A 55,630-nucleotide genomic window follows, 5' to 3' on the forward strand; every position below is an offset into this window, starting at 1 on the left:
TTGATGTTGATGGCCGGGAAGACGCGTTTTTCAGCGATACGACGGTCCAGAGGCAGTTCCATGTTGCCGGTGCCTTTGAATTCTTCGTAGATCACTTCGTCCATCTTCGAGCCGGTTTCAACCAGCGCGGTGGCGATGATGGTCAGCGAACCGCCTTCCTCGATGTTCCGCGCGGCGCCGAAGAAACGTTTCGGTTTCTCCAGGGCGTGGGCATCGACACCACCGGTGAGCACTTTGCCGGAGCTCGGGATCACGGTGTTGTAGGCGCGAGCCAGTCGGGTGATGGAGTCGAGCAGGATCACCACGTCTTTCTTGTGCTCGACCAGGCGCTTGGCCTTCTCGATCACCATTTCGGCAACCTGCACGTGGCGGGTTGGCGGCTCGTCGAACGTCGAGGCAACCACTTCGCCGCGCACGGTGCGCTGCATTTCGGTTACTTCTTCCGGACGTTCGTCGATCAGCAATACGATCAGATGAACTTCAGGATTGTTACGCGCGATGTTGGCTGCGATGTTCTGCAGCATGATCGTTTTACCGGCTTTCGGCGGTGCAACGATCAGACCGCGCTGGCCTTTGCCGATCGGGGCGCACAGGTCGATGACACGACCGGTCAAGTCTTCGGTGGAACCGTTGCCGGCTTCCATCTTCATGCGCACAGTCGGGAACAGCGGGGTCAAGTTCTCGAAGAGAATCTTGTTTTTCGCGTTCTCGGGACGATCGTAGTTGATCGTGTCGACCTTGAGCAGCGCGAAATAACGCTCGCCTTCCTTCGGAGGGCGGATCTTGCCAACGATGGTGTCACCGGTGCGCAAGTTGAAGCGACGGATCTGGCTCGGCGAGACGTAAATGTCGTCCGGACCGGCGAGATAGGAAGCGTCAGCGGAGCGCAGGAAGCCGAAGCCGTCCTGGAGAATCTCCAGCACGCCATCACCGGAGATTTCCTCGCCGCTTTTAGCGTGCTTTTTGAGCAGGGAGAAAATCACGTCCTGCTTGCGCGAACGGGCCATATTTTCTATGCCCATCTGTTCGGCCAATTCGAGCAGTTCGGTAATCGGCTTTTGCTTGAGTTCAGTCAGATTCATATAGGAATGACGTAATCATTTATGGAGGGGGGGAAATTAAGCTTTTGGCTTAATGAGGCCGCGCCGCAGAGAAGGCGACAGGATCGCGTACTTATTCGAAAAGGAGTGCGTCGGCGACGGCTAGCAGGGGGCAGTGGAGAAACCAGTGCGGGGCCGAATGTACCACCTGAGTTTCGGAGCGTCTAGCCCTCAATAACGAAAAGGCCCCGCATTATGCGGGGCCTTTTCATGACGCTTTATAACAACGCTTAGATGTTGGCGTCGAGGAAGGCAGCCAGTTGCGACTTCGACAGTGCGCCGACCTTGGTCGCTTCAACGTTGCCGTTCTTGAACAGCATCAGAGTCGGAATACCACGCACGCCATGCTTGGCCGGGGTTTCCTGGTTCTCGTCGATGTTCAGCTTGGCAACGGTCAACTTGCCAGCGTAGGTGCCAGCGATCTCGTCCAAAACCGGGGCGATCATTTTGCAAGGGCCGCACCACTCAGCCCAGTAGTCAACAAGCACAGGGCCAGCAGCCTTCAGTACTTCTTCTTCGAAGTTAGCGTCGGTGACGTGCTTGATAAGATCGCTGCTCATGGATGTCTCCGGGTTGTAAGCAATAAAAAAACGTGGCCCATCATAGCCGCCCTTCCCCCGTTCAGGAAGGTGCAGTTGATTGAGTCTCGCTATGGTGCCGCATGACTTTGGGTATAGCTCAAGTCACGGAGTGGCGGGAGCGACGAAGGCAATTCCAGTGCGTAAGGCAGCATTGCGTACATGCTCCTGCATGGCTTTCTGCGCCGCGCCGGACGAGCGCCGGGCCAGCGCGCGGAGGATTTTGCGGTGTTCCTGCCAGGTTTCCATGGCGCGTTCGGCCCGGATGAACGGTAGCTTCTGGCTCTCCAGAAAGATGTCGGCGCTGGCGGTGAGGATGCTCAGCATCGCCTGATTGCCGCTGGCCAGCAGGATGCGTCGGTGAAAATCGAAATCCAGTCGCGCCGCCGCTTCGAAGTCGCCGGCCTTCAATTCATTGCGCATGGCGGCCACGTTGTCTTCCAGCGTATCGAGCTCGTGCGTGCTCAGGGTCACCGCAGCCAAACCGGCGGCAAAACCTTCCAGGGCATAGCGCAACTGGAAAATATCCAACGGCGATGCCTGGGCCGCGAATGGCCAGCTCAGCGCCCCATCGCCCCGCGGCAAATCGACCGGCGACTGCACGAACACGCCCTTGCCCGGCTGGATACTGATCACGCCCAGCGCACTCAACGACGACAGCGCCTCACGCAGCGATGCCCGACTGACCCCCAGTTGCACCGCCAGATCCCGTTGCGAAGGCAAGGCATCGCCCGGCGCGAAACCCTGCTCGGCGATCAGTTTTCGGATGGCTTGCAGCGCCACTTCAGGCACGGCTCGGGAAATCGAATTCATGGTTTTTCAGATGAACCAGGACAATGAGCGGCTAGTTGTAAAGCTATTCGCTGCCCTCGGCAAGTCGTGCCCCATGGGGGTTCGGCACCTTTCACGGGTGCGCCATGAGGGTGCGAAACGCCCCGCCACTGTTCAGACCAGTAAGACCGAACGAGTCCAGCAAAACCGTGGCCTGCGCCACCCAAAACCGCTTCTTGGCATGGCCCGTGCTCTGTCGATCCGCAGCATTCATTCCTCGCCGATCCGGAGATTCGCCATGACCCTGCGTTACAGCGCCCTTCTCACTGCCCTGTTTGCCAGCCTGATGCTGAGCCAGGCGCCCGCTCACGCCGACGGCCTGGAGGATGTGGTCAAACGCGGCGTCCTCAAAGTGGCCGTGCCTCAGGACTTTCCACCGTTCGGTTCGGTCGGCCCGGACATGAAACCTCGCGGCCTCGATATCGACACCGCCAAACTGCTGGCCGACCAACTCAAGGTCAAGCTTGAGCTAACGCCGGTCAACAGCACCAACCGCATCCCGTTCCTGACCACCGGCAAGGTCGACCTGGTGATCTCCAGCCTGGGCAAGAACCCCGAGCGCGAGAAAGTCATCGACTTCTCCAGCGCCTATGCGCCGTTCTACCTCGCCGTGTTCGGCCCGCCTGATGCTGACATCAAAGGCCTGGACGACCTCAAGGGCAAAACCGTCAGCGTCACCCGGGGCGCCATCGAAGACATCGAGCTGACCAAAGTCGCTCCAGAGGGCGTGACGATCAAGCGCTTCGAAGACAACAACTCGACCATCGCCGCGTACCTCGCCGGGCAAGTCGACCTGATCGCCAGTGGCAACGTGGTGATGGTGGCCATCAGCGAGAAAAATCCAAAACGCGTGCCTGCGCTGAAAGTGAAGCTCAAGGACTCGCCCGTCTATGTCGGCGTGAACAAGAACGAGCCGGCGCTGCTGGGCAAGGTCAATCAGATCCTCGCCACCGCCAAGACCGACGGCGCGCTGGAAAAGAACTCACAGACCTGGCTCAAAGAGCCGCTGCCGGCCGATCTCTGATCGTCGCCCGGGAGACTTGATATGGCCTATCAGTTCGACTTCCTGCCGGTTGTGCAAAACACTGACCTGCTGCTGCGCGGCGCGTTGTTCACCCTTGAGCTGACCGCCATCGGTGCGGTGCTCGGGGTGGGCCTGGGCATTGTCGGGGCGCTGGTGCGGGCGTGGAACATTCGCCCGTTCTCGGCGATCTTCGCGGTTTACGTCGAGTTGATCCGCAACACGCCGTTCCTGGTGCAGCTGTTTTTCATCTTCTTCGGTTTGCCATCACTGGGCGTACAGATTTCCGAATGGCAGGCGGCGGTGCTGGCGATGGTGATCAACCTCGGCGCCTATTCGACCGAGATCATCCGCGCCGGCATCCAGGCGATCCCCCGGGGACAGCTGGAAGCCGCTGCTGCGTTGGCGATGAGCCGATTCGAAGCGTTCCGCCACGTGATCTTGCTGCCGGCACTGGGCAAGGTTTGGCCAGCGCTGAGCAGCCAGATCATCATCGTCATGCTCGGCTCGGCGGTCTGTTCACAGATCGCCACTGAGGAATTGAGCTTTGCCGCCAACTTCATTCAATCGCGCAACTTCCGCGCCTTTGAAACCTATGCCCTGACCACGCTGCTGTACCTGTGCATGGCGCTGCTGATCCGCCAGTTGCTGAACTGGATCGGCCGTCGCTACATTTCGAGGAGCAGCCAATGAGCGATTTCACCTTCTGGGACGTCGTACGCAACCTGCTCACCGGCCTGCAATGGACCCTGGCGTTGTCGATGGTGGCGTTTATCGGCGGCGGACTGATCGGCTTGCTGATCATGGTCATGCGCATCTCGAAAAAGCCCCTGCCGCGCAACATTGCCCGCACCTACATCGAGTTGTTCCAGGGTACGCCGCTGTTGATGCAGCTGTTTCTGGTGTTCTTCGGCGTGGCGCTGGCCGGCGTGGAGATTTCGCCGTGGATGGCCGCGGCACTGGCCCTGACGCTGTTCACCAGCGCCTATCTGGCGGAGATCTGGCGCGGCTGCGTCGATTCAATTCCCAACGGCCAGTGGGAAGCCTCGTCGAGCCTGGCGCTCAATCCGCTGGAGCAACTGCGTTACGTGATCCTGCCGCAAGCGCTGCGCATCGCCGTGGCGCCAACCGTGGGCTTCTCGGTGCAAGTAGTCAAAGGCACCGCCGTGACCTCGATCATCGGCTTCACCGAACTGACCAAGACCGGCGGCATGCTCGCCAACGCGACCTTCGAACCCTTCATGGTCTACGGCCTCGTGGCCCTCGGTTACTTCCTGCTCTGCTACCCCTTGTCCCTCAGTGCGCGCTACCTGGAAAGGAGACTGCATGCCTCTGCTTAGAATTTCCGCCCTGCATAAATATTACGGCGACCACCATGTGCTCAAAGGCATCGACCTGAGCGTCGAGGAAGGCCAGGTAGTGGCAATCATCGGCCGCAGCGGTTCGGGCAAATCCACCTTGCTGCGCACGCTCAATGGCCTGGAGTCGATCAACGATGGCGTGATCGAAGTCGACGGCGAATACCTCGACGCCGCCCGCGCCGACTTGCGCAGCCTGCGGCAGAAAGTCGGGATGGTGTTCCAGCAGTTCAACCTGTTCCCGCACCTGACCGTGGGCGAGAACGTGATGCTCGCACCGCAAGTGGTGCAGAAAGTGCCGAAGGCCAAAGCGGTCGAACTGGCGCGGGAGATGCTGGAACGGGTCGGGCTGGGCGAGAAGTTTGATGCCTTTCCGGATCGGCTGTCGGGCGGACAGCAGCAGCGGGTGGCGATTGCCCGGGCGTTGGCGATGTCACCCAAAGTCTTGTTGTGCGACGAGATCACCTCGGCGCTGGACCCGGAACTGGTCAATGAGGTGCTGAGCGTGGTTCGGCAGCTGGCCAAAGAAGGGATGACGCTGATCATGGTCACCCATGAAATGCGCTTTGCCCGGGAGGTTGGGGATAAGTTGGTGTTCATGCACCAGGGCAAGGTGCATGAGGTGGGGGATCCGAAGATTTTGTTTGCGAATCCGCAGACGGCGGAGTTGGCGAATTTCATCGGGACGGTAGAAGCGACAGCCTGAAAGAACCTCAGCGTCTTAAATGCCCTCATCGCTAGCAGGCTAGCTCCCACAGGGGTACGCGTTCCAATGTGGGAGCTAGCCTGCTAGCGATTGACCGCGCAGCGGTCAGTGTCTGGAACTGCGCTGGATCAAGGCTTTGAACGCTGCGCGTTGGCGTCAGCGTTTGATCGTGGCACGATGTCGAGGTTATCGACCGAGACCCCATGACCATGCCGCAATCCCAAGCCAAGAATCTGTCCTTGATCGCCGCAATCGACCTGGGCTCCAACAGCTTTCACATGGTCGTGGCCAAGGCCCAGAACGGCGAAATCCGTATTCTCGAACGTCTCGGGGAGAAGGTGCAGCTGGCCGCCGGCATCGACGATGAGCGCCAGCTCAACGAAGAATCCATGCAGCGCGGGCTCGATTGCCTGAAGCGTTTTGCCCAACTGATCAACGGTATGCCATCCGGCGCCGTACGGATCGTCGGCACCAACGCCCTGCGTGAAGCCCGCAACCGCAATGAATTCATCCGTCGCGCCGAAGAAATCCTCGGTCACCCGGTGGAAGTCATCTCCGGCCGTGAAGAAGCGCGCCTGATCTACCTCGGCGTGTCCCACACCCTCGCCGACACCCCCGGCAAACGCCTGGTGGCCGACATCGGCGGCGGCAGTACCGAATTCATCATCGGCCAGCGCTTCGAACCGCTGCTGCGCGAAAGCCTGCAAATGGGCTGCGTCAGCTACACCCAGCGCTACTTCAAGGACGGCAAGATCACCCCGGCCCGCTACGCCCAGGCTTACACCGCAGCGCGGCTGGAGATCATGAGCATCGAACACGCCCTGCACCGCCTGACCTGGGATGAAGCCATCGGCTCCTCGGGCACCATCCGCGCCATCGGCCTGGCGCTGAAGGCCGGCGGTCATGGCACAGGCGAGGTCAATGCCGAAGGCCTGGCCTGGCTCAAGCGCAAACTGATGAAGCTGGGCGATGTCGAGAAAATCGACTTCGAAGGCATCAAGCCTGACCGCCGCGCAATCTTTCCTGCCGGCCTGGCGATTCTCGAAGCGATCTTCGACGCCCTCGAACTGCAACGCATGGACCACTGCGAAGGCGCCCTGCGCGAAGGTGTGCTCTATGACCTGCTGGGCCGTCATCACCATGAAGACGTCCGTGAACGCACCCTCAGCTCGCTGATGGAGCGTTATCACGTCGATCTGGAACAAGCGGCGCGGGTCGAACGCAAAGCCCTGCATGCTTTTGATCAAGTGGCCAAGGATTGGGACCTGGACGACGGCGTCTGGCGCGAACTGCTCGGCTGGGCCGCCAAGGTCCATGAAGTGGGCCTGGACATCGCCCACTATCAGTACCACAAGCACGGCGCCTACCTGATCGAGCACTCGGACCTCGCCGGGTTCTCCCGCGAAGACCAACTGATGCTCGCGCTACTGGTGCGTGGTCACCGGCGCAATATTCCCAAGGACCGGTTTGCCGATTTTGGCGATGACGGCATCAAGCTGATTCGCCTGTGCGTGCTGCTGCGCTTTGCGATTCTGTTCCATCACATCCGCGGCACCCAGGAAATGCCGCAGGTCGTCTTGCACGCCAGGCGCGACAGCCTCGATGTGTTGTTCCCGGAAAACTGGCTGGATGAAAACCAACTGACCCAGGCCGACTTCGCCCTTGAGGCGGAATGGCTGACCCGGGTCAGCTTCACCCTGAACGTGCGCTAAACCCAACTTTGTGGTGAGGGGTTTCTGTGGTGAGGGGATTTATCCCCGTTCGGCTGCGAAGCAGTCGTAAATCAGTGCATACGATCTGCCTGATACACCTCGATGCCAGTTTTTGGGGCTGCTTTGCAGCCCAACGGGGATAAATCCCCTCGCCACAGAGCTCCCTCGCCACAGATATATAGCCAAAACAAAAATGGCGATCCGCAGGGATCGCCATTTTTAATTACCCGACTTGTGCGTTATCGAACAGTCAGGATCGGACTGCCCAACCGCTCCAACAAGGTCGCCTGCGCGCTACGCGGGTTCTGGTTGCCGGTTGGCGTATTGCGGATGTAGCGACCGTCCGCCTGCAGGCTCCAGCTGTGAGTGTTATCGGTGAGATACAGTTCCAGCTCTTTCTTGACCCGCATGATCAGCTTCTTGCCTTCCACCGGGAAGCAAGTCTCGACGCGCTTGTCGAGGTTGCGCTCCATCCAGTCGGCGCTGGAGAGGAACATCTGCTCTTCGCCGCCATTGAGGAAGTAGAAGACCCGGGTGTGTTCCAGGAAGCGACCGATGATCGAGCGCACGTGAATATTGTGCGAGACCCCGGCGATGCCCGGCCGCAGGCAGCACATACCGCGCACCACCAGATCGATGCGCACGCCAGACTGGCTGGCCTTGTACAGCGCGCGGATGATCTTCGGATCGGTCAGCGAGTTGAATTTGGCGATGATGTGCGCCGGCTTGCCGTCGAGGGCGAACTGGGTTTCGCGGGCAATCATGTCGAGCATGCCCTTCTTCAACGTGAACGGCGCGTGCAGCAGCTTCTTCATGCGCAGGGTTTTACCCATGCCGATCAGTTGGCTGAACAGTTTGCCGACGTCTTCGCACAAGGCGTCGTCCGAGGTCAGCAAGCTGTAGTCGGTGTACAGGCGGGCGTTGGCCGCGTGGTAGTTGCCCGTGCCCAAATGCGCATAACGCACGATCTCGCCAGCTTCACGACGCAGAATCAGCATCATCTTGGCGTGGGTCTTGAAGCCGACCACGCCGTAAATCACCACCGCACCGGCCGCTTGCAGACGGCTGGCCAGTTGCAGGTTGGACTCTTCATCGAACCGCGCGCGCAACTCGATTACCGCGGTGACCTCTTTGCCGTTACGCGCGGCATCCACCAGCGCATCAACGATTTCCGAGTTCGCGCCGGAGCGGTACAACGTCTGGCGGACCGCCAAGACATGTGGATCCTTCGCGGCCTGGCGCAGCAGGTCGACGACCGGGGTAAACGACTCGAACGGGTGCAGCAGCAGGATGTCCTGCTTGCTGATCACGCTGAAGATGTTCTCGCTGTTCTGCAGCAGTTTCGGGATCTGCGGGGTGAACGGCATGTATTGCAGGGCGCGCTGACTGTCCAGGCCGGTAATGCTGAACAGGCGAGTCAGGTTGACCGGGCCGTTGACCTGATACAGCTCGGTCTCGTGCAGGTTGAACTGCTTGAGCAAGTAGTCGGACAGGTGTTTCGGGCACGTGTCGGCGACTTCCAGCCGCACCGCGTCACCGTAGCGACGGGAGAACAACTCGCCGCGCAACGCGCGGGCCAGGTCTTCCACGTCTTCGGTATCGACCGCGAGGTCGGCGTTCCGGGTCAGGCGGAACTGGTAGCAGCCCTTGACCTTCATGCCCTGGAACAAGTCATCGGCGTGCGCATGGATCATCGACGACAGGAACACATAGTTGTCGCCCGCGCCGCCCACTTCTTCCGGCAACTTGATGACACGCGGCAAAAGGCGTGGCGCCGGGATAATCGCCAGACCGGAATCGCGACCGAAGGCGTCGATGCCTTCGAGTTCGACGATGAAGTTCAGGCTCTTGTTCACCAGCAACGGGAACGGGTGCGTCGGGTCGAGGCCGATCGGGGTGATGATCGGCGCGATCTCGTCGCGGAAATAGCGGCGCACCCAGGTTTTGATCTTGGTGGTCCAGTGACGCCGACGGATGAAGCGGACCTGATGTTTTTCCAGCTCCGGCAACAGAATGTCGTTGAGGATCGCGTACTGGCGGTCGACGTGACCGTGTACCAGTTCGCTGATGCGGGCCAGGGCCTGGTGCGGTTGCAGGCCATCGGCGCCGGCTTGTTCACGGGCGAAGGTGATCTGCTTTTTCAGGCCGGCCACGCGAATCTCGAAGAACTCGTCCAGGTTGCTGGAGAAGATCAGCAGAAACTTCAGCCGCTCCAGCAACGGGTAGGACTCATCCAGCGCCTGTTCCAGCACGCGGATGTTGAACTGCAGTTGCGATAGCTCGCGATGGATATACAGGCTGCTGTCATCCAGGCCGGGAATGGCAATCGCCGGCGCCGCGGTCACGGGTTCGGTGACCGCCGCGGGCGGAGCGGGCTCCAGCTCCGGCGGGGTCTCGGCGATTTGCTCGACCACCGGTTGAGCTTCTTTTACGGCAACTTCAGTGAGTCCTTCGGTATTCATGGAATGTTCCTGGGAGGGCTATTTCTGCTCTCGTAACAATTGAGCGGCACGCACGGCAAAGTAAGTCAGGATGCCATCAGCACCTGCACGTTTAAAAGCGGTCAGGGATTCAAGGATCACCCCTTCACTCAACCAGCCATTCTGGATGGCCGCCATGTGCATGGCGTATTCACCGCTGACCTGATACACAAAGGTCGGCACTTTAAATTCTTCTTTGACCCGGTAAAGGATGTCCAGATACGGCATGCCCGGCTTGACCATGACCATGTCCGCGCCTTCTGACAAGTCCGCCGCCACTTCGTGCAGGGCTTCGTTGCTGTTGGCCGGGTCCATCTGGTAGGAGGCCTTGTTAGCCTTGCCCAGGTTCAGCGCCGAACCCACCGCGTCGCGGAACGGGCCGTAATAGGCGCTCGCGTACTTGGCCGAGTAGGCCATGATCCGCACGTTGACGTGATCGGCCAGTTCCAGGGCTTCGCGGATGGCCTGGATGCGACCGTCCATCATGTCCGACGGGGCCACCACCTGAGCGCCGGCCTCGGCGTGGGACAGGGCCTGCTTGACCAGTGCGTCGACAGTAATGTCGTTCTGCACGTAGCCTTCTTCATCGAGGATGCCATCCTGACCGTGGGTGGTAAACGGGTCGAGCGCCACGTCTGTGATCACCCCCAGTTCCGGGAACTGCGCACGCAGTGCGCGGGTGGCGCGCTGGGCAATGCCGTTCGGGTTCCAGGCTTCGGCGGCGTCCAGGGACTTGAGCTCCGGCGGCGTTACCGGGAACAGCGCCAGCGCTGGAATCCCCAACTCGACCCATTTGGCCGCTTCTTCAAGCAACAGATCGATGGTCAGGCGCTCCACGCCCGGCATCGACGCCACCGCTTCGCGACGGTTTTCACCGTCCAGCACGAACACCGGCAGGATCAGGTCATCGACGGTCAGAACGTTTTCACGGACCAGTCGACGCGAAAAATCATCACGGCGATTGCGACGCAGGCGGGTTGCAGGAAACAAACGGTTGGCGGGGGTAAAGCTCACGGCAGACTCCTGAGCCCGCGCTGGGGGCGAGCGTGACAGTTATAAGCGGCCATTATGACCAACGTATGACAGTTATGTGCATCCCTGCGTCACGTAGCCGCATTCCATTGTCCTTGTAGGAATTGTTCACGTCGAGACACATTTGGACACTTTCATGAATGTGCACGAAGGCGTAGGCTGCGCGTTCATTTCGCCAGCATCCAGACAATGCTCCAACAATTTCTTCAGGAATTCGGCTACTTCGCCCTTTTTCTCGGCACGTTCTTCGAAGGCGAAACCATTCTGGTGCTCGCAGGCTTCCTCGCGTTCCGCGGATACATGGACATCAAGATCGTCACGATCGTGGCGTTCTGCGGCAGTTATGCCGGCGATCAGCTGTGGTATTTCCTCGGGCGCAAGCACGGCCGCAAATTGCTCGCGCGCAAACCACGCTGGCAAATGATGGGTGACCGGGCGCTGGAACATATCCGCAAACACCCGGACATCTGGGTGCTGAGTTTCCGTTTTGTCTATGGATTGCGCACGGTCATGCCGGTGGCGATCGGCCTGTCGGGCTATCCGCCGGGACGTTATTTGCTGCTGAACGGGATTGGTGCGGCGATCTGGGCGGCTGCACTGGCCGCTGCGGCGTATCACTTCGGCGCGGTGCTCGAGGGCATGCTGGGCAGCGTCAAGAAGTACGAGCTATGGGTGCTCGGCGCCCTGCTGGTACTGGGCCTGGGTCTGTGGCTGCGTCGGCGCTTCAAGAATGCTCGCCTGGCGAAGAAGATCTACGCCGACGAGCAAGCCGAGCTGGCCAAGGCTGCCGAGACTAAGACGCCAATCGAGTGAAGCGGTCCCTGCAACAGTAGAGACCGATGCCGCTGAGCAGGCTGTAGCTGAGCAGGCCGATCCAGCCCACCGCGCTGGCCGGCCACAGCCCGACCACCGGCGCCAGCCACACCAGCGGCACATTCGATGCCAGCCGCAACAGCTCCAGCTTCAATGCCTGCGGGCGATTCTCCAGGGCCATGCCCAGCGTAAACAAGCCCAATGCCACCGCGCCCCAGCCCAACACCAGTGCGGCGGTCGGCAAACGCGGCTCAAGGTTCATCAAGTAGCTGCCCAGCGCAATGTAGACGCAGAACTGCAGCGCCACATACAGCTGCTGACGCCCGTCCAGCGGCACCTCGAATTTGCGGAACTGGCTCAGGTCCGGTTTGTTCATCGGGTACTTGGCCGCCACATCCGCCGGCCGCCAACCGGTGCGCATGAACCAGATCCGCAGCTTGTCCCATTTGCTTTCCGCCCGCCGCGCGTCATCCCAGAGCTGCGCGTAAAACTGCACGTTCGCCCACAACGGATTCCAGCTCGCCAGCGGCGTGGTCACGCCGAAAATCACCGGCTCGTTGTCGTCTTCTTCCTGGAACGAGCCGAATAGACGGTCCCAAATAATGAACACCCCGCCGTAGTTGCGATCCATGTAGAGAGCGTTCTGTGCATGGTGAGCCCGATGATTGGACGGTGTGACGAAGAACCACTCGAACCAGCCGAGCTTGGGAATGTGCCGGGTATGCACCCAGAATTGATACAGCAGGTTCAGCGCGGCGACGCTGATGAACACCAGCAGCGGCACGCCGAGCACCGCCATCGGCAGGTAGAAAATCCAGCTCAACAGGAAGCCGGTACTGGTCTGACGCAGGGCCGTGGAGAGGTTGTAGTCCTCGCTCTGGTGGTGCACCGAATGCGCGGCCCAGAGGATGTTGCGCTCGTGGCCCATGCGGTGCAGCCAGTAGTAGCAGAAGTCATAGAGGACGAAGGCAAACACCCAGACCCAGACGCTGTCGGCCGACAGTTCGAACAGCGCCAGATGCTTGAGGGCAAAGGCGTAGGTGACCAGGCCGACGCCTTTGGTCAACAGCCCGGTGGTGGTCGACAACACCCCGGTGCTGATGCTGTTGATCGCGTCCGCCACCCGATAATTGCTCACCCCGCGCCAACGGTCCGCCAGCAGCTCGACGGCAATCAGCACAAAGAAAAACGGCACCGCATACAGAATGAAGTCCATTGACGCGCCCTGATCGGAATCTTGAGGACAGATGCTAGGTGTAGCCGCGAATTAACCCTATGGCAACGAGTGACAAATTAGTGGACATTTAACGCCATGAATCTGGAGAAAAACCCATGAGCAAAAAAATTGCAGTGATCCTTTCCGGCTGTGGCGTGTACGACGGCGCCGAGATCCACGAAAGTGTGATTACCTTGCTGCGCCTGGACCAGCGCGGCGCCGAGGTGCAGTGCTTTGCCCCCAATATCTCGCAATTGCATGTGATCAATCACCTGACCGGCGACGAAATGCCCGAGTCGCGCAATGTGCTGGTGGAATCGGCGCGGATCGCCCGGGGCGACATCAAGGATATTCGTGAGGCTAGCGTCGAAGACTTCGACGCGCTGATCGTGCCCGGTGGTTTCGGCGCGGCCAAGAACTTGTCGAACTTCGCTATCGAAGGCGCTGGCTGCACCGTTCAACCGGACGTACTGGCGCTGACCGAAGCGTTTGCCGAAGCGGGCAAGCCGGTGGGGTTGATCTGCATTTCGCCAGCGCTGGCGGCGAAAATCTATGGCCCGGGCGTGACCTGCACCATCGGCAACGACGCCGATACCGCTGCCGCCATGAACAAGATGGGCGCCACCCACCAGGAATGCGCGGTGAGCGACATCGTCGAAGACAAGGCGCGCAAACTGGTATGCACCCCGGCTTACATGCTGGCGCAGAGCATCAGTGAGGCCGCATCGGGTATCAACAAACTGGTCGACCGCGTGCTCGAACTGACCCACGAAAATGATGTGTAACACGAACTAATGTGGGAGCGGGTTTGCTCGCGAATGCGGTGTGTCATTCAGCATTGATGTCGACTGATACACCGCATTCGCGAGCAAGCCCGCTCCCACACTTGATTTGGGTAAGGCTCAGGCCTTGCGGGTCAGCCGCGTGAGTATCCGGTCCAGCGCATTGGCGAACGCTTGCTTCTCGCGCTCACCAAACGGCGCCGGCCCGCCGCTCATCTGGCCCTGTTCACGCAGATCGGTGAACAGGTTACGCACCGCCAGCCGATCGCCCATATTCTGCGCATCGAACTCCTTGCCCCGTGGATCCAGCGCGGCAACGCCCTTTTTCACCAGCCGGTCGGCCAGCGGCACATCGCTGCAAATCACCAGTTCACCCGGCACCGCGTGCTCCACCAGGTAATCATCGGCGGCATCCGGACCGCTGGGCACCACGATCAGCTTCACCAGGGCCAGCCCCGGTTTGATCTGCGGCTGTCCCGCCACCAGCACCACTTCGTACTGGCGCTTGAGGGCGAACTTCACCACCAGATCCTTGGCCGCCCGTGGGCAAGCGTCGGCATCGATCCAGACACGCATTGTTTTTACCTCTTCCAAAAAAAATCGCGAGCCAGCCCGCTCCCACAGGTTATACGCCATCCTGTGGGAGCGAGCCTGCTCGCGATTATGAGCGAAGCGAATGCCTTTTAAGAAACCTGCACCCGCCGCTTCTCCGCCATCCAGCTACGGCCATACAGCACGATAATCGCAATGATCGCCACCGCCTGAGCACTCAGCGAATACGCATCCGCGTGAATCCCCAGCCAGTCGAAGTCAAAGAACGGCACCGGCCGTGTGCCGAAGATCCCGGCTTCCTGCAACGCCTTCACACCATGCCCGGCGAACACCACCGACAACGCGCACAGTAGACCGGCGTTGATGCTGAAGAACAACGACAGTGGCAGTTTCTGTGAGCCGCGCAGGATCACCCACGCCAGCCCGATCAGCAGCACCAGCGCCGTCGCACCACCGGCCAACACCGCGTTATGCCCCGCAGGACCTGCCTGCAGCCATAGTGTCTCGTAGAACAGAATCACTTCAAACAGCTCGCGATACACCGAGAAAAACGCCAGCGTCGCAAAGCCGAAGCGTCCCCCGCCGCCCACCAGGCTGCTCTTGATGTAATCCTGCCACGCCGCCGCATGGCGACGGTCGTGCATCCACACGCCGAGCCAAAGCACCATCACGGCGGCGAACAACGCCGTCGCGCCTTCCAGCAATTCACGTTGCGAACCGCTGACATCAATCACGTACGCAGCCAACGCCCAGGTTGCCAGACCGGCCAACAGCGCCAGCCCCCAACCGACGTTGACGCTACGCACCGCCGACTGCTGGCCGGTGTTACGCAGGAACGCCAGAATCGCCGCCAGCACCAGAATCGCTTCCAGGCCTTCGCGCAGCAGAATCAGCAATCCGGAGATGTAGCTCAAGGACCAGCTCAAGCCATCGCTGCCCAGCAGCCCGGCGGACTCCTTCAACTTGGCCTTGGCCGCGTCCAGACGCTCCTGAGCCTGGGCCACCGGCAAACCGTCCTGCAACGACTGACGGTAAGCCATCAGGGATTTTTCGGTGTCTTTGCGCACGTTGGCGTCAACGTTGTCCAGCGAGCTCTCGACCAGTTCGAAGCCTTCCAGATAGGCCGCTACCGACAAGTCATAGGCTTGATCGTGATCGCCGGCACGGTAGGCCAAGAGGCTTTTGTCCAGGGTGGCAGCGGTGTAGTCAAGCAACTGCGCCGGGCCACGCTTGACCTGCGGCGGCTGTGCACGTTGCGCACGGAACGTCGCGGCGGCTTGCGGGCCGTCGGCGGCCTGCACTTCGGCCGGCGTCTGACGCGCGAGGTCGGCGATGTTGTAGGTTTTTTCGGATGTGGCTGCGGCCGGGTCGGCACTGAAGCTGGCGATGTAGGTCGCCAGGTCCCAACGCTGACGATCGTCCAGCTGATCGGCGAAGGCCGGCATGTCCGTGCCTTCGACGCCCAGGCCCAAGGTGCTGTAGATCGCATAGAGGCTCAGGTGATCCACGCGCGCCATATCACGCAGGTTGGCCGGCGGCGGCGTCAGACCGACACCCGCCGGGCCGTCGCCAGCTCCCGTTTCGCCATGGCAGACCGAGCAATGCTGGGCGTACAACGGCGCACCACGGGTCGGGTCCGGGGTAATGATCGGCGCCTGACTGACTTCATAAGTCACGGCCAGTTTCGCACCGAGTTGTCGAGCCTGACGGGCCACATCCGCGCCGTCCTGACGGGCATCGATTGCATTGCGCAACGTGCTGACGCCCTGCTCCAGCCCGGCTTTTTCAGGTTTGGCCGGCATCGCGGCGATCAAGCCTTGCAAGACCTTGATGAATTCCAGTTGCTCGCGGTATTCGGACTCGTCGACGACCTTGCCCGCTTGCACCGTCTGCGGGTAATCCGCACCGATGTAATCGAGCAAATGCAGGGCTTGCGGCGCGCCTTCCACGGTGGAAGCCAGCAGATTGAAACTGCACAAGGCAAACAGCGGCAACACCAGCCAGGCCAGGAAACGGGACGGGGCAGTCATGAATGAATCTCAATTGGAAATACGAAGTAACACATTGTTCACTTCCAGTGAGATTCACTCAAGCTTTGTCTGCGACGGCCGCTGGAGTACAGGAACAAAGTGCCATCATCCAAGTCTATAAATTGCCGCCTCATGGCGGCTTATTTTCAAGGAAGACACACAGCAAATGGCCACCCGCCTGCGCTTCATTTTTGTACTCAGTGCCTGTTTGCTACTGAGCGGCTGTCCCACGATGCGTGACTACAACGCCGAGCTGGGCGAAACACTCGAGTATTTCAAGGCCGGGCAGCTCGACGGTGCAGTTGCCGTACTCGACCACAACAATCCCATTCCCCCGGGCGACTTGCTTTACCACTTCGAAAAAGGCGAATTGCTGCGCCTCACCGGCAATCTCACCGACAGCTATCAACATTGGGACTACGCCGACCGGTTGATCGAAGGGTGGGACAATTCGCCCCTGTTCGTCCCTTTCAAAACATTCACCGAGTTCAACAGTTACAGCGCCAACGACAAGGTGCGGTTATACGATGGCTATGATTTCGAGAGAGTTGCCCTGACCACGCAAATGGCCCTGATGCTGCTCTCCGGCTCCGAAACGGAACTGGCGCGCGTCATGATCAAGAAAACCCACGAGCGCGAAGCCACCATTGCCGACAAGCGTGACAAGCAATACCTGGAACTGGAAAACCAGGCGAAGGAACAAGGGGCCGCGATGAAATTCCAGGACCTTCAGGGCTACCCGGTAGCGACCCTCGACGCCCCCGAAGTGATCGCGCTAAAGAACAGCTACCAGAGTGCGTTCAGCCATTACCTCGCCGGATTCATTTATGAATCGTTGAACGAGAAAGACCTCGCCGCACCGGGCTATCGCCAGGCCATCGAACTGCGCCCCAATACGCCGCTGCTCGAACAAGCCTTGCGCAACCTGGCCAAATCCCCGCTGAAGGCTGGCGAGGTCGACGTTCTGCTGATCGTGCAAACCGGCCTGGCGCCGGCGCGCAGTTCGGTGCGCGTGCCGATTTCGGTGGATGTCGAAGGTGAAACCTACATCACCAACATGTCGTTCCCGATCCTCGTCCCCGACACCTCCACGCCACCGGTGGACTTCGTCATGGTGGACGGCAAAAAACAGAAACTGACGTTGCTCAACAGCTTTGGCGATATGTCGCGGCGCACCTTGCGTGATGACATGCCGGGCATCATCCAGCGCACGCTCCATCGCGCCCGGTCCAATGTCGAGTATCTGGCCTATCTGAAAAAGCACAGACCCGAGAAACTTGAGGAAACGCTCCTGCAGCAGACGCAACGCGAGGACGCCGATACCCGCGGCTGGCGTACGTTGCCGGACAAGACGCTGATTGCCCGCCTGCGGCTCAAGAAAGGCCAGCACCAACTGACGCTGCCCAACGCACCGGACGCAGCACCGGTCAGGTTCAAGGTGGATCAGACCCACCAGGCCTTCAGCCTGCGCGCCGTGGGTGACCGCCGGTTCGCCGCCGATGTCGCCCTGCAGCTCGACACCCTTCCCGCACCGCAGGCTGCCATCAGCCCTGCCCAACCCTGAACGGAGATTTTCATGGGATTGAAATGCTTCGCCGTTGTCGCACTGGCCCTGTTGGCCGGTTGCGCCACCCCGCCACCGCCGCCGGAACCGGGCAGTGCCGCGAGCAAAGTCATGGCCACCGGACCGATCAAGAACGTGGCCATCGGCCCGATGCGCATGGCCAGGGAAAACGGTTTCTTGACAGTCAACACGCAGCTGAGCAACACGGATACCCGCAACCGAACGCTCTATTACCGCTATCTTTGGCTGGGGGCGGAAGGTTTTCCGGTGGCCGAAGCCGACACCTGGAAAAGCCTGACCCTTTACGCCGAGCAAACGAGTTTTCTGCCGGCCATCGCTCCCGTGCCCCAAGCCGTGGATTTCCGCCTGGAGATCAATACGCCGTGAACCGCCCACTTGAGACCTTGCCCATGTTTGTACGCGTTTCGTTCATTGCCCTGGCCGTATTGCTGATCGGTGGCTGCGCCGACAATCGCTCGCCGGTATTGGGCAGCGGCAATATCAGCTATGGCGACCCGAAAGCCGTGGAATTGATCACCAACGAATTCGGCTCGACCGACCTGCAAATGATCGCGGAAAGCATGACCCGCTCCCTCGCCCAGTCCGGCGTCCTGAAAGGCCGCCCGGTGGTTCAGGTGTACGACGTGATGAACAAGACCAGCGAATACATCGATACCCGGGAGATCACCACGTCGATCAAAACCCAGCTGATGCGTTCCGGCACCGCGCGCTTTGCCAGCGACAACACGGACCTGCAGAGTCAGGTCGACCATCTGAAATTGCAAAACCAGAGCGGTCTGTACAAAAAGAGCACGGCGGCCAAGACCGGCAACATGATCGCCGCGCGCTATCGCCTGGAAGGCTCGATCAGTTCCATCGTCAAGCGCAGCAACGATTACAAAGACGTCTTCTACAAATTCAGCCTGCAGTTGGTTGATGTCGAAAGCGGGCTGGCCGAGTGGATGGACGAGAAAGAAATCCGCAAGACTACGGAGCGCTAAGCAATGCGTGCATGGATTGGCATCATGGCCCTGGCCTGCGCCGTTGGCGTACAGGCGGCCCCGAAAATCGCTGTCACCGACCTTGCCTACGAGGCCAGCGTGGATCAATACGTCCACGTGATCGCGGCCCGGGACAATCATCAACAGGATTATTACGGCGCCAGTGGCTCGTCCAGTTATGACGAGTACACCACGCAGAACAGCTACCTGGAGCAGACCGAAATCCGCCGCTTCAGTGGTGACATCAAAGGTCAGATGCTCAAGACCGGCATGTTCCAGCTGATCCAGGGCACGCCCTACACCGCCAGCGCCAAAAGCGATGTGTACGACGTGATCAAACGCATCAAGGCTGGCCACTTCAAAGGCGCCGACTACGTGCTGTTCGGCACGCTGTCGGACATCGACTTCACCCAGGACATGAATGAGCTGGCCAATACCGACAGCTATTCGGCGGTGCTGGCACTGACCCTGGTGGCGGATTTCAGCCTGATCAACACCAGGACCTACGAGATCACCTCGGCGTTCACGGCCATGGGCGAAGCCCAGGACACCAAACTGGTGAATGATCGGGATATCCACGTCTCGCTGAACCGGCCACGGGTGGTGCGGGACGTGTCGAGGTCGTTGGGCGAAGATGTGGCGCGTCAGTTGAGCGAACAGCTGGGGGATGGCAGTTATGTGCCGTCAGGACAACCGCAGCCGCGCAACGACCTGCCGCCGGATACTGCGCCGGTCATCCTGCGCTAAGCCTGAAGCCGATCACCCTGTGGCGAGGGAGCTTGCTCCTTTTGCTCGAGTGCGCAGCGCTCGCACTATTGGGGCCGCTGCGCAGCCCAGCGCGAGCAAGCTCGCTCGCCACAATGGATCGGGTCTCCCTTGAGAGGTTTACACCGCGACTTTGCGCAGGGTCGCCATAAACGCAGCCGCACCAATGAACAGCCCGGCAAACGTGCGGTTCATGCGTTTTTGCTGCTTGGGCGTGCGCAACAGGCGCAGCACCTTCGACGCCAACCCGGTGTAGCCGGCCATGACGATCAGGTCGACACAGACCATGGTCACGCCAATGATCAAGTATTGGGCCAGCAGCGGCGCGTGTGGATCAATAAACTGCGGCAACACCGCCAGCATGAACACCAGCGCCTTGGGATTGCTGATGTTGACCAGGAATCCACGGAACACCAACGCCAGCGGCTTGCCAATCTGACGCACGGCCGCGTCATCGCTCATGTCGCTGGGCAGTGCGCGCCATTGCTTGATCGCGAGATAAACCAGATACGCCACGCCGAACCACTTGATCGCGTAGAAAGCCGTGGCCGATGCCGTGAGAATCGCGCCCACGCCGGCGCCAACAATCGCGATCTGCAATGCCAGGCCCAATTGCAGGCCCAGGGCGTTCCAGTAACCGCGCAAGAAACCGTATTGCAGACCACTGGACATCGACGCAATGGCGCCGGCACCGGGAGACAGGCTGATTACCCAGCAGGCGGCAAAAAACGCCAGCCATGTTTGAAGCTCCATTGCACACCTCGACTCAGACTCGTGACAGACATCTAAGCTAATGCGGCCTTGGGCGGATGACTACCGATTTTTTGTCGGACAGAGCGACTGCCGACCAGCGTTTTATGACTTTAGGGCCCCTTCGCGAGCAAGCCCGCTACCACATTAAACCGAGTCTCTAAACAAAAACGCGGTCAACTGTGGGAGCGGGCTTGCTCGCGAAGGCGGACGGTCAGGCAACAGAAGGCTTACTTTTCGATCCCGCTCAACGGAAACACATCCGTGCCGCGCCAGCGTCGAACCGAGCGCTGGAAGAACAGGCTGTTGGGCACTTGCACCATGGCGCTACCCGTCCCTAGTTCTTCCGCTTCAATCAGCGTGGTGTAAAGCAGATTGATCGCCACCACCCGACCTTTGACGCCGGGCTTGTCGGTGGTGTCCACCAGTTCGACGACGTCACCGATGCGGAACGGGCCGACGGTGAAGATCAGGATCGCGCAGAGCAGGTTGGAGAGCACGCTCCACATGGCGAAGAACGCCACCGCCGCCACCGCCACAAACCCGGACAACGCGGTCCAAAGCACAGTGGCCGAGACGCCGAGGCGTTCCAGCACGAAAATCAGCGCACTGCCCATGATCAGCCAGCGCAAACCGCCGCGCAGCGGCATCAAAAGCTGCGGTGGAAACGGGTAGCGCTCACCCAGGCGAGTCAGGCATTTGGCGACGAAACGCTGAGCAAAATAACCCGCCAACAGAATCAGCAGGATTTGCGCGGCGAACCAGATCGGCTCGCCCCACCCCGCCGGCAGCTTGAAAGTTTCCATCAGGACAGCGCCTCCAGCTCCGCCTGCATGCTTTCGAGCAGTTCCAGGGCTTCCATCCAGGCTTCTTCGAGTTCGGCTTCACGCACCTTCAGCTTGGCCTGTTCAGCCAGCAAATCACGCAAATCGTTCTTGCGCGCCGGTTCGTAAATGTCGCTGTCACCGAGGCTGGTATCGATCTTCGCCAGTTTCTCGTGCAGCTTGCCCAACTCGGCTTCGAGCTTGTCAGCCTCACGCTTGTGCGGTGCCAGTTGCTGACGCAACGCAGCAGCAGCCTGGCGCTGGGCCTTCTTGTCGGTCTTGTCCGGGTTGACCGGGGTGTTGCTGACCGGGGCGTTGCGCTGACGGTAGTCGACCAGCCAACGAGCATAGTCTTCGAGGTCGCCGTCGAACTCCTCGACCTTGCCGTCCGCCACCAGATAGAAATTGTCGGTGGTGCTTTTGAGCAAATGACGATCGTGGGAGACCACCAGCACTGCGCCACTGAATTCCTGCAGGGCCATGGTCAGCGCGAGGCGCATTTCCAGGTCCAGGTGGTTGGTCGGTTCGTCGAGCAACAACAGGTTCGGCCGGTCCCAGGCAATCAATGCCAGGGCCAGGCGGGCCTTTTCGCCACCGGAGAAATTCAGCACCGGCTCATCGATGCGCGCGCCACGGAAGTCGAAACCGCCAAGGAAATCACGCAGGGTCTGCTCGCGTTCGGTCGGTGCCAGGCGCTGCAAATGCAGCAACGGGCTGGCCTTGGAATCGAGAGAGTCCAGCTGATGCTGGGCGAAGTAGCCCACGACCGTGTTCTCGCCACGGGTCAGGCGACCGGCCAGCGGCGACAGTTCACCGGCGAGGTTTTTGATCAGGGTCGATTTACCGGCGCCGTTCGGGCCGAGCAAACCGATCCGTGCGCCGGGGGTCAGTTGCAGCTTGACCTTCTCCAGCACGGCTTTGTCGCCATAACCCAGGCGAGCATCCGACAGATCAATCAACGGGCTGGAGATTTTCTGCGATTCGCGGAAGACGAAGTCGAACGGCGAATCGACGTGGGCGGCGGACAGTTCCTCCATCCGCTCCAGCGCCTTGATCCGGCTCTGGGCCTGACGGGCCTTGGTGGCCTGGGCCTTGAAACGGGCGATGTAGCTTTCCATGTGCGCACGTTGCGCCTGCTGCTTCTCGTAGGCCTGCTGTTGCTGGGCCAGGCGTTCGGCACGGGCGCGTTCGAAGGCGCTATAACCACCGCGGTACAGAGTGATCTTGCGCTGGTCAACGTGGGCGACGTGATCGACCACGGCGTCGAGGAAGTCCCGGTCGTGGGAAATCAGCAGCAAGGTGCCCGGATAGCTTTTCAGCCAGTCTTCGAGCCAGATGATGGCGTCGAGGTCCAAGTGGTTGGTCGGTTCGTCGAGCAGCAACAGGTCCGAGGGGCACATCAAAGCCTGCGCCAGGTTCAGACGCATCCTCCAGCCACCAGAGAAATCTCCTACCGGACGATCCATCTGCTCGTTAGTAAAACCAAGACCGGCCAGCAGCTTGCGGGCACGAGCGTCGGCGGTGTACCCGTCGGCGCTGTCGAGTTCCGAGTGCAGGCGGGCCTGAGCCGCGCCGTCATGGGAGGCTTCAGCCGCGGCGAGGTCGCGTTGCACCTCACGCAGGCGCAGGTCACCATCGAGCACGTAGTCGACCGCCAGGCGTTCGAGGGTCTCGATTTCCTGGCGCATGTGGGCGATGCGCCAGTCGGCCGGCAGGAAGCAGTCACCCGAGTCCGGGTGCAGTTCGCCCCGGATCAAGGCGAACAGGCTCGATTTGCCGGCGCCGTTGGCACCGATGAGGCCGGCTTTGTGGCCGGCGTGCAGGGTCAGCTCAGCGTCTTCTAGCAGACGTTGAGGGCCACGCTGTAAAGTCAGGTTCTGAAGTCGAATCATAATGGCGGCGGAGTCTACCAGCTTCGCTCGCAACTGGCGCGAGTAGCACTATGTCCTCTGACCTGTGGAGCTTTTCCCTTACCACCTACGCGCGTCCCGGCGTTGAAGACGCCTGCCTGCAATTGCAGTCGGCAGGCGTGAATGTGTGCCTGCTGCTCTGTGGGTTATGGCTGGGAGACCGAGGCGTCGCCTGCAACGAGCAACGATTGCAGCTGCTTCGCGACGTGGCCGAGCCCTGGGATGCCGATGTCGTGCGACCACTGCGAGCATTGCGTATGCAATGGAAAGCCGTCGCGACGAAGGACGCCGAGCTGAATACGTTGCGCGAACAAGTGAAGACCCTGGAGCTGGAAGCCGAGCGGCATCTGTTGTTGCGGCTGGAGCGATCGGCACAGAGTTGGCCGCAGTATGAGGTGACCGATCTAACGGTCTGGCTGGAAGGTGTGACGGCGGGCGCCGTCCACCTGGATCGCGACGCGCTGCATCAGCTGCGCGTCGCGGCAACCGGCACTTAGGAAGCGCTGGTTGGGGTGGTGCTCGACGGTGCGGCTGGCGTTGGCGCAGACGATGGGGTCGAGGTGGAGGCTGCTGGAGCAGGCGAAGCCGATGCAGCTGGCGACGGCGTTGGAGTCGCTGGTTTGGCAACGGGTGCAGTCGCTGGCTTGGCAGTAGCGGCCGGTTTTTTCACGGCGGGCTTGGCAGCAGGTTTTGCAGCTGGCTTCGCGGCAGCTGGTTTGGCAGCGGCAGGTTTGGCTGCTGGTTTCGCTGCAGCAGGTTTGGCGGCGGCAGCGGGTTTCGCGGCAGCTGTTTTGGCAGCAGGTTTAGGAGCTGGTTTCGCCGCAGCTTTTGCAGCTGGTTTAGCAGCCGGTTTTGCAGCTGGCTTGCCTGCAGTAGTTTTAGCAACAGCAGGTTTTGCTGCCGGCTTGGCTGCAGGTTTTGCAGCGGCCGTTTTAGCGGCTGGTTTTACTGCCGATTTTGCAGCTGGTTTTGCCGCTGCGGTTTTCGCCACGGCTGGTTTCGCAGCAGCGGTTTTTGCAGCAGGTTTAGCGGCAGCTGTTCTTGCAGCCACTGGCTTGGCGGCAGGCTTGGCAGCCGTCGTTTTAGCCGCCGGTTTTGCAGCGCTGGCAGCAACCGGTTTTTTCGTCGCAGGTTTTGCGGCAGCTTTCACTGGAGCCTTGGCAGCAGGCTTGGCCGGTGCTTTTGCAGCAGCCGGTTTAGCGGCGGCTTTCTTGGCAGGGGCCGCAGCAGGCTTGGCCGAACGCAGGGACAACGCCTTGCCGACAGCCTCTTGTACACGACCGACACCCTGGGCCAGTTTCAGGCTTTCTTGAGCGTCGCGCTTGAGTTGCAGAATGTAGCCGCGCGTTTCGGATTGACGATCCTTGAGGGCATCGAGCAAGTCCTCAAGTTCTTTCACTGCACCTTTTGCTTTGGTTTGTGCCTTGGCTTTACCGGCTGCGGCAGCATCCTGCAATTTGGTACGGGATTTGTGCAATTTTTCCTGCGCTTTCCCGCGCTGTTTTTCCAGTTTGGCGAGCAGTTTTTCAGCATCAGCCAAGGCTTGTGAACAAGCGTTTTCCAAATGCTCGAGCAGGCTGCCCGAGAGTTGTTGGAGTAAGTGCAACGGGGTATTTACAGGCTTCTTGGTGGCCGACATGGTTTACCTCCTGGCTGACGTGGGTGCGGCTCATACTAGACCTCTGCTGACACCGCCGCTAGGGCATGTTGACAGTATCGAAAGCGCTGCGTTGCAACAGATTGAAATTCTTCTGCGCTGGCGCAAAACCAGTTCACCTTCGAGCGCATCCACACTGGCATAATCCACCGCATCTCAGATCGGAGTGTGCCCATGTCGCGCTACTTTTTTTTATCGTTGTGTGTGTTTTTTTCCGTGGCTCAGGCCGCCGAAAAAACCACCCCAAATGAGGCTCACGATCTTGCTTACAGCCTGGGTGCAAGCCTGGGTGAGCGCTTGCACCAAGAGGTGCCGGACCTGCAACTCCAGGCATTGCTCGAAGGTTTGCAACAAGCCTATCAAGGCAAGCCACTGGCCCTGAAAGACGAGCAGATCGAACAGATTCTGGCCGAGCACGAAGCCCAGGTCGCCGAGCAACCCGCCCTCGCGCAAAGTGAAGTCGCGCTGGAAAAAGAGCAGCGTTTTCTCACCGAGGAAAAAGCCAAACCGGGTGTACGTGAATTGGCGGATGGAATTCTGCTGACCGAGTTGGCTACCGGTGCGGGTGCCAAGGCTGGCCCTAATGGCAAGGTCGAAGTTTTATATGTCGGACGCCTTCCCGACGGCACCGTGTTCGATCAGAACAGCAAGCCGCAGTGGTTCAGTCTGGATAGCGTAATCAGCGGCTGGCGCAGCGCATTGCAAAACATGCCGGTCGGTGCGAAATGGCGCCTGGTGATTCCATCGTCTCAAGCCTATGGCGCGGACGGTGCCGGCGACCTGATCGCTCCGTTTACGCCGCTGGTGTTCGAAGTCGAATTGCGCGGTGCCACAAGCTGAAAACCGAGAACGAAAAACGGCGCGCAAAGCGCACCGTTTTTTAGTCTTGCCAGAGGGGTTCAGGCTTGAACCGAATCCTCTTCCTTGTGAGCCGTGTGCAGCACTTCGATCAGGCAATCTTCCAGCTCGAAGCGTTCGTGCAACAGCCCGCCCAGCTCCTTGAATTTCTCCGCGACACACTTGCCTGCATCACACAGGTCGTTGAACGCCAGCAGCTTCTCGGTGATGACGTCGATGCGCGGGTAAATCGTCTCGGCCAGTTCCAGCCCGCGTTTGTCACCAAACGCCTTGGCTTCGCCGGTCAGCTGTTCGTAGATCTCGAAGTGCCCGGCAGACACGTAATCGACCAGCACGCCGCAGAATTCCTGCAAAGGTTTTCGGTTTTCGCTCAAAGCCTCTGGCTTGGCACCGAGAACATCATAGGTCCGAATCAGCTCTTCGCGCTCCTGCAACCAGCGATCGATCAGCAGATGCACTCCACCCCAACGTTCCTGAGCATTCTGACAACTTTCGAGCATGGTGATCTCTCTTCCCTTGTGGGTCATGCTGCCCTACACCTGTCGCAAACTTGAAAATCAAGAATCGGCCAGGCAGAGCGTCATCGAGCAACATAATTCCAATGACACGTGCGGGCCAGATTATGCCCGCGCGACAATGGCTTCAAGGTACGCAGGAGATAAAGTTCATACAAGTGTTTAATCACCCGTCAGCCCCCGGTGCGACGACACGCCGCTGAGCGGTCGCTCGCAGGCCAGCCAGACAACGCGCAGCAGCTGATAAACCCCCAGAATCGTCAACGCCACGAAAAGCAACAGACTCCATTCCGGAAGGCTCAGGTCGAACAGCGTCCAGGAAATTTCGGCGCAGTCTTCGTCCCCTTTGAACATCCGGGTCACCCGGCATAACCAAGGCAGGTTCTCGTACAAAGCCTCCGGCTGGGTTAAGCAAGTCGATAGCTGATGCGCCGGGTCGCTTTGCAGCAAGACCTGCCGCCACGCCGTGACCATACCCGCGAGACTGCATGACAGACCGAGCAGCCAATAAAGAAAAGTCCCGAAGCGGCCAGGACCATGCACCGAAGCCATCAGGCAGACTCCGGTAAACAACGCCAGGCAGGCTCGCTGCAAAAGGCATAACCCGCATGGCTTGAGGCCGATTGCATATTCCAGGTAATAGGAAACGCCCAAGGCCAGAGCACCTGCAATAAAAGCCATGAAAAACAAGGAGCGTGAGCAGGCCAAAAACATGGCTTATCCGTAACAGTAGAGACAGGCGGTTACGGTAGAGGAAAGCGCGCCAGCCTTTCAAGGCAGGCCGGCACGGACACTTCACCAGAAGTGTAGGGAATTCCCGACAGCATCGAGAGGACTTGATGTAGTCCGATGTAGGACAAAGCCGATCAGGGACTACAAAGCTAAACATTCAATGAAATTCGAGCGGCCGGATCGCGCCCAATAACGACTCCCGCCCCTGTAGCAGCAGGCTGCTACAGGGGGAACGCGTCAGGCGTAAACGGGCGCTGGGAGTGGTGCCGCCAGCAGACGCTCGTCCAGCAGGCCCAGACCTTCCTGGAACAACTGATTGCTACGCTCTGTGTCGCCAAGCTGCGCGAGCAACCGAGCCAATTCTGCACAGGCTTCCGGGTTGCGCTGCACCCGCAAACTGCTTTCCAGATAGTCCCGCGCCTTGCCCCACAGACTGCTTTGCAGGCACAGACGGCCCAGTGTCAGCAAAAGACTCGGGTCGGCCGGATGATCCTTGAGCCAACCCTCGGCCGTTTGCAGCTGACGAGCCGGATCACTACCGCGCACCAATCCGTAGAGACGTGCCAGATGACTGTCGTACTTGCGCTTGAGCGCCGTGCGCAGCACTTCTTCCGCTTCGACCTGTGCACCCAGTTGCCGCAACTGCTCGGCGTAGGCCAACACCAACTGAGGCTCCTGGCGCTGAGCCGAGGTGAGTTGCTGCCAGGCGCGATTGAGCGATTGCAGCCCCACCGTGCCATCCGCCTCCTGATGCGCCGCCAGGGAAAGGTTTTCACCCCACGCCCGGCGTTCCAGATCGGCCAGCTCGGCGGGCGGCAAGACTTTATCCTTGCGCAGCTCCGGCAGCAGGCGAATCACGGCCGACCAGTCGCCGCGCTGCTGATGCAGACGCTGTAACTGGCGTAAGGTCTGGACGTTATGAGGATGGCGCTCGTGCATGGCTTGCAGCGTCACCAGGGCGCCTTCCGTGTCGCCGCGGTCGTTCTGCAACTGGGCGTGACTCAAGGCAATCGCCAACTCGGCCTGGGGCTGGCGCTCGAGGGCGCGCTCCAGCAAGTTGTCGCATTCCTCGTAGAGACCTTGTTCATTCGCGGCGCGCGCAGCACCGAGGTAGTAGAGCAGCGGCTGGCGTTCGGCTTCGGCAGCGCGATGCAGATGACGTTGTGCACTGGCCCAGCGACCTTCCGCCAGGTCCAACTGACCATGCTCGATCGCCACTTGCACCCGCCGACTGCGATTGCGTCGCGACCACGGGTTGACCACGCCGCTGGACGTCATCACCAGCTCGACCAGCGCCTTGATGCCCCAGAACACCAGCCAGAGCACCGCGACCAACGCCAGGGTGGCCCACAGGCTCGCTTCATAACGGAAGGTCTTGTAGGCGATCAGCACGTAACCGGAATGCTCGGCAATCGCCAGGCCCAGTGCGGCGGCCGCGGCGATGACCAGAAACACGATCACATAGAGGCGTTTCATGGCGTGGCCTCCTGCACAGTGTTCGCGGCCGGTTTTGCCATCGGCTTGATCGAGTCTTCGGCGTTGACGTTACGCCGCTCCAGATACCCCTGAACCGCACTCAGTGTGCCGGTCAGGTCCGGCGTGACCACCGTCACCGGCTGCTTGCTCAACTCGCCCACCTGCTCAAGCATGACCTTGCTCTGAGGGTTGTCCGGGTTGAAGTTGCCCGTCAGGACATCCCGCGCCTCCGCCAGCGCCTGGGTGTAGACCGCGGCCTGACCATTGAGCGCAGCCCATTGCGCTTGCTCCAAAGCGAGGCTCAGGGCCAGACGCACTTGGCTCAAACTCTGCCCGGCCAGCAATGGACGAACATTCTTGTCAGCGTTGAAGTCGATGCGGATGTAGCGCGAAATCTGGTCCCACCACTGCGCCCAACGGCTGGCGCCGTCACCGTCGGCCGTCAGACCCAGCAGCGATTCACCGCGATCCTTGTACTCGGGCGCCAGCTCGGTGAGGTTGATGACCTGATCGCGCAAGGCGCCCAGTCGCAGGAACAACCCGGTGCGATCCGGCTGTTCAGTGCTACGCAGCGCCACCAGGGTTTTGGCTACTTGCTCGCGAGCGGCAAAAGAGCCTGGATCGTTCTGTTCGCGCAGAATCTCATCGGCACCCTGCACCAGGGCCTGGGCGCTGCTGATGTCCTGCAACGCAGAAAGGCGTAGGCTGGCCAGGCGCAACAAGTGCTCGGCTTCGGCCAGGCGCCAGTCCTTGCGGCTTGCGCCGAGGACGGTTTCCAGACGCTGATTCAAGCGTTGCTGATCGCCTTGCAACTGCGCCACCAAACGGCTGCGAGCGTCCAGTTCTTCTGCCGCAGGCATCTGTTCAAGGCGTGCGCTCAGGCGCTGCTCGTTAAGCTTCAGACTTTGCGCCTGATCATTCAACGCCTGGACCTGACTCAACTGCTGCTGGTTGTTGGCTTGCAGGTGACGCACCTGCCAGACACCCCAACCGCCTACGGCAACACCGGCGGCGCCCAGCAGCAGCGCGACGATTGCCAGCCCGTTACCTCTGCGCTGCACTTCAGCAGCGGGCGGAGTTTCAACTGGCGCTTCAAGCGCCGGCAGCACGTCTTCTTTTGGCAAGGCTGTTTCGCTCACGTATCCATCCTTTGCATTAGAGAACGGGTTCGGGATGCTCCCGTAACGCCGTCAGCAAAGCCGCGGCACTGGCGCCACGACAATCCACAACTGTTTGGGCCCCGGCGGCACGTGCCAGCTCGGCGACCCTGGGGCTTGGAACAAACAACGGCAACTGCGCAAGAGCAGGCCAGGCATCGCCCGCCAATTGGCGCAGGTGCTCAAAACCCTGTCCACTGCTGACCACCAGCCCGTTCAAGCGTTCCGCTTCGATCCGGTCAGGCAGCACCGTCGACGAGTAATGAGGCAGGCCGCGACGGTATAACTCCAGATACTCGACACTAGCACCAAGCTCACGCAAACGCTCAGCCAGCAACTCGCGCCCGCCCTCCCCGCGCAGGATCAGCACCCGCGGATCGGATCGGGTAACCGCCTCGCGCAACGAAGGAAGTTCAAGCAAGGCTTCGCTGTCATCACCCTCGGCGGGAAAACTCACGTTCAGACCGTTATCCGCGAGGATCTGTGCAGTCGCCGCACCCACACTGAACCAGCGTGGTGACGGTGACTGTGGCCAATACTGATTGAGCAGGTCAACGCCGATTCTGGCGGCCGGTTTACTGACCACGATCACCGCACAGTAACGATCCAGTCCCTGAATCACCTCGCACATTGTGTCAGAAACTGGAATCGGCTCGATCTCCAGAAGCGGCAAGCTGCTGCTGAAAATCCCCGCTTGCGACAAAACGCCGCTCAACGCCGCCGACTCATCCGCAGGGCGTGTCAGCAGCAGGCGCCAGCCTGTCACTCGTGACCTGCCTCGCCATAGACCGCCTTGAGAATGTCGTCGGCGCCCTGGCTCAGCAGGTCTTCAGCCACTTGCACGCCCAAGGCTTCTGCATCGCCCCGTGGCGCGCGGGCTTCGGCGCTGAGCAGCAGGCCGCCGCTCGGATCGCCTACCAGACCGCGCAACCAGATCTGCTCGCCTTCAAGCACGGCGTAGCAGGCGATCGGCACTTGGCAGCCGCCATTCAGGTGTTTATTGAGGGAACGTTCGGCGGTCACGCGAGTGGCGGTGTCCTGGTGATGCAACGGCGCCAGCAACGCGTGAATTTCGCTGTCAACGCTGCGGCATTCGATGCCGACCGCGCCCTGGCCACCGGCCGGCAGGCTGTCGTCGACACTGATTGCCGAGGTGATGCGATCTTCGAAACCCAAACGAATCAGGCCGGCGGCCGCGAGGATGATGGCGTCGTATTCGCCGGCATCAAGCTTGGCCAGGCGCGTGTTGACGTTGCCGCGCAGGAAGCGGATTTCCAGGTCCGGGCGACGGGTCAGCAACTGAGCCTGACGGCGCAGGCTGGACGTGCCGACGATACTGCCTTGCGGCAACTCATCAAGACTGGTGTAAGTATTGGAAACGAACGCATCGCGCGGGTCTTCGCGCTCGCAGATGCAAAACAGACCGAGGCCTTCGGGGAAATCCATCGGCACGTCTTTCATCGAGTGCACGGCGATGTCGGCTTCGTTTTCCAGCAGCGCGGTTTCAAGTTCCTTGACGAACAGGCCCTTGCCACCGATTTTCGACAGGGGCGAGTCGAGCAGCTTGTCGCCACGACTGACCATGGGCACCAGCGTCACGAGCAGACCCGGATGGGCCTGTTCCAGACGGGTCTTGACGTATTCGGCCTGCCACAGGGCGAGAGCACTTTTGCGGGTGGCGATGCGGATTTCGCGAGAGGACATGGATCAATCCGTACTGAATAGATACGGCGGATAATAACAGCTCAGCCAAATCCACTTTGACTTGTATCAGGCACTGCGTGGCCTCCCTGGCCTCGGACGTCCAGCAAACGGGTGTGAAATTCGCCTGTGATCAGCGAGTTAAAGCTGTTGCATCATTTTGCGCACACCGGCCACGTGGCGACGGCTCACGATCAGGGCATCGCCATTGAGGCCTTTGAGGAACAGCTGAAAATGCCCCAGCGGCGTGCGTTGCAAGCGTTCGATGCGTTCGCGAGCGACCAGAGCGTTGCGGTGGATACGCACGAAACGGTCGCCAAATTCATCTTCCAGGGCCTTGAGCGGTTCATCCAGCAGCACTTCGCCGCCTTCATGGCGCAAGGTCACGTATTTGTGGTCGGCAATGAAGTAGACCACCTGACCCAGCGGGATCAGCTCAATGCCTTTACGTGTTCGGGCACTGATGTGGCTGCGTGGGCCGCTACCGCTTTCGGCGGCGGGACGGGTCAGGGCGGCGAGCTGGACGCGATTGGGCCGCTCGGCTTTCTTCAATGCATCATGTAAATGTTCAGTTCGCACAGGCTTCACCAGATAGCCCACGGCGCTGGCCTGCAGGGCTTCCACGGCAAATTCATCGGGCCCGGTGCAAAACACCACGGCGGGCGGGGTTTCGCGTTCGCACAACCGGGCAGCCACTTGCAGGCCATCAAGGCCTGGCATGCCGATATCGAGCAACACGATATCCGGCTTGTGGCTGTCGATCAACGCTAACGCCTCTTCGCCGTTCGTGGCGCTGGGCTCCAGGACATTGTATCCCTCGAGTTCGCCAACCATTCGGCTCAGGCGCTCGCGGGCTAGGGGTTCGTCATCAACGATCAGGACATTCATATTGCGCTGGATTCCTGCGTGAGTCTCGCACAAGGATAGCGTAGACAGGTGAAGTGACGTCCGTCACCGCGATCCACGCTAAGACTAGCGCGAGGGCCAAAAAGTGCCGCGAGACCGGCGGCTAAATTTTCATCTGCCAAATGATTGGAGGCTCTGGCCCGCGTAAGCGAGGTATCGCCGTAGGGTTTGCCGATACACAATATGAACACCCCCTCTTCTTATAGTCAGCCGCAGCGCCGAGAAGTGCGCTGATCCTACTGTCCAACTGTAGACGGTTGCAGGGACGATATTGCTCAATCGAAAAATATCGTTGCGCAATTTCCCACAAGGCATGCCCTGAGTATGGACCGCGCTCCGAAAAAAAAACCTGTCGACCAGCGTCAGCGACAGGATTGGCAACCCTGTTATTATCCGCGACAGCTTCCACCGTCATTATTTCTTCAGCCGACACGAGCGAATTCATGAGCACTGACAAGACCAATCAGTCCTGGGGCGGCCGCTTCAGTGAACCCGTCGACGCCTTCGTCGCCCGCTTCACCGCCTCCGTCACTTTCGACCAGCGCCTGTATCGCCACGACATCATGGGCTCGATCGCCCACGCCACCATGCTGGCCAAGGTCGGCGTGCTGACCGACGCCGAGCGCGACAGCATCACCGATGGCCTGAAGACCATCCAGGGTGAAATCGAGGCCGGCCAGTTCGACTGGCGCATCGACCTCGAAGACGTGCACATGAACATCGAGGCGCGCCTGACCGACCGCATCGGCGTGACCGGTAAAAAGCTCCATACCGGACGCAGCCGTAACGACCAGGTCGCCACCGACATCCGCCTGTGGCTGCGTGACGAGATCGACCTGATCCTGGGCGAAATCACCCGCCTGCAACAAGGCTTGCTGGAGCAGGCCGAGCGCGAAGCCGGCAGCATCATGCCGGGCTTCACCCACCTGCAAACCGCGCAGCCGGTAACCTTCGGGCACCACATGCTGGCCTGGTTCGAAATGCTCAGCCGCGACTACGAGCGTCTGGTCGACTGCCGCAAGCGCACCAATCGCATGCCGCTGGGCAGCGCCGCGCTGGCTGGCACCACTTACCCGATTGATCGCGAATACACCGCTCAACTGCTGGGCTTCGACGCGGTCGGCGGCAACTCGCTGGACAACGTGTCCGATCGTGATTTCGCCATCGAGTTCTGCTCGGCCGCGAGCATCGCGATGATGCACTTGTCGCGCTTCTCCGAAGAGCTGGTGCTGTGGACCAGCGCGCAGTTCCAGTTCATCGATCTGCCAGACCGCTTCTGCACCGGCAGCTCGATCATGCCGCAAAAGAAAAACCCGGACGTGCCCGAGCTGGTTCGCGGCAAGACCGGTCGCGTGTTCGGCGCGCTGATGGGCCTGCTGACCTTGATGAAAGGCCAGCCACTGGCCTACAACAAGGACAACCAGGAGGACAAGGAACCGCTGTTCGACGCGGCCGACACCTTGCGCGACTCGCTTCGGGCCTTCGCTGACATGATCCCGGCGATCAAGCCCAAGCACGCGATGATGCGCGAAGCGGCGCTGCGGGGTTTCTCCACCGCGACCGACCTGGCTGACTACCTGGTACGCCGTGGCCTGCCATTCCGTGACTGCCACGAAATCGTCGGCCATGCCGTGAAGTATGGCGTGGAAAGCGGCAAGGACCTGGCGGAAATGAGCCTGGAGGAGCTGCGCAAGTTCAGCGACCAGATCGATCAGGACGTGTTTGCCGTGCTGACCCTGGAAGGCTCGGTGAACGCCCGTGACCATATCGGCGGGACTGCGCCGGCGCAGGTCAAGAAGGCTGTGGCGCGCGGTCAGGCATTGCTCGCCAGCCGCTGAGTCAAAAGCTTCGCGAGCAAGCCCGCTCCCACATTGGGTCTTTGGGGTTCACAAAATGTGTGTTCACCGCCGATCTGATGTGGGAGCGGGCTTGCTCGCGAATGCGATCTTACAACCGCTACAAAACCTACTTCTTGGACGCGACCATCGCCATAAACGCCGGCATCGCCGCGTCCTTGTCCGCCGCAATCCGCTGCACGTTCGGGTTCTGCTCCAGACGCTTCAACAGCGCTTTGGCCGCCGGCATCTCGGCCAGCAAATCCAGATCAAACAGCTTCTGCGCCACCGCACAAGCCAGCGGCACGCTGTACAGGAAATACAAATCCGCAATGCTCAGACTGTCCCCCGCCACATAAGGGGCGAACTTGCCGTGCCTGCCCAAGGACGCAAACCCCAGCAACAGTTCAGCCTTGGTCTTGTCCTTGATCGCCTCCGGCACCTGCATGCCGAAAAATGCCTCGGCGTAGCACGCGCGCGCCGGCAACTCGATGTACAGCTCGATTTCCTTGGCCAGCGCCAGCACTTGCGCCCGCTCGAACGGATCGCTCGGCAATAGCGGCGTGCCTTTCTGGCTTTGCTCGATGTATTCGAGGATCACGGCAGTTTCGTTGATGAAACCTTGCTCGGTACGCAAGACCGGGACCTTGCCGCGCGGGCTGATGGCCAGCGCCTCCGGGCTTGTGCCCGCGTAAAACGGCACTTCTTCAAACGGTACGCCCTTCTCCAGCAGCGCCAGCTTGACCATGTTGTAGTAGTTACTGACGGAAAATCCATAAAGCTTGAGCATCACATAGCCTCCAGGCCGTGCGGGGTTGGCAGTGCCTGTTTATAGAACGCCGGAGCGATTCCTGCCAGCAGCATCACAGCGCTGAATGCAGGTAAACTGGCCGCCTTAAACTTGAGGAGCCTGCCATGAGCGAGCCAACTGATATCGAGATCGACGAAGAAGAATTCACCGAAACCACCCTGATCGAAGCCATCGAAAACCAGATCGAAAGCGACAACCCGCCAGCGGCCAAGGCCACCTTCAACAAGCTGACCCTGGTGGGTTACGAGCGTGAAGAAATCCTCAACCTGATGGCCCACGTGTTGGCGGTAGAAATCGACGCGATCCTCGAAGAAGACCGCGCGTTCAATACCGAATGGTACGAAACAGCGTTGCGCGCGTTGCCAGAGCTGCCGCCGGAAAAGAAATAACCCCGACCTCAAGGGAGCAGGCCTCTGTGGCGAGGGAGCTTGCTCCCGCTCGAGTGCGAAGCGCTCGCAATATCTTCGACAGTTGCCGAGATTTTGGGGCTGCTTCGCAACCCAGCGGGAGCAAGCTCCCTCGCCACAAAAGCTCCTTTGCCACAGAAGCTGCCTCGCCTCACAACCCGCCCTCCACACAGATTGTCACCAATCTCCCCTACCTTCCTCCGCCCCCTGACTACACTGAATCCACCCCGCTGCCGCACCACCCGCCGGGGAACGCATCCCGTGGTGAAAAAACCCTGATGCAGGCACTGGACATGCCGCACGAGTGGGCTCACCTTAGGGGCGCTGTCGTCCAATTCCTAGAAAGTCTGGAGTCCTTATGTCGCTTACCCCTGAGTTGGTTGCCGAACTGGAAATCCTCGCACTCTTCAACCTGGACAGTTCCCAGGAAGGTTTGAAAATTCATCAGACCGCTGCCCCGAAAGCCATTGCTGCCGCTCAACGCCTGTACGAAAAAGAACTGATCGACCAGCCAGATGGCGGTTATCTGACCAGTCTGGGTCGTGACGCTGCGCAAAATGTACAAACCGTTCTGACGATTCTGAGCGTCCAGGAAACAGCCTGAGTATTAGCGCATCGCCCACGGAAACCCCTGCTACGGGATTTCCGCGGGCACACTTTGTGAGCTGCGGCCACCGCACGGTAGAAATCTGACGTCAAAAAACAAAATCAGCTTAAAAGTCCCGGGCCCGAGGCGCTAAACTGCCCCTCATCCGCAGACCCTACGTCCGTGCCTCGCGAGCCGGTTTGAGCTGACATGACCCGCACCCATGAAATTCGCCCCGATCTGGACGAGGGAATCGACCGCAAGGTTCTCAGTCAGCTGCGCGCACGTTTTCTGAAACTCAACGAAGGCCGCATGGCCCGTGCCGTGGAAGGGCTGTCGACCCGACAGCAAACCGTGCTGACACTGCTGCCGCTGTTTTTCCACGTGAATCATCCATTGTTGCCAGGCTATGTGTCAGGTAGCACGCCGGCCGGGCTGTCGAATTTCGAGCCTGACGCCAACGCCCTCGCTGAAGCCCAACGACTGACCCGATCGTTCTCCTACAAGCCGCGCCACGGCAGCAATCCGCCGCGACCGATTCACGGTCTGTTCCTGATGGGCAGCCTGGGCACCCTGGCCCAGGCCGATCAGAGCGACATGGACGTGTGGGTCTGTCATGCCCAGGACTTGAGCGAAAACGAACTGGCCGAGCTGCGCAAGAAATGCCAGCTGCTTGAAATCTGGGCCGCGAGCCAGGGCGCCGAGGCGCATTTCTTTCTGATCGACCCGGCCCGCTTCGTCCTCGGCGAGCGCGATACGCAATTGAGTTCGGAAGACTGCGGCACGACCCAGCACTATCTGCTGCTGGATGAGTTTTACCGCACCGCGATCTGGCTAGCCGGTCGCACGCCGATCTGGTGGCTGGTGCCGGTCTATGAAGAATCTGCTTACGATCGATACACCCACACGCTTCTGTCCAAGCGTTTCATTCGGGCAGACGAGTCGTTGGACTTGGGGCATCTGGCCTATATCCCCCCAGGGGAATTCATCGGCGCCGGGCTCTGGCAGTTGTTCAAGGGCATCGAGTCGCCCTACAAGTCCGTGCTCAAACTGCTGCTGATCGAGGTTTACGCCAGCGAACACCCGAAGGTTCATTGCCTGAGCCTGCGCTTCAAGCAAGCGGTGTTCGCCAATCAACTGGACCTCGACGAGCTCGACCCTTACATCGTGGTCTACCGACGCATTGAGGAATACCTCACGGCGCGTGGCGAGCCGGAGCGCCTTGAGCTGGTACGCCGCGCGCTGTATCTGAAGGTCAACCGCAAGCTCACCGGCAGCAGTCGCACCCAGAGCTGGCAGCGCTCACTGCTTGAGCGGCTGGCTCACGAATGGAACTGGGATCCGCGGCAACTGGCGCTGCTCGACAGCCGCAGTCAATGGAAAGTCCGCCAGGTCAGCACTGAACGCCGAGCCTTGGTCAACGAACTGAATTACAGCTACCGCTTCCTGACCCAGTTCGCCCGCGACGAGCAAACCGTTAGCCTGATCAACAAACGCGACCTCAACGTGCTGGGTCGGCGGCTGTATGCAGCCTTTGAGCGTAAAGCGGACAAAGTCGAGTTCATCAACCCCGGCATCGCTCCGGATCTGGCCGAAGACACCCTGACCCTGGTGCAGGCGCCGAACAAAAAAGAACCCGGACAAACCCAGTGGGGCTTGTACAACGGCAGCCTGACCGCCCATGAATGGGAACATTTCGCGCCGATCAAGCGCAGCCGCCAATTGCTGGAGCTGCTGACCTGGTGCCACCGCAACGGCGTGATCGACAGCAGCACGCGCCTCGCCCTGCACCCCGGCACCAGCGACTTGAGCGAATTTGAACTGTTCAACCTGCTTGGCAGCCTGCAACAAAGCATCGCCCTGCCGTTGACAACCGTCGCCGAAGAGCCGCTGCTGCGCGCCAGCGTGCCAAGTGAAGTGCTGATTCTGGTGAACGTCGGCGTCGATCCGCTCAAGCACCATCGCGACCTGAATATCCTGATGACCACCGAACGCACCGATTCCCTGAGCTACGCCGGGGTGCGGGAAAACCTGGTACTGACCCTGGACCAGGTCACGCTCAATAGCTGGAACGAAGTGTTGGTCAACCGCTACGACGGCCCGCACGCCCTGCTCGACTGCCTGCGCGACTATCTCAACAACCTGCCGAGCGGGCCCCAACAGCCCAAACTGCGGGTTCGCTGTTTCTGCCACAACCGGGCGCAATTTATCGCCCGACGGGTCGAAGAGGTCCTCGATACTGCGCAGAACTTGCTGCTGAGCAAGCTCAATCATCGTTATATGGTGCAGGTCCAGCAGCATTATCACGTACTGGAACTGGTGCCCGGCCACGTCAATCACGTCGCCCTCGCCACGTTGCCAGCGCTGTTCGATTACCTGGGTGAAGAACTGGCGAGCTACAGCCCGCTGCACCTGGACCCGATGGCACTGGAAGACCACGACCTGGCGCTGCTCCTGCCCATGGGCCAGCCTGAATGCATCCAGGTGTTCTACCGAATCACCGATCAGCAGGCGGATCTGTACGTGCTGGATGAGTTCAATGCCCTGTGGCAACAGCGTCTGCCCTATCACGATGAGCAAAGCCTGCTGGTGCCACTGCAACGGTTCCTGCAATCAATCCAGTACCGACGCGACGCCTTGCTGCCGATGAACACCGCCCAGCCTCTGAACCTCGACACATTGTATTACCAGCTGTTGCCGTCAGGCCCCGGCCGGGCGCGTCGGGTCGAGGCCCGGCCAGCGCCGCAAACCCCGGTCAACAAACCGTTCTACGACGTGCAGGCGATCATCGGCAAAGCCGCGCCGGGGCAGGTGCAGGTCACGTTGTATTGCAATCAGCGGGAATTTTCAGAGCTGGAACATGGCGACCAGTTGTTCAGCGTGGTCGCCCGGGAAATCGTCGAGCAGCGCCGGGAAACCGAGCGCTATCGCTGCTACATCACCGACCTGGACTTGTCGGGCCTGCTCGGTGATGGTCAGAGTTCAAGCAATTTGTACTTGCGCTACAAGGCCGACCTGGAGCGCGCGTTGAATGAGGCGCTCGAGCAGGTCTAAGTGGTTTATTCCGGAAAATGACCGCCTTCGGCCGGCTGGGATTCGACTTCCAGCAGGGTCAGTTTGAGGGTTTTACCGCCCGGTGCTGGCCAGTCGATGTGTTGACCCACCTTGAGGCCCAGCAACGCACTGCCGACCGGCGCCAGGATGGAAATCTTGCCTTCGTCGGCGTTGGCATCCTTGGGGTAGACCAGGGTCAGGTGATAGTCCTTGCCACTGCCTTCTTCGCGGCAATGCACACGGGAATTCATGGTGACGACATCGGCGGGCACTTCATCGTGACCGACCAGGGTATCGGCGCGATCCAGTTCGGTTTGCAGCGCGATAACGCCCGGCAGCGTGTCATCCAGGCTGTCGATCAGGCGCTCCAGACGTTGCACGTCCAGACGAGTAAGGGTGATGGAAGGTGCGGTCATGATTGAGGCAGACTCCTTTCTTCTGCACAAAAAAAGCAAAACCCCGCCAGAAAAAGGCGGGGTTTTCACGAGCCTCGATGGGTTGAGGCGTTTCTGGACACTATCACAGCTCAATAAATATACAAGTCAGGGGCGACCACGCACCTGCGCTGACATTTTTGAGAGAGGCTTGCCTGTGGCGAGGGAGCTTGCTCCCGTTCGGCTGCGCAGCAGTCGTAAGCTTTTTGGGGCCGCTTCGCAGCCCAGCGGGAGCAAGCTCCCTCGCCACAAAAGCTCTTATGCCAAGGCTTTGCGCTGGACTGCCTGGGCGCAGATCACACGGCGACGATCATCATCCGCCGAGCGCCACTCGCGGATGTCTTCGACATGGCGAAAACACCCGAGGCAGACTTTCTGCTCGTCCAGCCGGCACACACCGCTGCACGGCGAAGGCACCGCCGGGCTGACATTGCTGTAGAGCGGCTTGGGCGGACGAACGGGCGCAGGTTGCGTCACGATCTCACAGACCTTCGAAGTCGAGCTCGGCGTCAGCTTGCTGCTTGACGATGCGCTCGAGCATCTCGCCGAGTTGTTCGTCGCTCTTGTCACACATCCAGCGCTTGCTCTCTTCGTCGTAATCGAAGTGGAACCCGCCGGACACGGCCGCCAGCCACAACTGCCGCAGTGGCTCCTGACGGCTGAAGATCAACTGGCTGCCGTTTTCGAACTTGACGGTGAGCACACCGGCCGAGCTCTCCAGATCGATATCCAGGTCACACTCGTCAAAAATATCCTCCAGCGTCTGCTGGGTGGCATCGACCAGATCGTGGAAACGGGCTTCGGTCAAACTCATTGCGGCAACCTCAAAAAGTGTCTGTTCACGCTCAAGCGCCGCAAGATACGGGCGAGCCCCGGTGATTGCAAAGGATAACGATCAGGTACCGCTATCGATATGTTAAGCGCTAAACCTGTGGGAGCGAGTCTGTGGTGAGGGGATTTATCCCCGTTGGGTCGCGAAGCGGCCCTGATTTTGAGACTACGATGTGTATCAGAAAAACCGCATTCACCGGTTTTGCGACTGCTTCGCAGCCGAACGGGGATAAATCCCCTCACCACAGGCTCGCTCCCACAGGGATTGTGCATAACCTACCGGCATCGGGCGCAGCCCCGCCGGACGGGAGCCCCGTCGCATAGGCAAGCTGCCGGGTGGCCGGTATACTCCGGCGCAATTAACGCATTTTCAAGGATTTCGCCATGAAGCGCCTGATCTCTTCCCTTGCCGCGCTCCTCGCGGTTGCCTGTCTTGTGTCGGCTTGTGGTCAAAAAGGCCCGTTGTACCTGCCTGACGATTCCCAGGATCCTGCCGAGCAGGCCCAGTCCTCGCAAAAGCAGCCGTCCAAAGCACACAAGCACGACGTCTACCAATAAGGGAACGCCATGGACGCTTTTAACTACCGTGACGGTGAGCTGTTCGCGGAAGGGGTTGCCCTGTCCGCCATCGCCGAGCGCTTTGGCACACCGACTTACGTCTACTCGCGCGCCCACATCGAAGCCCAGTACCTGGCTTTCGCCGATGCGCTGGCCGGCATGCCGCACCTGGTGTGCTTCGCGGTCAAGGCCAACTCCAACCTGGGTGTGCTGAACGTCCTGGCGCGTTTGGGTGCCGGTTTTGACATCGTTTCCCGTGGCGAGCTGGAGCGCGTACTGGCCGCTGGCGGCAGCCCCGACAAGATTGTGTTCTCCGGTGTCGGCAAGACCCGTGATGACATGCGTCGTGCCCTGGAAGTCGGTGTCCATTGCTTCAACGTCGAATCCACCGACGAGCTGGAACGCCTGCAAGTGGTCGCCGCCGAACTGGGCGTTCGCGCACCGATCTCGCTGCGTGTGAACCCGGACGTCGATGCCGGCACGCACCCGTACATTTCCACCGGTCTCAAAGAGAACAAGTTCGGCATCGCCATTGCCGACGCCGAGGACGTGTACATCCGCGCCGCGCAGCTGCCGAACCTGGAAGTGGTCGGCGTCGATTGCCACATCGGTTCGCAACTGACCACCCTGCCTCCGTTCATCGATGCCCTCGACCGCCTGCTGGACCTGGTCGACCGTCTCGGCGATTGCGGCATTTACCTGCGCCACATCGATCTCGGTGGTGGTTTGGGCGTGCGTTATCGCGATGAAGAGCCGCCGCTGGCGGCCGACTACATCAAAGCCGTGCGCGAGCGCCTCGACGGTCGTGACCTGGCGCTGGTGTTCGAGCCGGGCCGTTTCATCGTCGCCAACGCCGGTGTGCTGCTGACCCAGGTCGAGTACCTCAAGCACACCGAACACAAAGACTTCGCCATCGTCGACGCGGCCATGAACGACTTGATCCGCCCGGCGCTGTACCAGGCCTGGATGGACGTCACCGCCGTGCGCCCGCGCCCTACCGCGGCTCGCGCCTATGACATCGTCGGCCCGATCTGCGAAACCGGCGACTTCCTGGCCAAGGATCGTGAACTGGCCCTGGAAGAAGGCGACCTGCTGGCTGTGCATTCGGCCGGCGCCTATGGGTTTGTCATGAGTTCCAACTACAACACCCGCGGCCGCGCCGCTGAAGTGTTGGTGGACGGTGATCAGGCATTTGAAGTGCGTCGCCGTGAGACGGTAGCCGAGTTGTTTGCTGGCGAAAGCCTGCTGCCGGAGTAATCCCATGCTGCTGCGTTTTACCAAGATGCACGGCCTGGGCAATGACTTCATGGTCCTCGACCTGGTCAGCCAGCACGCGCATATCCTGCCCAAGCACGCCAAGCAATGGGGCGATCGGCACACCGGCATCGGTTTCGACCAGTTGCTGATCGTCGAAGCGCCGAGCAACCCGGACGTGGATTTCCGTTACCGGATCTTCAACTCCGACGGCTCCGAAGTGGAACAGTGCGGCAACGGTGCGCGCTGTTTCGCCCGCTTCGTGCTCGACAAGCGCCTGACCGCCAAGCGGCAGATCCGCGTCGAGACCAAAAGCGGCATCATCGAACTGGATATCCGCAGCGACGGCCAGATCGGTGTCAACATGGGCGCACCGCGCCTTGTGCCGGCCGAGATTCCATTCGAGGCGCCAGAACAGGCCTCTAGCTATAAGCTCGATGTCGAGGGTGCGACGGTTGAACTGGCCGCCGTGTCCATGGGCAACCCCCATGCCGTGCTGCGGGTCAGCGACATCAACAAAGCACCGGTGCATGAACTGGGGCCGAAAATCGAACATCACCCGCGCTTCCCGGCGCGGGTCAATGTCGGTTTTCTCCAGGTCATCGACCGCAACCGTGCGCAGTTGCGCGTCTGGGAACGTGGCGCCGGGGAAACCCAGGCCTGCGGCACCGGCGCGTGCGCTGCTGCAGTGGCCGCGATCAGCCAGGGGTGGATGGATTCGCCGCTATTGATCGACCTGCCCGGCGGGCGTCTGTCCATTGAATGGGCAGGCCCTGGCCAACCGGTCATGATGACCGGCCCGGCAGTACGCGTTTATGAAGGACAAGTGCGTCTTTGAGAGAGTCGAATCCATGAAAGATAAGCCCCAGGTTCCCGCCCCACAGCCCGACGAATCCCCTTCCGAAAGCCTTGAGGCGGCGGCGATTGCCGCGTACCTGGAGGCTCATCCGGATTTCTTCGTCGAGCACGAAGAATTGCTCCCGGCCTTGCGCATTCCGCACCAGCGTGGCGATACCGTTTCGCTGGTCGAGCGCCAGATGAAAATCCTGCGCGACCGCAACATCGAGTTGCGTCATCGCCTCTCGCACTTGATGGACGTGGCCCGCGACAACGACCGCCTCTTCGACAAGACCCGCCGCCTGATTCTCGCGCTGATGGATGCCAACAGCCTGGAAGACGTGGTGATCACCGTCGAAGACAGTCTGCGCCAGGACTTCCAGGTGCCTTTTGTCAGCCTGATCCTGCTGGGCGACAACCCCATGCCGGTCGGTCGCTGGGTCACCCATGCCGACGCGCAAACGGCCATCGGCGGCCTGCTCTCGGAAGACAAAAGCGTCAGCGGCAGCCTGCGTGAACACGAGCTGGACTTCCTGTTCGGCGAAGAACAGCGCAAGCAGATCGGCTCCACCGCCGTCGTCGCCATCAGCTATCAAGGCATCCACGGCGTCCTGGCCATCGCCAGCCGCGACCCGCAGCACTACAAAAGCTCGGTCGGCACGTTGTTCCTCAGCTACATCGCCGAAGTCATGGGCCGCGTACTGCCTCGGGTCAACAGCTCCCTGCGCTCGGTACGCTGACCATGGAACGGCAACTGGACGCTTACTGCGAACACCTGCGCAGTGAGCGACAGGTGTCGCCCCACACGCTATACGCCTACCGCCGCGACCTCGACAAAGTGCTGGGCTGGTGCGTCAAACAGAACATCAGCAGCTGGACCGCCCTGGACATCCAGCGCCTGCGCAGCCTGATCGCTCGCCTGCATTCCCAGGGTCAATCGTCCCGCAGCCTGGCACGCCTGCTATCGGCAGTGCGCGGGCTCTATCATTATCTGAACCGCGAAGGCCTGTGCGATCACGACCCGGCCAACGGCCTGGCACCGCCCAAGGGCGAACGACGCCTGCCGAAAACCCTCGATACCGACCGCGCGCTGCAGCTGCTGGAAGGCGCGGTGGAGGATGATTTCCTGGCGCGTCGGGATCAGGCGATTCTGGAGCTGTTCTACTCCTCGGGTTTGCGGCTGTCGGAGCTGACCGGGCTCAATCTCGATCAACTGGACCTGGCCGACGGCATGGTTCAGGTGCTTGGCAAGGGCAGCAAGACTCGATTGCTGCCGGTGGGCAAAAAGGCCCGCGAAGCCTTGGAACTGTGGCTGCCGTTGCGGGCGATGACCAACCCGGCGGACGACGCGGTGTTTGTCAGCCAGCAAGGTCGACGCCTTGGCCCCCGGGCGATTCAGGTGCGGGTCAAAGCCGCTGGCGAACGTGAGCTTGGGCAGAACCTGCACCCGCACATGCTGCGACACTCCTTTGCCAGCCATCTGCTGGAATCCTCACAGGACCTGCGCGCCGTCCAGGAATTGCTCGGCCACTCGGACATCAAGACCACCCAGATCTACACCCACCTGGACTTCCAGCACCTGGCCACGGTCTACGACAGCGCCCATCCACGGGCCAAACGCATTAAGGGCGATGATTCATGACCATCCAATTGATCACCTTCGACCTAGACGACACCCTGTGGGACACCGCCCCGGTGATCGTCAGCGCCGAAGCCATACTGCGTGAATGGCTGATCGAACACGCACCGAATCTGGGCGCGGTGCCGGTAGAGCATCTGTGGGCCATTCGTGAGCGGATCCTGACCAGCGAACCGAGCCTCAAACACCGCATCAGCGCACTGCGCCGCCGGGTGTTGTTCCACGCGCTGGAAGAGTCCGGTTACGACCACGGTCAGGCTTCGGACCTGGCTGACAAGGGTTTTGAAGTGTTTCTGCATGCACGGCATCAGATCGAGGTGTTCCCTGAAGTCGAACCGACGCTGGAGACACTGGCCAAGCATTACGCCTTGGGCGTGGTCACCAATGGCAACGCCGATGTACGCCGGCTGGGGCTGGCGGATTACTTCAAGTTTGCGTTGTGCGCCGAAGACATCGGCATCGCCAAGCCCGATGCACGACTGTTTCATGAGGCGCTGCAACGTGGTGGGGCGATGGCGGAGACGGCGGTGCATATCGGCGATCATCCAGGGGATGACATTGCCGGGGCGCAGCAGGCTGGGTTGCGGGCGATCTGGTTTAACCCGACGGGCAAGGCCTGGGAAGCCGAGAAGGCGCCGGATGCGGAGATCCGCAGCCTGACCGAGCTGCCGGCGTTGTTGGCCCTCTGGAATTCCCAACACTGATCCTGAGATTACACACACCCGCTCCCACAGGGGATAGTGCCAAACCGAAGAATTTTGTTTCAGGCATGAAAAAGCCCGCAGCGACGGCGGGCTTTTCAGCAAGCAAGGGCAGACGCTTTAGATAGGCCGGCTGCCGTACTTGTTATCAGGCTTCTTGGGAGGATCGGCGACCACATTGGCCTCCACTTCCTGCACCTTGCCGCCCCGTGCCAGAAACTCTTCCATGGCCTTGGCCAGGGCGTCGCGTTCCTTGTTCTTGGCTTCGACGCTCGGCAGCTCGTCAACCGACACCGCAGCCTTGGCTTTGCCTTTGGCGGTCGGAACGGGCGTTTCACCGCCGTCGTCTTCAGCGACGTCTTCGGCCGCTGCTTCCAGACCTTCTTCGGTTTCGTCGTCGTCGCCTACTTCGAGGTCGTCGTTTTCCAGATCATCGTCGCTCATGTTCTACCTCATGACTTGCGAAAAGCAGATTAGTTATAGCCCAGCTTCACCGTCTGTCGACAGCTGCCGGAAAAATTCAATAACCGCTGGTGACCAGCGGTTCATGCCTCTTCACCGTGCACGGTGGCGAGGACTTTACGGGCACCGCCAAAATCACGGTGCTCGCCCAGATAAACGCCTTGCCAGGTCCCCAGCGCCAGTCGGCCTGCCGAAATCGGCAAACTGAGCTGACAGCCAAGCACGCTGGCCTTGAAGTGCGCCGGGAGGTCGTCCAGGCCTTCGTCGTTATGCTCATAGCCGTCTGTTCCTTGTGGGATCAGACGATTGAAAAATCGTTCGAAGTCGCGACGTACCGCCGGATCGGCGTTCTCGTTGATGGTCAACGACGCCGAGGTATGCTGCAGCCACAAGTGCAACAGACCGACCCGACACGCCTTGAGTTCAGGCAGGCCGGCGAGTAACTCGTCCGTTACCAGATGAAAGCCCCGGGGCCGTGCCCGCAGGGTAATCAGAGTCTGTTGCCACATACAGTTCTCCGCACGTTCGGGGCGCATTCTAGCGCGCTCTGGGAAAAAACAAAGGCCCTAATATTCCTTCAATCATGTAAGCCATTGGCCGCAGAAAAACGCCCGTCGTAAACGCCACTAAACGTGTACGAAAAAACCTTTCAGCAGTCCCTTCACTGACAAACTCCAGACAAAAAAATGCCCGGCAAGCCGGGCAAGTTTTTTATGCGCGTGCTTACAAGTTGTAGCCGCGTTCGTTGTGGAGTGCCAGGTCGATACCGACGGCCTCTTCTTCTTCCGTGATACGCAGACCCATGACAGCGTCCAGTACCTTGAGAATGACGTAGGTGACGATCGCGGTGTAGATCACCGTGAAGCCCACGCCCTTGCACTGAATCCAGACTTGAGCGGCGATGTCGGTGACGGTGCCGAAGCCACCCAGGGACGGTGCGGCGAACACACCGGTCAGGATCGCGCCGAGGATACCGCCGATACCGTGCACACCGAAGGCGTCCAGGGAATCGTCATAGCCAAGTTTGCGTTTCAGGGTGGTGGCGCAGAAGAAGCACACCACGCCTGCTGCCAGACCGATGACCAGCGCGCCCATCGGGCCCACGGTGCCAGCGGCTGGGGTGATGGCGACCAGACCGGCCACAACACCCGAAGCGATACCCAGTGCACTTGGTTTGCCGTGGGTGATCCACTCGGCGAACATCCAGCCCAGTGCAGCGGCGGCGGTTGCGATCTGGGTCACCAGCATCGCCATACCGGCGGTGCCGTTGGCCGCAGCGGCGGAACCGGCGTTGAAACCGAACCAACCCACCCACAGCATCGCGGCGCCCATCAGGGTGTAACCGAGGTTGTGCGGCGCCATCGGCGTGGTCGGGAAGCCTTTGCGCTTGCCGAGCACGATGCATGCAACCAGACCAGCCACACCAGCGTTGATATGCACCACGGTGCCGCCGGCGAAGTCGAGCACGCCCCAGTCCCACATCAGGCCGCCGTTGCCGGACCAGACCATGTGCGCAATCGGTGCGTAAACCAGAGTGAACCACACGCCCATGAAGATCAGCATGGCGGAGAACTTCATCCGCTCGGCGAAGGCACCGACGATCAGCGCAGGGGTGATGATGGCGAAGGTCATCTGGAAGGTGATGAACACCGCCTCAGGGAACAGCGCCGCAGGACCGGTCAGGCTCGACGGCGTGACACCGGCGAGGAATGCCTTGCCCATGCCACCGAAGAACGAGTTGAAGTTGACGACGCCCTGCTCCATGCCGGTGGTGTCGAACGCGATGCTGTAGCCATAAATGACCCACAGAATGCTGATCAGGCCGGTAATGGCGAAGCACTGCATCATCACGGAAAGAATATTTTTGGAGCGAACCATGCCGCCGTAGAACAGCGCGAGGCCGGGAATGGTCATGAACAGCACGAGGGCTGTCGAGGTCATCATCCAGGCGGTATCGCCGGAGTTGAGGACTGGGGCCGCCACTTCGTCTGCCGCCATAGCCAGGCTGGGCATTACGAGGGACAACAGGGCTCCTAGCCCTGCGAATTTACGCAGAGTCATATTGTTTTCTCCTGGGGCGTTGGGTTTGTGGCGGCGTTTAAATCGCGTCGGTATCGGTTTCGCCGGTACGGATGCGAATCGCCTGTTCCAGATTGACCACGAAGATCTTGCCGTCACCGATCTTGCCGGTGTTGGCGGCCTTGGTTATCGCCTCGATAACCCGGTCCAGATCCTTGTCGTCAATGGCGACATCGATCTTCACCTTGGGCAGAAAATCGACCACGTACTCCGCGCCGCGATACAGCTCGGTGTGACCCTTCTGCCGACCGAAGCCTTTGACTTCAGTAACGGTAATGCCCTGCACGCCGATCTCGGACAGCGACTCGCGCACGTCGTCCAGTTTGAACGGCTTGATGATGGCAGTGACTAGCTTCATGAAAACTCTCTCCCGAATTGGTGGACTTGCCCCAGGAAAACAAACCCGTCTCAAGTCTAAGCGCAGTGCCTGGCTTTGTAACGCATCGTCGACCTTACCTGCCCGTCCGACGCCAGCTAACCGCTCCTCACGAAACAACTCCCCGTTCCGCTTGGCGCACTGCATTCGTCACAGCGACTGCATCAGTGCATGGGTTACTACTGACTAAGCAGAAAGCTTGCCATCTCGCCAAAACCCACTGAATTCAATCCCTTGGCCGCTGCGGACAGCCGCTTCACACAATCAGCCCGACAGATACGCACAACAACAGTGCGCGACCGTCCATCCACATGCGCGAAAAGCGTGCATGCCTGCTGTCGGAATTGACTATAGACACTGCGTGATACACTGCCCGCCATTGTTGACAGGACATTTCCCATGCTCGCACCCAAAGACTTCCTCGACGCCCTGACCGGCACCGCCTCCCGCCTCTTCAGCGGCGAAACCCCGTTGCCGAAAAGCGAAATCGAAAGCCAGTTCAAGGCGCTGTTGCAGAGCGGCTTCAGCAAGCTGGACCTGGTGAGTCGTGAAGAGTTTGATAGCCAGATGGTTGTGCTGGCACGGACTCGGGCGCGGCTGGAAAGCCTCGAAGCGAAGGTTGCCGAGCTGGAAACGAAGCTCAACCCGCCCACCGAATAACCCAGCTGACAATGCAGTCCCCTGTGGGAGCGAGCCTGCTCGCGATTAGAGTCGCCTCGGTCTACCAGCCCTCCCACACTGGACAGACCACACCCCTGTAGGAGCTGCCGCAGGCTGCGATCTTTTGATCTTCCGCCCCGCCACCATCTCGGCAACGTCCTACAAAGATCACCACCGCCGTCCGATAGCGCCGCGAAGCCCAGGTTCCTAAGCTCATCCCCAGCTGAATATTCAGCACTGGGTTTGGCGACCTGGATAGCATCTAAACGCATCGTGACCACGTTCGAACCAGGGAATTATTCCCATCTCGAATTATGGCGGCTGTGCGTGGGAGACCTTCGGGTCTGCCGGTTTCCGGATGCACCGGTTCGCCAACCCGCGCATAGCTGCCACCCTTTTCGTTTGGCGACGATCAGAGGCAGTTTCCTTCAATTCGCATCCGGGAGCTGCAACATGGAAGAAAACTATCTAATCCCTCACGTCTTCACCCGCCACAAACTCCACCTCCACGCACTCTTGATCGAAAACCAGCCTTGGTTCAGCGCCCGAGACCTGGGCCGTCTGCTTCGCCTGTTCCTCGACGAACGCGCCGTCCGCAAACTCGATCCCGATCAACATCAATCCGCGCGAGTCGTCATCCACGGCACCCTCGAAGACACCCTGCTAATCAGCGAATCCGGCGTCTACGCCCTGCTGGTCTACCACTACTGCCCCGAATACCGAGGACTGCGCGAATGGCTGACCCACGACGTAGTGCCAGCCCTCAGAGATGCCCAACAACCGGCAACAAGCGAACGCCCGGTCCTGAGCCTGTTGAACTGGCCGGAGATGTCACTGAGTTTGCTGCACTGGAATAACCAGCCGTGGATTCGGTTGCAGGATGTTCCGCAGATGCTGGCGGATGGTGATCGGCCACAGCGAGCGGTCAATACGTCGTGGTGGAAGCGCGCTTCACAGGTGCTGCAATCGCTTTAAGTACTTAAATCGCTACCACGTCCGATTTCGGCTTTACGCAGATCGTAAGTCGATTGCAGGTTCAGCCATAACTCGGGCGTGGTGTTCAGGTAGCCAGATAGCTTCCCCGCTAGATCAGCACTGACACAACGCTGCCGCATAACGATTTCGTTGACCACTTTTAACGGTTCGTTCAACGAACGGGCGAAAGCCGACTCTGAAATGCCGAACGGTTCAAGAAATTCGTCCTGAAGTATTTCGCCAGGATGAACCGGCCGCATTCCATTACTGTTCATATTCCTCTCCGAAGTCAGCGATCAATTAGTGATCATAAGCAGCCCTGCCAGACAGACAAGAGCGCTCACACACTTTCACCGGCGTCCGTCATTGTTCTAGGCAAGGTCCTACAAAAACATCATCCCGAGACCGATTACGTCGGCACTCCACACTCGCTTACGCTTCATCACCAGAAAGACACTCGCAACATCCAGCGAAAGTTTGTCGCCTCATTCGTAACGCCGAAGAACAACACCCCGACTACCCTTCAAAAACCGCAGGAAGCGGTTCCCGTAAAAGCTCAAGGAACGACCATGTCCCTCTCCATCGTCCACAGCCGCGCCCAGATTGGCGTGGATGCGCCCGCCGTTACCGTAGAAGTCCATCTGGCCAACGGTCTGCCGTCATTGACGATGGTCGGCTTGCCCGAAGCGGCAGTAAAGGAAAGCAAGGACCGGGTGCGCAGCGCGATCATCAATTCAGGCCTGCAATTTCCGGCTCGGCGTATCACGTTGAATCTCGCGCCTGCGGACTTACCTAAGGATGGCGGACGGTTTGATCTGGCGATTGCCCTGGGGATTCTGTCGGCCAGTGTGCAGGTGCCAACGTTGACGCTGGATGACATTGAATGCCTGGGAGAGTTGGCGTTGTCTGGCGCGGTACGTGCCGTGAGAGGCGTGTTGCCGGCGGCGCTCGCCGCACGCAAGGCCGGGCGCTCGCTGATGGTGCCGCGGGCGAACGCCGAGGAGGCGTGCCTGGCATCCGGATTGAAGGTGTTTGCCGTGGACCACCTGCTGGAAGCCGTTGCGCACTTCAATGGGCATACGCCTGTCGAGCCCTACGTTTCCAATGGCTTGCTTTACGCCAGCAAACCCTATCCGGACTTGAATGAGGTGCAGGGGCAAATCTCGGCCAAGCGCGCATTGCTGATTGCGGCGGCAGGGGCTCATAACCTGCTTTTTAGCGGACCGCCAGGAACCGGGAAAACATTGTTGGCGAGTCGTTTGCCGGGTTTGCTTCCACCGCTCGCCGAAAACGAGGCGCTGGAAGTCGCAGCCATTCAATCCGTCACCAGTTGCGTGCCCTTGAGCCACTGGCCGCAACGACCCTTCCGCCAGCCCCATCACTCGGCCTCCGGCCCGGCGTTGGTGGGTGGTGGTTCGAAGCCACAACCCGGCGAAATCACCCTCGCCCACCACGGTGTGCTGTTCCTCGATGAACTTCCGGAATTCGATCGCAAGGTATTGGAGGTTTTAAGGGAGCCGCTGGAATCCGGCCACATCGTGATTTCCCGCGCCAAGGATCGCGTGAGGTTTCCGGCACGCTTTCAATTGGTGGCCGCGATGAACCCGTGTCCCTGTGGATATCTTGGCGAACCCAGCGGCAAATGCAGTTGTACACCGGACATGGTCCAGCGTTATCGCAACAAATTGTCGGGGCCGCTGCTGGATCGGATCGACCTGCACCTGACCGTCGCTCGGGAAGCTACGGCGTTGAACCCTGCGCTCAAACCCGGTGATGACACCGCCACTGCTGCGGTACTGGTCGCCGACGCCCGGGAGCGTCAAAACAAACGCCAAGGCTGTGCCAACGCATTCCTTGATTTGCCAGGGCTGCGTCGGCACTGCAAGTTATCCATAACCGATGAAGCGTGGCTGGAAACTGCTTGCGAGCGTTTGACCTTGTCACTCCGGTCGGCCCACCGACTGCTCAAGGTTGCCCGCACGCTGGCAGACCTTGAACAGATCGATGGCATCACCCGCGAACATCTGGCGGAGGCATTACAGTATCGGCCAAGCACAAACTGACAAGAATCATTCTTTAGTGAGATCAACCAACGGCGTTTGTCGCACCTCAGTCGCCCGCCCACCCTGAATCTCATTCACCCGCTGCATCGCTTTATCCACAGCCCCTTTATCCGCCAGCAAACTGTAATGGATCTGAAACTGCCTCTGCTCTTTCACCCCAATCATCGGCACCAATCCAATCGGCCGCTGATACCGTCGGTTGTAGGAAAAACTCGTCCCCGGCTCCAACCCGGTCACATACCCCTGCCCTTGCGTATCCGTGTTCTTCCACAACGAAAACACCGGCAACTGCTGGGTATTAAAACCAACCGACACCCCAAGGCTCCCAGCCTTGTTGTGCAGCACGGTCAACGTGTCGCCCTTGGCATCGCCATAAGGCACGACGTTGTAAACCGTCTCGTCGTAGTCCTTGGTCGGCGCGCGGTAAGTCTGCCAATCCGGCAAATACCCTTTGGCCTTTTCGTTGAACGGCGACACCTGTTTAACCGGCGCGGCAAAACGGGCGCCCTGTTCCAGGAATGGTGTGCTGAAGTTGCTGTGGTAAAGCGCCTGGTATTCCTTCGGATAGTCGCCGTTGTTGGTCAACGTGTCGTTCAGAGCGAACGCTACGCTGCCGGGCTCAGTGACCAGTTCGGTCACCACCGAGAAATCGACTTTCTTGAACGCCTGCTCTTTCAGCTCGCCGCGCAGGCTGATGGCGTAGGGCGGTTTTTCGTCGATGTGCAGGGTGACTTTGCTGGCCGGGATGTTGGCGGCGCGGCCATGCAGGGTCAGGAGTTCGCCGTTATCCATGCCGGGGTGGCCGACCCATTCGTAGCCGCAGCGGGCGACCAGTTCGTTGAAGCCTTCGAGCCAACCCAGGCCACCGCGGCCGTTGAGTTCGATGAAGGACGGATTGACCACGTCCTTGACCGGCGAATCCCAACCCATGCGCACATCGCCGACCGATGCCTGCAAGACGTTCATCCCGCGAGTTGGCACCACCGAGAGTTTCATTGTGCCGTTATCGATGTCGACGATGCTGACGCCCTCCTGCCGGCCACCGTGCAAGGTGCGCAGGGTCACGGAGAAAGGTTTGTCGGTTTTCACGCCGAGTTGCTGGCTGGTGATCTGCCAGTTCTGGGCGGCCTTGTCGGTGTCGAGCAGCACGTAATCCCAGGCCATGGCATGGGAGGCAGTGGTCAGCGCGCCGAGGGCGATGGCGAGTTTGAGCGGGGTCATGAGGGAAGCCTTTCTTGGAGTTGTGCTTTTTTATAGCGCTGATGAAACGTTTCAGCAAGATTAAAAAATCCAGGCGTCCCCGCCGTTCCTCGCAAATACACAACGACCCAAGCAACGCCCGCTTTGTTACGCTAATCTCATACGGTTTTGGCCTATCGGCTGATTGACGGCGACATCATTATGACATTAAGGTCGCCAGCTAATTGCAGGAGCAAGAACAGGCACTTTTGCCTGTCATTTGCGCAACGGATGATATGGAGTTTGGATGCGCGGGGCACTATTACGCAGCGGTAAGAGCGGGTCATTCACAGCCCTGGGCGAAACAGGTCAACCGGTCTACCGGGCTGCCCTGCAATTGCGCGAAGCCATTCGCCGCAAGAACCCCGACATGGTCGATCACCTGGCCATTCCTCAAAGCGACGAACTCGGCAACCAGATTGATTGGTACAGCGGTCTCGACGGCGATGTAATCCCGTGGAGCAGCGCGACCGAAGAAGAACGCGCACCGGCCCGTCGCCAACTTGAAGCCCTGAAGACTGCGCTCGATGAATTGAGCCAGCGTTTCCTGGGCACGGATTCGGGCGAACAGCAGCAAGGCGACAAAGCCGTGTTCGGCAAGCTGCTCAAGCGCGTCATTCATTTCCCTGACGAAAACTTCGTCTACCTGGTGCAAGGCAAACCGGTGCTGACCTTCTGGGGTTTCGAGCACGCCGGTACCGGCAATCGCGATCCCCTGCACTGCCTTTATCAGGTTCCGCCCGTATTCACGCTGCCACCCGTGGTCGAAGAACCGGTTGTAGCGCCCGTCGTGCCAGTGGTGGCTCGTCCGTGGTGGCGTCGCTGGTGGTGGCTGTTGCTGCTGCCGTTCCTGTTGCTGCTGTTGTGGCTGTTGCTCGGCTTGCGCGGTTGCGTGCCGATTCCATTGGTGGCGGTGGACTTGCTGCCTGAGGGCATCGTGCCAGTGGAAAACCAGCTGGAAGAGCCGCAACTGACCGGCAATGTGACATCGCTGAATGGCGTTCCGGTGACCGGCACCGTCGCAGGCTCCACCACTGGCGCAGCCGTGACCGGCACTCAGGGGGTGGAAGCTCCAGCCGTGGCCGGTAACGAAGCGGATGCCGCAAACGCCGACGTCACCCAAGACCCGGCCGCCGAATCACCAACTGCGCCAACTGCGCCACCCGAAGCCAAAACCGAGGCTCCGTCTGCCGTCACACCGCCCGACGCGCAAAAATCCGCCGCCGCAGCCGCAACCGCAAAACCGGGCCCGCCCCTGAGCATTCCACCTGACGCCGCCGACGGTGCCGCCAAGTTCCTCGACGGCCAGTACCGCGCCGGCGCCGGCATCCAGGATCGCCGGACCGGCAAGCCGCTGCGTCTGGAATACCAGTTGAAGGACGGTAAAGGTGAAGTCACCGTGCACCAGGCCGACGGCTCGAAATGCAGCGGCCCGGTTACCGCCACCATGAAGGGCGGCAGCCTCGCCATCGACAGCCAGGGCCAGGCCGTGTGCGGCGATGGCAGCACTTACGACATGCCCAAGGTCAACTGCCGCAAAGGGGCGACCACGGTCGCGGACTGCACCGGCGGTTACGGAAAAGATCAATTCCCCATGTCCATGCGGCAAATGGGCGAATAAGACTGGAATAACCCGACATGTTGCCTGAAGTCACCCAATTCGAAGACACCGTCACGCTCGTCAGTGACACCGGTATCCAGTTCATGGATTTCGCCCTGCGCCTGGATCCTCGTAAGGAACCGGCAGGCGAGTTCGCGCCAATGATCAGCGGGCTGATCTGCCGGCTGATGTACAACGAAGAGAAAGACTTCTACTTCTACGAGCCCGAACCGGAAAAGGTCGAGAAGGCCAAACCGGCGTTCAGCGTCGACATGAAAAGCAGCCTTGATCTGCTGGACGGCGTCTGGCTGCCGACGCCGTTTTTCCGTTTCATGCCGCCGCACCGTTTCGACGAAGGCCCGACCAACTGGTCGCGCATGCGCCTGGTGAAACTCGCGACGCCGGACATCGACGGCAATACTCATCGCCTGACGATGGCGTTCGACAGCCGCGTCATGCCCAAGCGTGACGGCACTGCCTACCTGGCGCCGAACGAAGAAGACATCAGCTCCGGCGTGTCCTTCAAACTGGCGACCAAGGCCAGCGAAACCCGCTGGTTCCTGGCCCAGCCGTGGGTCAACGAATGGCTGCTCGAAGTATTCAACGAGGGCAACGCCCATCGTTCGCGCGAAGAGCTCGACATCGACATCCGCGCCAACCATCACCTGGCGCACTACCTGAACTTGCTGAGTCTGTTGAGCACCCCGTCGGCGGCCGCGCAGTCGACCGCCAGGCCGAAGGTGGAAATCCCTGAATTGAAAGTGGTCGCCAACGACAGCAATGGCCTGGTCAAGCCGATTCCGGTGGACCTGGTGCTGGACGTCGGTAACTCGCGCACCTGCGGCATCCTGATCGAAAACCACGGTCAAGCCGGCTCCGGGCTGAAGCAGAATTACGTGCTGGAATTGCGCGACCTGATCACCCCTGAACACACCTACAACCTGCCATTCGAAAGCCGCGTCGAATTCGCCCAGGCGTATTTCGGCAAGGATCATTGCTCGGTCAAAAGCGGCCGCCACGATGCGTTCCAGTGGGCGACGATCGCCCGCGTCGGCAATGAGGCAAGCCGTTTGGCCAGCCGCCGTCGTGGCACCGAAGGCTCGACTGGCCTGTCCAGCCCGAAACGATACCTGTGGGACGAAAACGCCTACGGCCACGGCTGGCGCTTCAACTGCTCCTACATCAAGACCGACAGCGAGCCG

Annotated in this window: 57 protein-coding genes and 1 pseudogene (2 of these 58 only partly in view); 28 read left to right on the top strand and 30 right to left on the bottom strand. The window is 60.3% G+C overall.

Annotated features, from left to right (window positions below; genetic code table 11):
* From rho to ACA060_RS27965, 3 genes are all read right to left on the bottom strand, one after another.
* On the bottom strand, positions 1-1,082 hold the 5' portion of the coding sequence (gene rho, locus ACA060_RS27955) for a transcription termination factor Rho (protein WP_007942421.1). It extends 178 nt beyond the left edge of the window; 1,082 of the gene's 1,260 nt are visible here — the first part of the coding sequence; it begins with the start codon at positions 1,080-1,082; its stop codon lies beyond the left edge, outside the window.
* Positions 1,083-1,330: 248 nt separating this feature from the next.
* A complete protein-coding gene (gene trxA / locus ACA060_RS27960) occupies positions 1,331-1,660 on the bottom strand; it encodes a thioredoxin TrxA (RefSeq protein WP_007899382.1) in 330 nt (109 codons plus the stop codon).
* 123 nt (positions 1,661-1,783) lie between these two features.
* Positions 1,784-2,491 (bottom strand): FadR/GntR family transcriptional regulator, encoded by a 708-nt coding sequence (locus ACA060_RS27965; protein WP_497314406.1) that lies wholly within the window; start codon positions 2,489-2,491, stop codon positions 1,784-1,786.
* Between the two features lie 256 nt (positions 2,492-2,747).
* Here ACA060_RS27965 and ACA060_RS27970 point away from each other — a divergent pair, with 256 nt between their 5' ends.
* From ACA060_RS27970 to ppx, 5 genes are all read left to right on the top strand, one after another.
* On the top strand, positions 2,748-3,533 hold the full coding sequence (locus ACA060_RS27970) for a transporter substrate-binding domain-containing protein (RefSeq protein ID WP_109635774.1): 786 nt from the start codon (positions 2,748-2,750) through the stop codon (positions 3,531-3,533).
* 21 nt (positions 3,534-3,554) lie between these two features.
* Positions 3,555-4,223: an amino acid ABC transporter permease gene (locus tag ACA060_RS27975; RefSeq protein WP_109635776.1), complete on the top strand. Its 669-nt coding sequence runs from the start codon at positions 3,555-3,557 to the stop codon at positions 4,221-4,223.
* Complete coding sequence (locus tag ACA060_RS27980) at positions 4,220-4,870, top strand: amino acid ABC transporter permease (protein WP_497314408.1); 651 nt, start codon at positions 4,220-4,222, stop codon at positions 4,868-4,870. The genes ACA060_RS27975 and ACA060_RS27980 overlap by 4 nt, the downstream gene beginning before the upstream one ends.
* Entirely contained in the window at positions 4,857-5,594 is a 738-nt protein-coding gene (locus tag ACA060_RS27985) for an amino acid ABC transporter ATP-binding protein (protein WP_497314410.1), read from the top strand. Before ACA060_RS27980 ends, ACA060_RS27985 begins: the two co-directional genes overlap by 14 nt.
* A 209-nt stretch (positions 5,595-5,803) precedes the next feature.
* Positions 5,804-7,306: an exopolyphosphatase gene (ppx, locus tag ACA060_RS27990; protein ID WP_497318369.1), complete on the top strand. Its 1,503-nt coding sequence runs from the start codon at positions 5,804-5,806 to the stop codon at positions 7,304-7,306.
* Positions 7,307-7,545: 239 nt separating this feature from the next.
* Here ppx and ppk1 read toward each other — a convergent pair whose 3' ends face one another.
* Both ppk1 and hemB read right to left on the bottom strand, forming a co-directional pair.
* A complete protein-coding gene (gene ppk1 / locus ACA060_RS27995) occupies positions 7,546-9,768 on the bottom strand; it encodes a polyphosphate kinase 1 (protein WP_109635781.1) in 2,223 nt (740 codons plus the stop codon).
* Positions 9,769-9,786: 18 nt separating this feature from the next.
* Positions 9,787-10,800, bottom strand: a complete 1,014-nt coding sequence (gene hemB, locus ACA060_RS28000) for a porphobilinogen synthase (protein ID WP_008150323.1) — start codon at positions 10,798-10,800, stop codon at positions 9,787-9,789.
* A 207-nt stretch (positions 10,801-11,007) separates the two neighbouring features.
* Between hemB and ACA060_RS28005 the strand changes: the two genes are divergently transcribed.
* Positions 11,008-11,631, top strand: coding sequence for a DedA family protein (locus ACA060_RS28005; protein WP_109635785.1), 624 nt, complete (start codon positions 11,008-11,010; stop codon positions 11,629-11,631).
* Here ACA060_RS28005 and ACA060_RS28010 read toward each other — a convergent pair.
* Positions 11,612-12,847: a sterol desaturase family protein gene (locus ACA060_RS28010; protein WP_109635786.1), complete on the bottom strand. Its 1,236-nt coding sequence runs from the start codon at positions 12,845-12,847 to the stop codon at positions 11,612-11,614. The genes ACA060_RS28005 and ACA060_RS28010 overlap by 20 nt on opposite strands.
* A gap of 116 nt (positions 12,848-12,963) precedes the next feature.
* Here ACA060_RS28010 and elbB point away from each other — a divergent pair, with 116 nt between their 5' ends.
* Positions 12,964-13,632 carry an isoprenoid biosynthesis glyoxalase ElbB gene (elbB, locus tag ACA060_RS28015; protein WP_109635787.1) on the top strand — a complete coding sequence of 223 codons (669 nt, stop codon included), beginning with the start codon at positions 12,964-12,966 and terminating at the stop codon, positions 13,630-13,632.
* 117 nt (positions 13,633-13,749) lie between these two features.
* On the opposite strand, the gene ACA060_RS28020 is transcribed toward elbB, so the two are convergent.
* On the bottom strand, positions 13,750-14,205 hold the full coding sequence (locus ACA060_RS28020; protein WP_497314413.1) for a YaiI/YqxD family protein: 456 nt from the start codon (positions 14,203-14,205) through the stop codon (positions 13,750-13,752).
* A gap of 107 nt (positions 14,206-14,312) precedes the next feature.
* Complete coding sequence (locus ACA060_RS28025) at positions 14,313-16,211, bottom strand: FTR1 family protein (protein WP_497314415.1); 1,899 nt, start codon at positions 16,209-16,211, stop codon at positions 14,313-14,315.
* A gap of 166 nt (positions 16,212-16,377) precedes the next feature.
* On the opposite strand from ACA060_RS28025, the gene ACA060_RS28030 reads away from it, so the two are divergent.
* From ACA060_RS28030 to ACA060_RS28045, 4 genes are read left to right on the top strand one after another with little or no spacing between them, the layout of a single operon-like run.
* A complete protein-coding gene (locus tag ACA060_RS28030; RefSeq protein WP_497314417.1) occupies positions 16,378-17,775 on the top strand; it encodes a COG3014 family protein in 1,398 nt (465 codons plus the stop codon).
* Positions 17,776-17,787: 12 nt separating this feature from the next.
* Positions 17,788-18,162, top strand: a complete 375-nt coding sequence (locus tag ACA060_RS28035) for a YcfL family putative periplasmic lipoprotein (RefSeq protein ID WP_497314419.1) — start codon at positions 17,788-17,790, stop codon at positions 18,160-18,162.
* 23 nt (positions 18,163-18,185) lie between these two features.
* The gene (gene lpoB / locus ACA060_RS28040) at positions 18,186-18,776 is read left to right on the top strand and encodes a penicillin-binding protein activator LpoB (RefSeq protein WP_200668684.1); all 591 of its coding nucleotides are present in this window, start codon (positions 18,186-18,188) and stop codon (positions 18,774-18,776) included.
* Positions 18,777-18,779: 3 nt separating this feature from the next.
* Positions 18,780-19,523 carry a penicillin-binding protein activator LpoB gene (locus ACA060_RS28045; RefSeq protein WP_497314421.1) on the top strand — a complete coding sequence of 248 codons (744 nt, stop codon included), beginning with the start codon at positions 18,780-18,782 and terminating at the stop codon, positions 19,521-19,523.
* A 138-nt stretch (positions 19,524-19,661) separates the two neighbouring features.
* Here the strand turns inward: ACA060_RS28045 and rhtB are convergent, their stop codons facing one another.
* From rhtB to ACA060_RS28060, 3 genes are all read right to left on the bottom strand, one after another.
* Entirely contained in the window at positions 19,662-20,294 is a 633-nt protein-coding gene (gene rhtB, locus ACA060_RS28050; RefSeq protein ID WP_497314423.1) for a homoserine/homoserine lactone efflux protein, read from the bottom strand.
* 227 nt (positions 20,295-20,521) lie between these two features.
* Positions 20,522-21,097, bottom strand: a complete 576-nt coding sequence (locus ACA060_RS28055; protein WP_497314425.1) for a mechanosensitive ion channel domain-containing protein — start codon at positions 21,095-21,097, stop codon at positions 20,522-20,524.
* A complete protein-coding gene (locus tag ACA060_RS28060; protein WP_109635802.1) occupies positions 21,097-23,007 on the bottom strand; it encodes an ATP-binding cassette domain-containing protein in 1,911 nt (636 codons plus the stop codon). Before ACA060_RS28060 ends, ACA060_RS28055 begins: the two co-directional genes overlap by 1 nt.
* A 50-nt stretch (positions 23,008-23,057) precedes the next feature.
* On the opposite strand from ACA060_RS28060, the gene ACA060_RS28065 reads away from it, so the two are divergent.
* Positions 23,058-23,522, top strand: coding sequence for a TIGR02444 family protein (locus ACA060_RS28065; protein ID WP_497314427.1), 465 nt, complete (start codon positions 23,058-23,060; stop codon positions 23,520-23,522).
* On the opposite strand, the gene ACA060_RS28070 is transcribed toward ACA060_RS28065, so the two are convergent.
* The gene (locus ACA060_RS28070) at positions 23,519-24,664 is read right to left on the bottom strand and encodes an AlgP family protein (protein WP_497314429.1); all 1,146 of its coding nucleotides are present in this window, start codon (positions 24,662-24,664) and stop codon (positions 23,519-23,521) included. The two genes, ACA060_RS28065 and ACA060_RS28070, sit on opposite strands and share 4 nt — an antisense overlap.
* A 192-nt stretch (positions 24,665-24,856) precedes the next feature.
* Between ACA060_RS28070 and ACA060_RS28075 the strand changes: the two genes are divergently transcribed.
* Entirely contained in the window at positions 24,857-25,522 is a 666-nt protein-coding gene (locus ACA060_RS28075; protein WP_497314431.1) for an FKBP-type peptidyl-prolyl cis-trans isomerase, read from the top strand.
* 59 nt (positions 25,523-25,581) lie between these two features.
* Here the strand turns inward: ACA060_RS28075 and rsd are convergent, their stop codons facing one another.
* From rsd to ACA060_RS28115, 8 genes and pseudogenes are all read right to left on the bottom strand, one after another.
* On the bottom strand, positions 25,582-26,040 hold the full coding sequence (gene rsd, locus ACA060_RS28080) for a sigma D regulator (protein ID WP_109635809.1): 459 nt from the start codon (positions 26,038-26,040) through the stop codon (positions 25,582-25,584).
* A 177-nt stretch (positions 26,041-26,217) separates the two neighbouring features.
* Positions 26,218-26,769 (bottom strand): disulfide bond formation protein B, encoded by a 552-nt coding sequence (locus ACA060_RS28085; RefSeq protein ID WP_497314433.1) that lies wholly within the window; start codon positions 26,767-26,769, stop codon positions 26,218-26,220.
* Positions 26,770-27,024: 255 nt separating this feature from the next.
* A complete protein-coding gene (locus ACA060_RS28090) occupies positions 27,025-28,263 on the bottom strand; it encodes a heme biosynthesis protein HemY (RefSeq protein WP_497314435.1) in 1,239 nt (412 codons plus the stop codon).
* A complete protein-coding gene (locus ACA060_RS28095; RefSeq protein ID WP_497314437.1) occupies positions 28,260-29,402 on the bottom strand; it encodes a uroporphyrinogen-III C-methyltransferase in 1,143 nt (380 codons plus the stop codon). The genes ACA060_RS28090 and ACA060_RS28095 overlap by 4 nt, the downstream gene beginning before the upstream one ends.
* Positions 29,403-29,418: 16 nt before the next feature.
* Positions 29,419-30,186, bottom strand: coding sequence for a uroporphyrinogen-III synthase (locus ACA060_RS28100; protein WP_497314438.1), 768 nt, complete (start codon positions 30,184-30,186; stop codon positions 29,419-29,421).
* A complete protein-coding gene (hemC, locus tag ACA060_RS28105) occupies positions 30,183-31,124 on the bottom strand; it encodes a hydroxymethylbilane synthase (RefSeq protein WP_109635816.1) in 942 nt (313 codons plus the stop codon). Before hemC ends, ACA060_RS28100 begins: the two co-directional genes overlap by 4 nt.
* 138 nt (positions 31,125-31,262) lie before the next feature.
* Complete coding sequence (locus ACA060_RS28110) at positions 31,263-32,009, bottom strand: LytR/AlgR family response regulator transcription factor (protein WP_109635818.1); 747 nt, start codon at positions 32,007-32,009, stop codon at positions 31,263-31,265.
* A pseudogene (locus tag ACA060_RS28115) lies at positions 32,006-32,128 on the bottom strand (sensor histidine kinase); the annotation flags it as partial. The pseudogene ACA060_RS28115 and the gene ACA060_RS28110, both read right to left, overlap by 4 nt.
* A 342-nt stretch (positions 32,129-32,470) precedes the next feature.
* Here ACA060_RS28115 and argH point away from each other — a divergent pair.
* On the top strand, positions 32,471-33,865 hold the full coding sequence (argH, locus tag ACA060_RS28120) for an argininosuccinate lyase (RefSeq protein ID WP_109635820.1): 1,395 nt from the start codon (positions 32,471-32,473) through the stop codon (positions 33,863-33,865).
* Between the two features lie 127 nt (positions 33,866-33,992).
* On the opposite strand, the gene ACA060_RS28125 is transcribed toward argH, so the two are convergent.
* Positions 33,993-34,652: a glutathione S-transferase family protein gene (locus tag ACA060_RS28125; RefSeq protein ID WP_497314440.1), complete on the bottom strand. Its 660-nt coding sequence runs from the start codon at positions 34,650-34,652 to the stop codon at positions 33,993-33,995.
* A gap of 125 nt (positions 34,653-34,777) precedes the next feature.
* On the opposite strand from ACA060_RS28125, the gene ACA060_RS28130 reads away from it, so the two are divergent.
* From ACA060_RS28130 to ACA060_RS28140, 3 genes are all read left to right on the top strand, one after another.
* Positions 34,778-35,062: a hypothetical protein gene (locus ACA060_RS28130; protein WP_109635822.1), complete on the top strand. Its 285-nt coding sequence runs from the start codon at positions 34,778-34,780 to the stop codon at positions 35,060-35,062.
* A gap of 376 nt (positions 35,063-35,438) precedes the next feature.
* Entirely contained in the window at positions 35,439-35,684 is a 246-nt protein-coding gene (locus ACA060_RS28135; protein ID WP_094470036.1) for a TIGR02647 family protein, read from the top strand.
* 192 nt (positions 35,685-35,876) lie between these two features.
* Complete coding sequence (locus ACA060_RS28140) at positions 35,877-38,720, top strand: class I adenylate cyclase (protein WP_497314442.1); 2,844 nt, start codon at positions 35,877-35,879, stop codon at positions 38,718-38,720.
* A gap of 5 nt (positions 38,721-38,725) precedes the next feature.
* On the opposite strand, the gene rnk is transcribed toward ACA060_RS28140, so the two are convergent.
* The 3 genes from rnk to cyaY all read right to left on the bottom strand — a co-directional run bounded on the left by rnk (position 38,726) and on the right by cyaY (position 39,968).
* Entirely contained in the window at positions 38,726-39,136 is a 411-nt protein-coding gene (gene rnk / locus ACA060_RS28145; protein ID WP_046045088.1) for a nucleoside diphosphate kinase regulator, read from the bottom strand.
* 276 nt (positions 39,137-39,412) lie between these two features.
* On the bottom strand, positions 39,413-39,631 hold the full coding sequence (locus tag ACA060_RS28150; RefSeq protein WP_010465092.1) for a DUF1289 domain-containing protein: 219 nt from the start codon (positions 39,629-39,631) through the stop codon (positions 39,413-39,415).
* A 4-nt stretch (positions 39,632-39,635) separates the two neighbouring features.
* Positions 39,636-39,968 carry an iron donor protein CyaY gene (gene cyaY, locus ACA060_RS28155; protein ID WP_008150266.1) on the bottom strand — a complete coding sequence of 111 codons (333 nt, stop codon included), beginning with the start codon at positions 39,966-39,968 and terminating at the stop codon, positions 39,636-39,638.
* 401 nt (positions 39,969-40,369) lie between these two features.
* On the opposite strand from cyaY, the gene lptM reads away from it, so the two are divergent.
* Genes lptM through ACA060_RS28185 form a run of 6 tightly spaced genes read left to right on the top strand, consistent with a single transcriptional unit; the run spans position 40,370 to position 44,977 of the window.
* A complete protein-coding gene (lptM, locus tag ACA060_RS28160) occupies positions 40,370-40,543 on the top strand; it encodes an LPS translocon maturation chaperone LptM (protein ID WP_075946461.1) in 174 nt (57 codons plus the stop codon).
* A gap of 9 nt (positions 40,544-40,552) precedes the next feature.
* Complete coding sequence (gene lysA / locus ACA060_RS28165) at positions 40,553-41,800, top strand: diaminopimelate decarboxylase (RefSeq protein WP_497314444.1); 1,248 nt, start codon at positions 40,553-40,555, stop codon at positions 41,798-41,800.
* A gap of 4 nt (positions 41,801-41,804) precedes the next feature.
* Complete coding sequence (gene dapF / locus ACA060_RS28170; protein WP_109635827.1) at positions 41,805-42,635, top strand: diaminopimelate epimerase; 831 nt, start codon at positions 41,805-41,807, stop codon at positions 42,633-42,635.
* A gap of 13 nt (positions 42,636-42,648) precedes the next feature.
* Positions 42,649-43,374 carry a DUF484 family protein gene (locus tag ACA060_RS28175; protein ID WP_497314447.1) on the top strand — a complete coding sequence of 242 codons (726 nt, stop codon included), beginning with the start codon at positions 42,649-42,651 and terminating at the stop codon, positions 43,372-43,374.
* Between the two features lie 2 nt (positions 43,375-43,376).
* Entirely contained in the window at positions 43,377-44,276 is a 900-nt protein-coding gene (gene xerC / locus ACA060_RS28180) for a tyrosine recombinase XerC (RefSeq protein WP_497314449.1), read from the top strand.
* Entirely contained in the window at positions 44,273-44,977 is a 705-nt protein-coding gene (locus ACA060_RS28185; protein ID WP_497314451.1) for an HAD family hydrolase, read from the top strand. The genes xerC and ACA060_RS28185 overlap by 4 nt, the downstream gene beginning before the upstream one ends.
* Positions 44,978-45,094: 117 nt before the next feature.
* On the opposite strand, the gene sutA is transcribed toward ACA060_RS28185, so the two are convergent.
* The 4 genes from sutA to glnK all read right to left on the bottom strand — a co-directional run bounded on the left by sutA (position 45,095) and on the right by glnK (position 47,873).
* Positions 45,095-45,418 carry a dormancy-specific transcriptional regulator SutA gene (gene sutA / locus ACA060_RS28190; protein ID WP_010465107.1) on the bottom strand — a complete coding sequence of 108 codons (324 nt, stop codon included), beginning with the start codon at positions 45,416-45,418 and terminating at the stop codon, positions 45,095-45,097.
* Positions 45,419-45,519: 101 nt separating this feature from the next.
* The gene (locus ACA060_RS28195; protein WP_008030499.1) at positions 45,520-45,945 is read right to left on the bottom strand and encodes a secondary thiamine-phosphate synthase enzyme YjbQ; all 426 of its coding nucleotides are present in this window, start codon (positions 45,943-45,945) and stop codon (positions 45,520-45,522) included.
* Positions 45,946-46,159: 214 nt separating this feature from the next.
* A complete protein-coding gene (locus ACA060_RS28200) occupies positions 46,160-47,497 on the bottom strand; it encodes an ammonium transporter (RefSeq protein ID WP_109635833.1) in 1,338 nt (445 codons plus the stop codon).
* A gap of 37 nt (positions 47,498-47,534) precedes the next feature.
* A complete protein-coding gene (glnK, locus tag ACA060_RS28205; RefSeq protein ID WP_002555808.1) occupies positions 47,535-47,873 on the bottom strand; it encodes a P-II family nitrogen regulator in 339 nt (112 codons plus the stop codon).
* Positions 47,874-48,290: 417 nt separating this feature from the next.
* On the opposite strand from glnK, the gene ACA060_RS28210 reads away from it, so the two are divergent.
* On the top strand, positions 48,291-48,551 hold the full coding sequence (locus ACA060_RS28210; RefSeq protein WP_109635835.1) for an accessory factor UbiK family protein: 261 nt from the start codon (positions 48,291-48,293) through the stop codon (positions 48,549-48,551).
* A 453-nt stretch (positions 48,552-49,004) separates the two neighbouring features.
* Positions 49,005-49,526 (top strand): BRO-N domain-containing protein, encoded by a 522-nt coding sequence (locus ACA060_RS28215; RefSeq protein ID WP_497314454.1) that lies wholly within the window; start codon positions 49,005-49,007, stop codon positions 49,524-49,526.
* Here the strand turns inward: ACA060_RS28215 and ACA060_RS28220 are convergent.
* Positions 49,523-49,801 carry a HigA family addiction module antitoxin gene (locus ACA060_RS28220; RefSeq protein WP_497314456.1) on the bottom strand — a complete coding sequence of 93 codons (279 nt, stop codon included), beginning with the start codon at positions 49,799-49,801 and terminating at the stop codon, positions 49,523-49,525. The genes ACA060_RS28215 and ACA060_RS28220 overlap by 4 nt on opposite strands.
* Positions 49,802-50,095: 294 nt before the next feature.
* Between ACA060_RS28220 and ACA060_RS28225 the strand changes: the two genes are divergently transcribed.
* Positions 50,096-51,589, top strand: a complete 1,494-nt coding sequence (locus ACA060_RS28225) for a YifB family Mg chelatase-like AAA ATPase (RefSeq protein WP_497314458.1) — start codon at positions 50,096-50,098, stop codon at positions 51,587-51,589.
* Between the two features lie 6 nt (positions 51,590-51,595).
* On the opposite strand, the gene ACA060_RS28230 is transcribed toward ACA060_RS28225, so the two are convergent.
* Positions 51,596-52,810, bottom strand: coding sequence for an aldose 1-epimerase family protein (locus ACA060_RS28230; protein ID WP_497314460.1), 1,215 nt, complete (start codon positions 52,808-52,810; stop codon positions 51,596-51,598).
* A gap of 265 nt (positions 52,811-53,075) precedes the next feature.
* Between ACA060_RS28230 and ACA060_RS28235 the strand changes: the two genes are divergently transcribed.
* Together ACA060_RS28235 and ACA060_RS28240 are read left to right on the top strand one after the other, a co-directional pair.
* Positions 53,076-54,449, top strand: coding sequence for an SrfA family protein (locus ACA060_RS28235; RefSeq protein WP_497314462.1), 1,374 nt, complete (start codon positions 53,076-53,078; stop codon positions 54,447-54,449).
* Between the two features lie 17 nt (positions 54,450-54,466).
* On the top strand, positions 54,467-55,630 hold the 5' end (the start) of the coding sequence (locus tag ACA060_RS28240; protein WP_497314464.1) for a virulence factor SrfB. 1,902 nt of this gene lie beyond the right edge of the window; 1,164 of the gene's 3,066 nt are visible here — the first part of the coding sequence; the start codon lies at positions 54,467-54,469; its stop codon lies off the right edge, out of view.

The sequence above is a fragment of the Pseudomonas sp. LBUM1671 genome (genome assembly GCF_059695685.1).

Excerpts from the sequence above, each read along its gene's own strand:
- trxA (WP_007899382.1), bottom strand. The coding sequence starts at position 1,660 with ATGAGCAGCGATCTTATCAAGCACGTCACCGACGCTAACTTCGAAGAA.
- ACA060_RS27965 (WP_497314406.1), bottom strand. The coding sequence starts at position 2,491 with ATGAATTCGATTTCCCGAGCCGTGCCTGAAGTGGCGCTGCAAGCCATC.
- ACA060_RS27970 (WP_109635774.1), top strand. The coding sequence starts at position 2,748 with ATGACCCTGCGTTACAGCGCCCTTCTCACTGCCCTGTTTGCCAGCCTG.
- ACA060_RS27975 (WP_109635776.1), top strand. The coding sequence starts at position 3,555 with ATGGCCTATCAGTTCGACTTCCTGCCGGTTGTGCAAAACACTGACCTG.
- ACA060_RS27980 (WP_497314408.1), top strand. The coding sequence starts at position 4,220 with ATGAGCGATTTCACCTTCTGGGACGTCGTACGCAACCTGCTCACCGGC.
- ACA060_RS27985 (WP_497314410.1), top strand. The coding sequence starts at position 4,857 with ATGCCTCTGCTTAGAATTTCCGCCCTGCATAAATATTACGGCGACCAC.
- ppx (WP_497318369.1), top strand. The coding sequence starts at position 5,804 with ATGCCGCAATCCCAAGCCAAGAATCTGTCCTTGATCGCCGCAATCGAC.
- ppk1 (WP_109635781.1), bottom strand. The coding sequence starts at position 9,768 with ATGAATACCGAAGGACTCACTGAAGTTGCCGTAAAAGAAGCTCAACCG.
- ACA060_RS28005 (WP_109635785.1), top strand. The coding sequence starts at position 11,008 with ATGCTCCAACAATTTCTTCAGGAATTCGGCTACTTCGCCCTTTTTCTC.
- ACA060_RS28010 (WP_109635786.1), bottom strand. The coding sequence starts at position 12,847 with ATGGACTTCATTCTGTATGCGGTGCCGTTTTTCTTTGTGCTGATTGCC.
- elbB (WP_109635787.1), top strand. The coding sequence starts at position 12,964 with ATGAGCAAAAAAATTGCAGTGATCCTTTCCGGCTGTGGCGTGTACGAC.
- ACA060_RS28020 (WP_497314413.1), bottom strand. The coding sequence starts at position 14,205 with ATGCGTGTCTGGATCGATGCCGACGCTTGCCCACGGGCGGCCAAGGAT.
- ACA060_RS28025 (WP_497314415.1), bottom strand. The coding sequence starts at position 16,211 with ATGACTGCCCCGTCCCGTTTCCTGGCCTGGCTGGTGTTGCCGCTGTTT.
- ACA060_RS28030 (WP_497314417.1), top strand. The coding sequence starts at position 16,378 with ATGGCCACCCGCCTGCGCTTCATTTTTGTACTCAGTGCCTGTTTGCTA.
- ACA060_RS28035 (WP_497314419.1), top strand. The coding sequence starts at position 17,788 with ATGGGATTGAAATGCTTCGCCGTTGTCGCACTGGCCCTGTTGGCCGGT.
- lpoB (WP_200668684.1), top strand. The coding sequence starts at position 18,186 with ATGTTTGTACGCGTTTCGTTCATTGCCCTGGCCGTATTGCTGATCGGT.
- ACA060_RS28045 (WP_497314421.1), top strand. The coding sequence starts at position 18,780 with ATGCGTGCATGGATTGGCATCATGGCCCTGGCCTGCGCCGTTGGCGTA.
- rhtB (WP_497314423.1), bottom strand. The coding sequence starts at position 20,294 with ATGGAGCTTCAAACATGGCTGGCGTTTTTTGCCGCCTGCTGGGTAATC.
- ACA060_RS28055 (WP_497314425.1), bottom strand. The coding sequence starts at position 21,097 with ATGGAAACTTTCAAGCTGCCGGCGGGGTGGGGCGAGCCGATCTGGTTC.
- ACA060_RS28060 (WP_109635802.1), bottom strand. The coding sequence starts at position 23,007 with ATGATTCGACTTCAGAACCTGACTTTACAGCGTGGCCCTCAACGTCTG.
- ACA060_RS28065 (WP_497314427.1), top strand. The coding sequence starts at position 23,058 with ATGTCCTCTGACCTGTGGAGCTTTTCCCTTACCACCTACGCGCGTCCC.
- ACA060_RS28070 (WP_497314429.1), bottom strand. The coding sequence starts at position 24,664 with ATGTCGGCCACCAAGAAGCCTGTAAATACCCCGTTGCACTTACTCCAA.
- ACA060_RS28075 (WP_497314431.1), top strand. The coding sequence starts at position 24,857 with ATGTCGCGCTACTTTTTTTTATCGTTGTGTGTGTTTTTTTCCGTGGCT.
- rsd (WP_109635809.1), bottom strand. The coding sequence starts at position 26,040 with ATGCTCGAAAGTTGTCAGAATGCTCAGGAACGTTGGGGTGGAGTGCAT.
- ACA060_RS28085 (WP_497314433.1), bottom strand. The coding sequence starts at position 26,769 with ATGTTTTTGGCCTGCTCACGCTCCTTGTTTTTCATGGCTTTTATTGCA.
- ACA060_RS28090 (WP_497314435.1), bottom strand. The coding sequence starts at position 28,263 with ATGAAACGCCTCTATGTGATCGTGTTTCTGGTCATCGCCGCGGCCGCC.
- hemC (WP_109635816.1), bottom strand. The coding sequence starts at position 31,124 with ATGTCCTCTCGCGAAATCCGCATCGCCACCCGCAAAAGTGCTCTCGCC.
- ACA060_RS28110 (WP_109635818.1), bottom strand. The coding sequence starts at position 32,009 with ATGAATGTCCTGATCGTTGATGACGAACCCCTAGCCCGCGAGCGCCTG.
- argH (WP_109635820.1), top strand. The coding sequence starts at position 32,471 with ATGAGCACTGACAAGACCAATCAGTCCTGGGGCGGCCGCTTCAGTGAA.
- ACA060_RS28125 (WP_497314440.1), bottom strand. The coding sequence starts at position 34,652 with ATGCTCAAGCTTTATGGATTTTCCGTCAGTAACTACTACAACATGGTC.
- ACA060_RS28130 (WP_109635822.1), top strand. The coding sequence starts at position 34,778 with ATGAGCGAGCCAACTGATATCGAGATCGACGAAGAAGAATTCACCGAA.
- ACA060_RS28135 (WP_094470036.1), top strand. The coding sequence starts at position 35,439 with ATGTCGCTTACCCCTGAGTTGGTTGCCGAACTGGAAATCCTCGCACTC.
- ACA060_RS28140 (WP_497314442.1), top strand. The coding sequence starts at position 35,877 with ATGACCCGCACCCATGAAATTCGCCCCGATCTGGACGAGGGAATCGAC.
- rnk (WP_046045088.1), bottom strand. The coding sequence starts at position 39,136 with ATGACCGCACCTTCCATCACCCTTACTCGTCTGGACGTGCAACGTCTG.
- cyaY (WP_008150266.1), bottom strand. The coding sequence starts at position 39,968 with ATGAGTTTGACCGAAGCCCGTTTCCACGATCTGGTCGATGCCACCCAG.
- lptM (WP_075946461.1), top strand. The coding sequence starts at position 40,370 with ATGAAGCGCCTGATCTCTTCCCTTGCCGCGCTCCTCGCGGTTGCCTGT.
- lysA (WP_497314444.1), top strand. The coding sequence starts at position 40,553 with ATGGACGCTTTTAACTACCGTGACGGTGAGCTGTTCGCGGAAGGGGTT.
- dapF (WP_109635827.1), top strand. The coding sequence starts at position 41,805 with ATGCTGCTGCGTTTTACCAAGATGCACGGCCTGGGCAATGACTTCATG.
- ACA060_RS28175 (WP_497314447.1), top strand. The coding sequence starts at position 42,649 with ATGAAAGATAAGCCCCAGGTTCCCGCCCCACAGCCCGACGAATCCCCT.
- xerC (WP_497314449.1), top strand. The coding sequence starts at position 43,377 with ATGGAACGGCAACTGGACGCTTACTGCGAACACCTGCGCAGTGAGCGA.
- ACA060_RS28185 (WP_497314451.1), top strand. The coding sequence starts at position 44,273 with ATGACCATCCAATTGATCACCTTCGACCTAGACGACACCCTGTGGGAC.
- sutA (WP_010465107.1), bottom strand. The coding sequence starts at position 45,418 with ATGAGCGACGATGATCTGGAAAACGACGACCTCGAAGTAGGCGACGAC.
- ACA060_RS28195 (WP_008030499.1), bottom strand. The coding sequence starts at position 45,945 with ATGTGGCAACAGACTCTGATTACCCTGCGGGCACGGCCCCGGGGCTTT.
- ACA060_RS28200 (WP_109635833.1), bottom strand. The coding sequence starts at position 47,497 with ATGACTCTGCGTAAATTCGCAGGGCTAGGAGCCCTGTTGTCCCTCGTA.
- glnK (WP_002555808.1), bottom strand. The coding sequence starts at position 47,873 with ATGAAGCTAGTCACTGCCATCATCAAGCCGTTCAAACTGGACGACGTG.
- ACA060_RS28210 (WP_109635835.1), top strand. The coding sequence starts at position 48,291 with ATGCTCGCACCCAAAGACTTCCTCGACGCCCTGACCGGCACCGCCTCC.
- ACA060_RS28215 (WP_497314454.1), top strand. The coding sequence starts at position 49,005 with ATGGAAGAAAACTATCTAATCCCTCACGTCTTCACCCGCCACAAACTC.
- ACA060_RS28220 (WP_497314456.1), bottom strand. The coding sequence starts at position 49,801 with ATGAACAGTAATGGAATGCGGCCGGTTCATCCTGGCGAAATACTTCAG.
- ACA060_RS28225 (WP_497314458.1), top strand. The coding sequence starts at position 50,096 with ATGTCCCTCTCCATCGTCCACAGCCGCGCCCAGATTGGCGTGGATGCG.
- ACA060_RS28230 (WP_497314460.1), bottom strand. The coding sequence starts at position 52,810 with ATGACCCCGCTCAAACTCGCCATCGCCCTCGGCGCGCTGACCACTGCC.
- ACA060_RS28235 (WP_497314462.1), top strand. The coding sequence starts at position 53,076 with ATGCGCGGGGCACTATTACGCAGCGGTAAGAGCGGGTCATTCACAGCC.